This is a genomic window from Thalassotalea litorea (assembly GCF_043642205.1).
GTDB lineage: Bacteria > Pseudomonadota > Gammaproteobacteria > Enterobacterales > Alteromonadaceae > Thalassotalea_A > Thalassotalea_A litorea.
The window spans coordinates 115,343-173,013 of record NZ_JBHZSG010000001.1 but is presented as its reverse complement, the minus strand read 5'-3'; the positions used below and the strand labels follow the sequence as shown (position 1 = coordinate 173,013).

Sequence of the window (57,671 nt, the reverse complement as noted above, 5' to 3'; positions counted from 1 at the left end):
GTCTGAATGTTGACCCTCATATCGAAGCAACAGAATCCAGTGCTGAGCAAATGATTCGTGATCATTATCATTTGCACCTGAATCAGCAGGCTGGTGCCACCTGGCTTAATCGCGTTGTGCGTTTAACCTGGAAAGTAAAACTAGGGTTGTCGTTAGAAACCGAGCTCATTTCCAGTATGCGCGAAGCGGCAGAGTTAGAAGCAATTGATGTTTTTGCCAGAAACCTCAAGGCGTTGCTGATGGCAGCGCCTGGCGGTCCGAAAGTCACCATGGGTATTGATCCAGGCATTCGCACAGGTTGTAAAATCGCCATTGTCGATGCAACAGGCAAGCTGTTACATACCACAACGATTTTTCCACATGAGCCACAGAAGCATTGGCAAAAGTCGATTCGCACCTTAGCGCATTTAATCAATGAACATAAAATTGAGCTGGTTGCGATCGGCAACGGTACAGCATCGAGAGAAACCGATGCGTTAGTGGCTGAAGCTCTGGCTGAACTGAGTGAAATCAAGCCGATGAAGCTTATCGTATCCGAGGCTGGCGCCAGTGTGTATTCTGCATCAGAAACCGCGGCTAAGGAATTCCCTGAGCTGGACGTTTCCCTGCGTGGCGCAGTATCGATTGCCAGACGTTTGCAAGATCCGCTGGCAGAATTGGTGAAAATTGAACCCAAGGCCATAGGCGTCGGTCAGTACCAACATGATGTGAGTCAAAGCCAGCTGAGCAAGAGTCTTGATGCGGTTGTTGAAGACTGTGTAAATGCCGTTGGTGTTGATGCCAATTCTGCATCGATGCCACTCCTTAGCCGCGTTGCCGGTCTATCCCGAACCATGGCACAGAATATTGTCGCCTATCGCGATGAACATGGGGCGTTTAAAAATCGCCAACAGTTGTTAAAGGTTGCGCGCCTTGGACCAAAAGCATTTGAACAGGCGGCAGGGTTTATTCGTATTAATCATGGTGACAATCCATTAGATGCATCGGGCGTCCATCCAGAGAGTTATGAACTGGTCAATCGTATGGCGAATGAATCAGGTATGCCTGTTGAAAAGCTAATTGGCGAGCAACAACACATTAAACAACTTACTCCTGGCAACTTTGTCACTGAACAATTTGGTCTGCCAACGATTCAGGACATCTTAAGTGAATTGGAAAAACCTGGACGCGATCCCCGTGGTGAATTTAAAACGGCGAGGTTTAAAGAAGGGGTAAACAAAATTACCGACCTTAGAGAAAACCTAATTCTTGAAGGGGTTGTGAGTAACGTCACCAAATTTGGCGCGTTTGTCGACATAGGCGTCCATCAGGATGGTTTGGTACACATTTCCTCGTTAACCAATAAATTTGTCAGCGATCCTCATGAGGTAGTAAAAGCTGGCGATATTGTTAAGGTCAAAGTATTAGATGTTGATGTAAAACGAAAGCGAATTTCTCTGACCATGCGCCTTGATGAAACGACTACTGGCGCAAAACCTGAACAAAAGCGACATCAGCAAGCCGCGGCAAAACCTGCCCAACGTAAACCTCGTGATAAACACCGCGAGCAAAAACAACCCGCCAATAGCTTGATGGGTAATGCCTTTGCCGAAGCGTTCGCAAAAGCGAAAAAATAGCGTTTAAACTTGCGTTTTCTTACACTGGTATTAACCTCTTTGTTTGCTTTAAACAAAGAGGTTAATTTTTTTCCATTGTCCCGCCACCCATTTTTATCTTAAGCTCAACGTATCTATTTCATTTGCCGATAAATTTGAGTTCCTAATGAATATTCTCATTGCGCCTGATTCGTTTAAAGAAAGTCTGGCCGCCGCTGACGTTGCCAATGCAATCAAACAAGGTCTGCTGCAATCGGATCTCAATTGCGAAATTCGCTGCCTTCCGTTAGCCGATGGTGGCGAAGGTACTGTCGATGCTCTAATCAATGCCCTTAACGGTGAGATAATATCGACTCAGGTTAACGACCCTCTCGGACGAACCATTGAAAGTCGTTGGGGTATGGTTGATAGCACTGCCGTTATCGAAATGGCGTCAGCTTCCGGTCTCGAGCTCTTAACCGAACAAGAACGTAACCCTTTACTGACCGATAGTTTTGGTACTGGCCAGCTAATTATTGCCGCACTGGATCGAGGGGTGACAAATATTATTCTGGGGCTTGGCGGCAGTGCGACCAATGATGGCGGGGCTGGCCTGATGCGGGCTCTGGGGGCCAGGTTGCTCGACAATAACGGCGCTCAGATCGTAACCGGAGGTGGTGGGCTAAGCGAGCTGGCAAAGCTAGACTTAAGCGAGGTTGATCCACGATTGACTAAGGTCGAGTTTTCTCTGGCCTGTGATGTGACAAATCCGTTATGTGGCGATACTGGGGCCAGCGCAGTATTTGGGCCGCAAAAAGGAGCAGATCAGGCCATGATTAAAACCCTGGATAGTAATCTTCAGCACTTCGCGAATTTATTGCAACCCCATAGCAAGATTGATCTTTGCAATACCCCTGGAATCGGTGCTGCCGGAGGTCTATCTCTTGCCCTTGAAGCCATTGCCAAGGTAAAACGTGCATCCGGTTTTGATCTCATTAGCGCCGCATTGCAGCTTGAAAACCAGATTGCGTGGGCAGATCTGGTGATTACCGGTGAAGGAAAATCCGATCAGCAATCCCTGGCTGGCAAAGCCTGCTTTGGTGTGGCGAGGCTTAGTAAATCCTTGAATACGCCAGTTATCTTGCTAAGTGGTAGCCTGGGCAAAGGCTATCAGCAACTCTACCAACACGGCATTGTCAGTGCCTTCAGTGCAACATTAGGGCCTGTCACCCTGCAAGAAGCAATGCGAGATGCAAAACAAAACCTGCAGAAAACCGCTTTGGCAATCGGAAATCTAGTGGCGCAGCAATAATCTCAAATTGATTTTATCTATAGCACCTATTCATGAATATGGTAGCAAAGTCACGACAGAGCTATGGTTCCTCTTATCATAGTGAAGTTTGTAAAAGCGCGCTGACAGCAAATCGATCTGGTGAATACTGGCAAATTGTTTTTTTTGCCTCTATTGTATAAAAAAGAATAAGTTACTGATGAAATATCGCTAATTATGGCCAAGATTCTAGCTTTTTCCGGAAGTGCCCGGCGCGACTCTTATAATCAACAATTAGTAAAACTCGCTGCCCGTGGTGCGCAAGAGGCAGGAGCGAAAGTCACCATTATCAATCTTGGTGATTATCCAATGCCAATATTTTGTCAGGATATTGAGCAAGAGTCTGGCATGCCCGAACATGCTGAAGCATTTAAAAGTCTGCTACTCGGACATCAGGGTTTGTTAATCGCATCGCCAGAATATAACAGCGCCTATAGCCCGTTATTGAAAAATGCTCTGGATTGGGCATCAAGGGCGACAAGCAAGGATGAAGTACCGTTAAGCGCATACAAAGATAAAGTTTCCTGCATTATGGCTGCCTCACCGGGCGCACTTGGTGGAATTCGGGGGTTATCCAGTTTACGTTTACTATTGAGCAATATGGGGGTCACGGTTCTCCCCCAGCAAGTAGCAATTAATCGTGCGTATTCAAGTTTTGCTCAAGGGCGACTCGTTGAAGAAGACAAATCCACTCAAGTGATGCGCCTAGGTAAGCAACTCGCCACAATCCTGCAGCGTCACTACGAAGATTAACCTAGATTCAATAAGGGCTCACTGGCAGGTAGCATAAAATGGTTGCTACAGCCCCAAACTCAAGCTAGTCTAGAACATAAGATACACAAATAAAAACAACAAGAGGTGAGTATGGCAAGCCCCAACAGAAAACCAACCGAAGCGGAATTATCCTTACTGACCATCCTATGGGAAATCGGTCCAGCGACCGTGCGTCAAGTGCACCAGGCCCACAATGATGCGTTACCCGATCAGCAACATATTGGCTACACCACGGTGTTGAAAATATTGCAAATCATGCATGAGAAAAACCTTGTTGTGAGAGATGAGCGTCAACGTGCTCACATATATGCACCATCAGAAAGCGCCGTGCAAACGCAAAGTTCCCTGGTAACAGATCTCGTACAAAAAGCCTTTAATGGCTCCCTTTCTCAGTTGGTAATGCGTGCAATTGGCAATTCAACCAATGCCAATGAAATTAGCGATATCCGCACCATGTTGGATGAATTAGAGCAACGGGAAACGGTGTAGTAGCTTGCGCAGCAACTGGTTAGATATTTTACAACAGTTGTCATACACGCTGGGGCATTTTCTCTGGCAAGGGCTTATCATCGCCCTGTTACTTCGGGTTAGCCTGTTTTGTATACACAAAAACCAGGCACAATTGCGATATTTATGCGCCGTTTTCGCGTTGATTGCGTGTTTTATTGCTCCTGCTTACACCTTTTTTCACTTGCTGAATGCCTCCCCGATAGATACTGGAACAACCCTGTTGCCCTGGCTTCAGGATTTAGTGCAATCCACACAGCATATGGTTCTTAGTCAGGGGTTTGTCTCCACGTTGCAAATCACCCACATATTAGCCATTGCCTGGATATTGATAGTCAGTGTTTTACTGGTGAAGTTTATTGTCGAATTTACTTGGACGCAAAATGTTCGTCGACAACAAATACTTGCACCAACAAGCGAACTGCAAAACCAATTTACACAACTTGTGCAGCAGCTAAAACTGAATAGGCCGGTACAATTACTGCTGTCATTTCATATCAGCTCACCTATGACGTTGGGCTTTATTAAGCCGGTCATTATGTTACCTGCACAATTAGTAACAGGCTTAAATAAAGAGCAACTTGAACTGGTATTGTTGCATGAGTTAATTCATATCAAACGCTACGATTATGCGGTTAATTTATGCCAGGCGCTTATCGAATTGCTGCTGTTTTTTCATCCGGCCGTGCACTGGATTGGTCGCCAGATTCGTCTTGAACGCGAGTGTATTTGTGATCAACAAGTTTTGTCTCATCGTCAGGCAACCATTCAATACGCCCGGTTAATGACAGATTTAGCAGACTACCACCAAGCCAGTTCCGATTTGGCCATTGCTGCGAGTGGCGGTGAATTAACTCAACGTGTGCAGCGCATATTAGAAGAGCCGCAGTCACCATCAAAGCTGAATACTTTGATCCCGCTGACTTTGATTGCCGGCGTATTTGTTACCTTAACCTCTCTTTCCGTAAATTCTCCTTGGCAGGCTGTTATCGGTAATTCAGCACTTGCCAGCCAGGCGAAAACCGAAGATGGTGCGGTTGAGCAAATTGCCCCAGCAAGTATTGCCCATTGGTTGTTAAATCCTGACGATGCCGATGTGCAGGAACAAAAACAGCGCATTCAGCATGTAGCAATATCTGAACTGGCAACGCCAAATAAGATGCAAGACAATCCCGTACATGTCATTGTTGAACAATTAACGAGTATGGCGGAAAGTGAGGCAAGCGACATTCCCTCGCAATATGTGATGGCAACTGACAAAACAGCTCAACGTAGCCCTTTTAAAAACACCCCAACAGCAAATTCAACAGAGTTAAACATTCCCAGTTCCGACAGCAAAAGTGAGAGCGATATCATCGCGCGTGCTTCTCTGGGTGAATCAAACCCAGTAAACGTCATCCAAAACGATTTAGGCGAAACACCTGACTTAGAAGACTATAGTCAAATTCCTGTGCGATCTCAGAGTCAGGATCCGCTACCGCTTGCCAATCAAATGACCGTATTTGCTAATAAAGCTGAAAAACAAGTAGTGCTGCCCGTGATCAAACTACAGGACGACTTATCCGGTCAGGCTCAGCTGCTTAAAAGTCATCAGCTTATTGCCAAGACCTATCCAAATATTCAAGAACAAGCGGATATTATTGAGGCGCAAGTACTAAAAAGCTATGCGCCGAAATATCCGAAATTAGCGGCTCGTCGTAAACTAAGTAAAGCAGTTCAGGTGTCATTTGTTATCGATGTTGCCGGTCGAGTTAAAGAGCTAGATTTTGAAGACGATCGCCAGGTACGTTATTTTAAAGGTTCCATTTCTGAGGCAATGAAGAAATGGCGCTTTAAACCAGCAACCATAAATGGTAAGCCGATTGAAAGTTCAATGACAAAAATCTTTGATTTCAACCTTGAAGGCTAAACACACCTAATTCCTTGGTTAACGCCTAACGCTGAGCTTCTTGTTCAATCTCTTTCAGTAATATCTCGTAATTCTGCAGTTTTTTATTCTGTCTGCCCTTATACCATTGGCCAACAACTATCACCACCAGACAGTATATGTTGTAACCAATAATTACTGGCCAGTAATCTACTCCCGGGGTTGGATACCACCACTTTAACAGCACCAACATCACTGGCATAAGCACCATAAATCCATAGGTTACATTTACCACCTGAATCGCGCCTTTACTGCGATGGATCAGCAACCGTAATAAATTGGCGCTATCCAACTCGCCGCTGCCCCAGGTCGAAGTGCGCAGCCAAAGCATATAAGCGGTGGCAATACTCGCCGCCATGATAATTAATATCCCGGTAGCCAGGCTATCGGGTCGTGATTGTTGATCGATGATAAGACAGGCCCAGATCACCAACGCAAACCAAATTAATAAATCCAGCATCATCAGATAAAACATCCGGCGCTGTTGCTTTTTTGCCTGACTTAACAGTTTGCTGGCATCAAACGATGAATGTTGCGATTGCCAGAGATTTTTTAAAGAATCCATATCAAGAACCTATAGTTACTCATTCATCAACTTTGGCTTGCAGCGGTTGATGATAACACCGACATTAGTGCTGGTTAAGCCACAAATATCGGCGATTTGTTGATAGTTAAAACCTTCTAAAAACAGGCTGATAACCTGTTTTTGTTGTAACGGCAGACCGCGAATTTTATTCAGTAGTTGCTGATATTGCTGTTGCCTGACCAGCTCGTCATCGAGCTGAGTGTCAGTTAACTGGCATTCATTTGGGTCTACCTGAGCCTCTTTTACTTGCCGCACCGCTTTTTGCACATGAGATATACAACGGTTCTGAGCAATTCTCGCAAAATATGTCTTAATAGAAGCGTTACCAGCAAATTGCTGATAGCTCTGCCATATCGCCAGCACCACTTCCTGCAATAGCTCCTGCTGAATTTGAGGATTGCGCTCGTAAGAAGCGACCAGGCGTTCAAGCATGGGTAAATGCTCCTGCAAGTCTTCTTCTAGCTGGGATTTTGCTCGCCACTTCTTCCAAAAGATCATTGCGATTGAACCAGAGACTCCTGAAATAATTGATGTCGAACTAGCATCAGACATGCGAATGTTAAAAGCAAGCAAATTACGCCTAATCCTGCCACATCAAATGAGTTTACCGATTGATTCGAAAAGATATTTTGCAGCATCTGCTGATGCCCAAGTAATGGCAGCCAGGCACTATCAATATGCTGATTAATAGAATCTGATAAAAACACAATCAACATCGGCATAAAGCTGAACATGGTTAGATAGCTTTGTCCTTCCTTGTAAGTTTTCGCGGTAAGTGCCAGTAACATCTGTACGCTGCAAACTAATAACGCCAACGGGATCATAATCAAAGTGGCATTAACAAGCTGCGGCAAGCCATCATGGAGCACCAAATCCAATTCATAAACCGGGAGTCTACCGAGCATTGAAAAACTTAAGTACATGGTAACAATCATGCCAACAATGCCCAACGCACTACCAACCAGCCATTTGCCAATAACGATTTGGCTACGCGGTACTGGTTGCGATAACAAAGGCATAAGCGAACCACGCTCTCGCTCGCCGGCGGTAGCATCATTGATATAGTTCAGGGTAATAATAAATGGCGATAGAAGTAGGAAAATTAACAGACTATCTAAAAATCGACGCGCACTGGCCGACTGCTCGCTAATCGTAAAGGTTTGTAATTGCCACTTGCTCTGCTTAGGGTCGAGACCAAATTGTAGCAGGTTCGTCTGCTTCTCATTGTTCACAAAAGCGTTAAGTATGGAAGCGGCTTTTTGCATGCGCTTGTTACCTGAAGTCGTACTCGTGTCAGCATAAACCGATAACTGATAATGTTCGGTGCCGGAAGCAGTGGTTAGAGTATCAACGCTGATTAACACCGCTGCGTTGTCACTTTCAAGAGTTGCCAGAGCCTGTTCAACATTACTGTCAAAGTATTCAACATCGAGCTGACGATACTGCAGATATTGCTGTACATATTGAACTTGTTCGGTTTCCCCCACCAAAATAACATTTAGCTCAGTGTCTTCGACAACCAAACTAATGACTCCCTTGATTACAATAAATAGCACCAGAGGACCGAATAGGGCATAAGCAAATGTTGCCAGTAATGAGCGCTTGTCTCGCCATAATTCCCGTAACTCTTTTGTTATCAACGCCGCTAGCATGAGGCCCCCTTAACTGTATCCTTTGTTATCTGTTGTTTGTAGTTGCTGATCCGATGAATAAAGCTTTTTTCCAGGGTCGTATGCTCCTGCTTGAACGAGTCTAAATTCCCTTGAAAACAAACCTGGCCATTATCAATAACCACGAGTTGGTCACATAAGATGTCAATTTCCTGCATCACGTGGGAAGAGAACAGAATACAACAGCCCTGTTGTTTCAAATCCAGTAGCAATTCACGCAATGCGGCGATTGCCAACACATCTAAGCCTCGGCTTGGCTCATCAAGTACCAAATATTTAGGTTTGTGTACTAAGGCTCGCGCAAGGCTTACTTTCATCGACTCTCCCGTGGAAAAGCCGGCAACGTTACGCTCTGCTAACTCTTGCATTTGCAAGGTTTCGATAACCTCACTGGTTGCCCGGGCAACGTTCTTCACACCCTGCATAGCCGCGTAAAACTCAATATTTTCTCTGGCACTAAGATGCGGGTACAAGCCTTGGGACGTGAGCAACAAACCTAATTGCGCCTGGGCTTTGCGAGGTTGCTCCCCCACAGAAATGCCATTTACATGCACATCGCCTGCATCCGGCTTGATCAACCCGGAAAGTATTTTTAAAGCGGTCGACTTACCGGCACCGTTTACCCCAAGCAACCCGGTAATCGTGCCCGGCAAACAACGAAATTCAATATTGTTATTGGCATGCTTATCTGCAAAAGATTTACATACCTTTTTAAATTCAATCATTACCAACTCCTATAAAGCAAAGGGCAACGAGCCCTGGCGAATCGCACATTCAGGCTTGGCGATAGATTTTTGTTCGAGAAATTCCGCGATCAAATTCGGCACACATCCTTGGTAAGAAACGATATGACCGCTATTGGCAATGATCAGATGGGTGGAATTCGGTAAATATTTGCGTGCCTGTTCTGCGCTTTGCTCAGGGGTAACAGGGTCCAATTCCCCAGAGAGAAGTAAGGTGGGTACCTCGATAGCTTCAGGTGCCTCAAAAGGTTGGTACAAACTCGCATCCTGGTTGCCACAGGCCTGTTGCCAAAACGAAAAATAGCTATGTTTTACAAAGCTCTGTTGCCCTTTAGCTATAGCGTATTCTTGCCCTTGTTCACTAATGTGCTCCTGACAAAGTACACCTAGCGTTAAGCCAAGATACATGGAATTCGACGCGCCGCTGCCGGCCATCATCGCCAACCCCTGAATCATCGAATAATCACCGTTATAGGCGCGTTCCACCGCCATAGGAACACGGGATGCGCTGATTGGCGAGTACAAAGCCGTGCGAATAATCTGGGCTAAGTCCAGGCCTGTCACTCCCTGTAACTGCCCCTGAGATAATGGCTCTTCATTGAGTCTATTAATAATGGCAAATAATTGCTGCGGCCAATCCGGGTAAGCCTGCTGGCACCCGGTATTTTCTCGGCATAGTTCGACCAACCTTTGTAGCGCCTGCTGTGCATAAACGGCGCCCTCTGCCAAAAACTGGCTATCAAGGCTTACTACAGCATCAAGTATCATCCCAGCGACAGCATCTGGATAGGTACTGGCATATGCCTGAGCCGAAAAGGTGCCGTATGAACCACCCCACAAAGTAATATTATCCAGCCCTAGATATTGGCGTACCGACTCTAGATCCTCAACGTATACGCGAGTGGTTAGTTGCCCTAGTAACGGATTGATTTTCTGACGACAGCTCTGTAGCGCCTGAGTCGTTTGTCGCAGGGTAGCCAAAGATGCAGTCTCACAGTTAATTGGTTGGCTTTTGCCGGTACCGCGTTGATCAACAAAAATAATATCGCGACGTTTAATAATGGCGGCAAAGGCCGTTGGAATGAAACGACCCAGCTCAGTTGCCGCCTGCCCTGGCCCGCCTGCGAGGACAAACAAAGGCGATAAAGTTTCGCCACTGCGGCTGCGAACCCGACTTACATGGATACGCACCCTGCCTTCATCTGGCTGTTGATAATTGCGAGGCACCTCAACAAACCCACATTCAGCCGGTTGTGAATATCCTGGTAAATAACAACTTTCTAATAACGACTCCTGATTCGCAGATGCCAATGGCGCTACGAGTCCGCCAATCAGGCCAGGTACGATCAGAAACAGCAAAGCCCTGGGGTTTTCAAACACCTGCTGCCATTTTCTGACAGAACAAACGTTATTGGTTTTATCACGATATTTTTTCACTTTTCGATTCCCAGTAATCCATTGTTAGTGTTCTAGTCTCAAGGTCCGAGAATTTATTACAAAAAAACCTAAATTTATTTTCTGGCAACAAAAAACGCCCTCAAATGAGGGCGTGTGTCGTTTACGAAAACTTGTTATATCACTTTCGTTGTTTGCGCTCTTGCTGCATTTTTTCAAACTTCACCCGTTGCTCTGAATCTAACACATGGTAAATCTGATGCATGGTTTTAGCCTTGATTAATTCAGCTTGCTGCTTTTGCTCCTGGGTATCTTTCTGCAGGGCCATAAACGCATCTTCATCGAAGGTGTCGGCTCTGATAATCGCCTGTAACTCTTCACGATTTTCATCTTTATTTGGCGCCAATGCGTGTAATTGCTGCTTACTTGATTCGCGAATCGTTTTAATCTCAGCTTTTTGTGCCTCGGTCAAATCAAGGCCGCGGAACATCTTTGTCATTTGCTGAGATTTTCCACCTCGCTCACCTTTAGACATAGGCTTATCAAACGCCATACTGGAAAATGCCAGACTGGATAGCAATACCAGAAGTACAGATGTGTTAAAAGTTCTCGTACGTGTCATTATATTGTTCCTCTTCACTAACTAAGTACGATAGCAATATTAGCCAAAACCAATGCAAAGTAGTGCAAAGGCTGTGTAAATTTTAAGTAAAGGCTTTCACCCTGAACTAAATTCAGGTTAGATTTACGTTATTCGGTTGCCTTTCATCATGGCGAATGCAATTTCACCGTCAGGTCATTGCCATATCTAAGGGTTTGAATAAAGCCGATACCTGAATTACATTGAACGCGTTTAACCTTATTAAAGGACATAAGCGACTAGAGGGCATTATCGTGCAGCAAAAACCTATTTTATTAATTGATGATGATCAGTCTTTGGCAGAATTGCTATCTGAATACCTGGCGACAGAAAACATTAAAATAGAGGCTTGCCACGATGGCTTAAGCGGTTTGCAAAAGGCCAGAAATCAGGATTATTCTCTCATCCTGCTCGATGTGATGATGCCAGGCTTAACTGGCTTTGAAGTGCTGCAGGCACTCGGTGGACAGCATCACACGCCCATTATAATGCTAACGGCCAAAGGCGATGAGGCGGACCGGGTGCTCGGGCTAACGTTAGGTGCCGACGATTATTTGCCGAAGCCCTTTAACCCTGCTGAGCTTTTAGCTCGCATTCAAGCTATTTTTCGGCGCATCGATATCGTTGCCCATCAAAAAGCGCAACAACCCGTGTCCTGCAATCAAGTAACGCTAACGCCTGCAACACGCCAAGTTGACTATTTAGGCAAACACATTGAGCTAACCGGGACCGAATTTGAAATGTTGCATTTGCTTATGCAGCAGCCTAACCAAGTCGTCAGTAAAGAGGCGTTATCAGAAAATGTGTTAAATCGCCCTTTAGCAAAATTTGATCGCGGGATTGATATGCACATTTCGAATATCCGCCGCAAGTTGCAGCTACACGGGAAAGAGGATTGCATCAATACCGTACGTGGAATTGGCTATATATTTAATTCCGGGAATAGTGAATCGTGAGTTTATTTTCCAAACGCTGGTACTCATCGTTATTTATTAAAATGTTTATTGGCTTTTGGCTGGTAGCAATCGTCTCAATATTGGTTACCCGTTGGGTCAGTGTAAACTTTCTAACGCCCCCTCAGGCGACGCCATTGAATTTCCAACAACAAAAACTGCTGTCAAAAACCAGCACGCGCTTGCAGCAATCTCTCCCTAAGATGACGCAACCGAGCCTGCGTAAGCTTGAATCCTCGCTTAAACGAAACGTTCGGATCCCGAGAGAGGTTTGGCTATTTGATCGCGACAACGATCGTTTATACACTAATGCACGTTATCCAAAACCCGTCGTTCATGAACGGCTCACAAACCTTAATTATCCACAACCGGTAAGACTCAACTTACCTGGGTATCGGTTGATTGGCCCACAGAGCCTACCGTTAGATCAAGGTGACTTACAGTTGTATATCGGCATTCCTGATAAGCCCGAGCAACGCGGCGGCTTCTTCAATCGCTTACCGGACTGGCTCCGGCTGTTATCTCTGGCTTTGGTTTCCGCCCTTGTCTGTGGGGGCCTCACCTGGCTCTTACTCAAACCAGTCAAGCGCTTAACGATAGCAAGCCGCCAATTTGGTCAAGGCGAGCTGGATACCAGAGTACCTGAATTCGAACGTCGTTTTGATGAGCTCGGGGAATTAGGGCAGGCCTTTAACCGCATGGCTGAACAGATAAATCAACACATCAGTGCCCATAAAAGACTGCTGGGTGATGTTTCGCATGAATTACGTTCACCACTTACCCGATTACAGCTATTAATTAGTCTATTGGAAAAACAGAGTAAAGATACGCCGCAAATACAGGAAAACCTACAACGCAGTCGCAATGAAATCGAGCAATTGGACGATATGGTGGGTAAAGCGCTAGCGCTTTCACGACTTGAAAATCAACTTAAACCTTTGTCGCTTGAACCTTTAGACCTGGTCACCTTGTGTGAGCAAATCGTTCAGGAATATCAAATTCTGGCTCAAACCAAGAATATCGGCATAATATTGAATGTCGATGAGGGCATGCTCGATATACCCTATTTCGGGGACCGGGCACTATTACACAGCGCCATCAGCAATGTATTGAATAATGCCATTAAATATTCCTGCGAAAATAGCCAGGTAAGCCTGTCATTGCAAACCAACAAGGAGCAAATAGAGCTGACCATTAGTGACCAGGGACAGGGCGTTAGTGAAACCGAAATGGAACGCATATTTACGCCATTTTTCAGGGAAGATAACTCCCGCACCCGGCAAACCGGCGGCACGGGATTGGGCCTGGCTATCGCCATGGATGCTATCAAGCGCCATCATGGCAAAATAAGAGCCTGTGCCACTAATGTTGACGCGTCGCAACCGGGTCTTTCGGTTATCATAGAATTACCTTATGATAATGCTAAATAATTTCTTAATCTGAATCAGTAATGTCGAAAACCATTGGTACAATTTTATTGATTCTGGGTCTAGCTTCAGGAGCCGCTCAGGCAATGCAACACACCTATTCCTGGTCTCAGGAACAGCAATTATCGAAAAATATTAATGGCAGCATTGGTGCACTGTTTAGCAAAGGCCAACAATCGGTACTAAGCCGCGACAATGCGCCGGATTTGCGCTATTTTTCGTACATCGACAAGCCGCAACATCCCTGTATTGTCGTTTCTCCCGGCCGCGGAGAGGGCTACCTGAAATATCAGGAACTCGTTTTTGATCTGGTTAATAACGGATTTAATGTCGCGATAGTCGACCATCGAGGCCAGGGGTTGTCCGATCGAGAACAGGACCAAAGGCATCGCGGCTATGTGCAATCTTTTGACCATTATGTCGAAGACTTGCATCACGTCATGCAATCGGACATTGCAGTACGTTGCCAGGGGCCGTTATTTTTACTGGGCCATTCAATGGGTGGCACCATTGCCAGCCTGTACGTGCAAAAATATCCGAAGCAATTTCAGGCGCTGGCACTGTCTGCACCTATGTTTGGGATTGGTACCGGCAGCCTGCCGCACTGGCTTGCAACATCACTGGTTTCGCTGGGTAGTGGCGTCAATAATTTGCTCAGCAATAAGGCCTGGTATTTTTTCGGTCACGGCCCTTATAAAGAGAAGCCTTTTGTCGACAATGATTTAATGCATTCCGAAGTTCGCTATAACATTTTCCGGAAAACCTGGGAGCAGAATCCCAACGTGCAACTCGGGGGGGTGACATTTTCCTGGCTCAATGCCGCAATTGCAGGTATGGATAAAGCCTTCGAGCAAATACCTCAGCACCAGACAGCAACGCTATTGTTGCAGGCTGAAGAAGATACGGTGGTCGAAAATCAAGCGCAAGATCTCTTTTGCGAGCAGCTCCAATCGGCGAGTAATATTGCCTGTGTGCAACAAAAGCCTTTGGTGATAGAGGGAGCCCGACATGAAATTTTGTTTGAATCGGATCCCATGCGACAAGGTGCACTTACTCTGATATTGGATTTTTTTAACGCTCAGTTGGAGAACAATCCGGTGCCACAGGATCCTGATGAATAATCACCTGGCAATCGACAAATTCGGCTTCCAATGCATATTGCACATGATCACTAATGCGATGTGCATCCACCAAAGATAGCTCTTGATCCAGTTCCAGATGAAATTGGATAAAACGATGTTGGCCCGCGCGCCGCGTTTTCAGCTGATGAAAACCAACCACTTCCTCCGGCGCACAAATGATTTGTTCAATTCGTTGTAATTCTTCATCGGGCAATTGATGATCCAGTAATTGCTGCACACTCATATAGCTCAGGTGAAGCGCACCATAAATTAAATACACGCCAATCAAAATAGCTAACATGCCATCGGCAAATTGCCAGTCAAATTGATACAGGATTAATGCGACAATTACTGCCAGATTTAACATTAGATCGGACTTGTAATGCAATTGATCGGCTTTGATGGCCAATGACCCTGTATGGCTGATGACATAATATTGAAACCGAACCAAAGCCAGGGTTAAGACAATGGCGATCACGCTTACCATAATGCCCCAAAAGGTATGCTCGATAACAACAGGATTAAGCATACGATGCCAGCCATGTACGATTAACACGGTTGCGGAAATACTGATGATAAACGCTTGTAACAAAGCCGCCATATTTTCAGCTTTACCGTGACCGAACCGATGTTCTTTATCCGCGGGACGCAAGGACCAGCGAACAATCAATAAGTTGGTCACGCTGGCGACAAGGTCAAACAATGAATCTAATGCAGAACCAAGTAACGATGCCGAGGGCGAATAGTGCCAGACAACGAGTTTTGTCAACAGCATCAGAACGACAACCAAAACCGCCACACTCGTTGCCAGAGTGACAAGTTTTCGATATTGACAGTTTTCTCCGGCCGTATTGTTCATCGTGACCTGCATAAGTTAATGATTATCTTACTGACTATGACTCACTTTGATTTTATATAACGCACTGTATAGCACAGGAACCGCCACTAAAGTCAGCAGCGTTGCGAAAGTAAGGCCACCCATAATGGTTACCGACATATCGGCAAAGAATGGGTCAAATAACAATGGCGCCATCCCTAATATCGTGGTGATTGCGGCTAACGTTACTGGCCGTAAACGACTGGTACTTGCTTCGACAATCGCCAGCGGTTTATCCTTACCCTCTTCAATCTGCAAATCAATTTCTTCAATTAAAACAATCGCATTTTTAATTAGCATACCAAATAAGCTGAGAAAACCCAGCAATGACATAAAACCAAACGGCATATCCGTTAATAATAAACCACTAACGACACCAACCACCGCCATAGGCACGACCATCCAAATGATTAATGGCTGACGCACTCTGGCAAACAGCAGCACCGAAATCAAGAACATGATAAAAAATCCCATGGGCAGTCCTGCTCCTAAAGCCTGTTGAGCTTCGGCCGACGATTCATATTCGCCGCCCCAATGCATCGCATAACCATCAGGTAGTGACAAAGCTTCAATGGGTTCTTTAATTCGGGCCAAAGCCTGAGCCGCGGTCTCGTTAATACCCGGGTCGGCCATCACCGTAATGGTACGCACCCGATCCCGACGATTGATTAATACCTCTTCACTTTCCAGAGAAATCCCGGTGGATAGCTGTTGAAATGGGATATATTTACGCTGCTCGGAACTCCAGACCTGTACATTGACGATATTTTCTACGTTGGTATTGCCCGGCTTATTGAGCTGTACCAGACCTGGCTGATTGATTTTAGCAACAATCGGATAGCTATAATCACCATCCTGAATCGAACCTAGCTGTAATCCATTACTTGAATACTGAATAGCATCAGAAAAGTCCGCCCGGGAAACACCTGCGACACCCGCGTTAAATTCATCAAAGTTAGTGTTGATCGCCAACCCCTTTTGACGCCAGTCATGACGAATATCACGGATCAAACCATCTTTTCGCAGAAGGTGTTGCGCCTGCTCGGCTAAATTCCGTAGCACATCTGCATCTGGGCCTGAAAAACGAATCCCTAATTTTGCCCCTCCACCCGGACCAAACTGCATTCTTTCGAGATAGAAATTGGCATTGATATCCACTAATGCCAGTTTTTCAGGTAAGGTTTTTAGATACGGAGCGATACGTTCAGCATCGTCCATACGAATCAGTAATAGACCATAGCTTTCATTTCTTGATTGTGGATTATAAGTGAGGGTGAAGCGGTCAGCGCCGGCACCGATATAGCTGGTAATCGACGTTACATTGTCATCCGCCATCAGAAGTTGTTCAACCTCAGCAATGACTTGTTCGGTACGTCGGATATCCTGATCTTGCCCTCCCCAATAATGCACAAAGAAAATCGGCGCATTAGACGCTGGGAAAAATCCTTGTTTGACCTTACCAAAGCTGGCATAGGCGCCGATGGTAATAAACACCAGTAGCGCAATGGTGACAGCCCGATATCGCAATGCCAGGCGTAGCAGGCCTTGGTATTTCTGATATATGCCGGCCGCCTGACTTTGATCTGGCGCATCCTTACCTACCTGGTAAAAATAGCTGCCAAATAGCGGAGTCACTGTAACCGCCAATAACCAGCTAAGCATTAGTGATATTAAAATAACCGCAAATAGCGAGAATAGGAATTCGCCGGTGGCATCATCGGACAGACCAATACCCGAAAACGCCGCAATACCAATCACCGTCGCACCTAAAAGTGGCCACTGGGTACGTTTGACGATAAATGATGCGGCATCAATGGCTGATTTACCCTGCCGCATTCTAAGCATCATACCTTCTGCGACGACAATCGCGTTATCAACCAGCATCCCCATAGCTATCACCATGGCGCCTAAAGAAATCCGTTGCAGTTGTAAATCAAACAGCCACATCAGCAAAACGGTGCCCATCACCGTAACTAATAGCACACAGCCCACGACCAGACCGGAACGCCACCCCATAAACAGGCACAAGGTAAGCGATACCACGGACACAGACATGACAATATTGAGGATAAAACCATCCACCGCGTCATCCACAATCTGCGCCTGGTTGTATATAGGGCTCAAGCTAATACCGATGGGCAAAGACTGCAATATTGCATCAATTTTTGCATCAACATTCTTGCCGACTTCAACAATATTTATATCGTGCTGCGCAGAGATTGCCAGAGTGATAGCCTGTTGGCCATTATGATGAATGATACTGGGTTGAATTTGTGTGGGTTCGACTGTCAGTCGGGCAATATCGCGAACTTTGATCGATTTGTTTGATCCAGGCAGCACCAGCGTCAGATTATTTATTTCATTTAACTGATTGCGCGACTCTTCAACCAGAATCCGAACCTGTTTGCCTTCCACCAAAATACGCCCGCCATGGAAGGGACGAAAATTGTCACTGAATAAGCGCACGACATCAGGAAAAGAAATGCCTAGCCCTGCTAATTGATATGGGTCGATATTGGCAACAATTTGCTCCTGCAGTACGCCATTAACATTAACGCGGGCAACACCGTCGGTCGTTAATAACTCTCGACGTATGATACGCGCAAATTCGCGCACTTCGCGGGCACTAAAATCCGGCGCCGTCAGGGCATAATAAAGCCCGGAAACATCACCAAAATCATCGACCACCGTCGGTTTACCTGCACCTTTAGGTAACTGAGCACTAGCATCTCGAAGCCGCTTGCGTAACTCGTCCCAGATTTGGGGTAATTTATCCGCATCGTAATGACTTTCGATTTCGACGGTAATTTCGGAAACACCGGGCTTGGAAGTCGATGTTAAGCGCTTGAGCTGCGGCATTTGTTGCAATGCGATTTCTAACGGCTCAGTAAGCTCTTCTTCAACCTGTTCAGCTCCAGCGCCTTCGAATTGGGTAATGACCTGCGCCATCTTTATGGTAAACGCCGGATCTTCCAAGCGTCCGATTTTGCTTAATGCCAGGGCACCACCAAAAAGCAGAATCAACACTAAAAGCCAGATATTGACTGGCTTTTTAATAGCATATTTTGCAATATTCATTAATTATGGCGCCTTATACGGAGTGACCTGCTGACCTTCAACCAGTTGATTAACACCAGCCCGGACGATGTGATCCGATGCGGTTAATTCCGAATCGACAATCACTCGCTTGCCGATAATCTTAAGCACTGTGACGGTAACTTTCTCTACCGATTTTTGCTGTTGCTGATAACGCCAGACGAAAAAACCCTTATTCTTATCTCCAACCAGTGCACTTAATGGTAAAACCAAACCGCTTATTGGCTGGCTATTTTCCAGAGTTACTTCCACCTTTGCCCGCGCCCCGGGCGTAAATACCTGTTTGTCGACAGGCTCCATGGCAAATACCACCTGGTAGGTCTGGGTTATAGGTTCCGGTTGTGTGCGATGCTCAACGTACTCCACGTCAAAGCTTGGTGCATTTTTTGAAAGTAAGGTTGCCGTTGCCGAAACTAACTCATTATTGGCGTTCGCTGATAAAATCCGTTCCGGTACGTTAAAGGAGAAATAAATTCGTGAAAGATCCTGCAGGCGGGCGATGGGTTTGCCTGACTGTACATAACTATTATTGTCTACTAAGCGTTCGGACACCTGCGCATCAAAGGGCGCTCTAAGTTGGGTATAGCTTAAATCCTGAAGCGCATTGTTTAAATCGATGGTGGCCAATTCCATTTGAGTTTCTGCATTGTCATACATACTCTGGGACGCCAACCCTTTATCGAACATTGTCTTGATCCGGCCTAAATCCTTTTTGGCAATATCGAGCCTGACCTGTTGCTCATCAACCCTACGTTCAAAAGGCGCTCTATCAATGCTTGCAAGTAAATAACCTTTTTTGATTTTCTTTCCCTGGACTAAATCCAATTGGTTTAATCGCCCAGACACTTCAAAACTTAACTCAATGGTTTTCACTGCAGAAACCGTTGCCGGGAAACTATATTTGTTTTGGTGAGGCACAGGTTGGACCTTGGCGAGCTGAACCACCGCAGGTTTCTTATCCAGCGCTTTAACGGCTGACTCCTGTTCACAGGCCAGTAGACCGGTACACAAAATCAATAACGAAATTTTTCTAAACATAACCACTCCATCATCTCTGTTAAGGTTAGCAGAGAGTAAACGATGGCAAGAGATTAACACATTTACAATATTTGTTAATTGATAAATTTTTGTTTTTAATATATTGCTGGGGAATACGTCAAAATTGATCTAAGATAGCCTTAAATCGTTCCATTAGGCCAAGAGTCAGACTGATCCAATCATGCCCAACCAAAATCGAGATCGTAAACAGCAAATTCTGAGCGCTGCCCGCAGTTGCTTTTTCCAGTTTGGTTTTAAGCCCACCACTATCTCTATGATCAGTCGCTATGCTGATACTTCACGAGTTACTATTCATAAACTGTTTGGCGGCAAAGAAGATATTTTCAGACAGGTTGTAGAGCAACACTTTCTTCACACTCAAGAGCAAGTAAAGCTGCATCGAGTTCAGGTGACGAACGTCTGGCAGGTGGTGGAAGATATTGTGATGGCATTAGGTCAGCCGGTTTTTCAGGACATTAAAGACAAGCAAGTGCATCAGGATTTGGTGCAATCATGCATGCAATATGCCGAAGACTTAAGTCAGACTCAACGTCAGTTTGTCCGCGAAAATCTAACTGAATTAATTGCATTGGCGCTAAATAATCAACAAATTACCTTAGAGCACCTTGATATGAGTTGTGCCGAATTGGCACAGAGCATTGAAACGAATGTTTATGGACTGTTGCATAGTAATATTGATTTGCAGGCGCACCAAGCTTTGCAGCAGCTATTGAAAATCTATCGGGCAGCAACCCGAATCGATTAACGCAATAATGAATTAAATCGCGTCTACAAACCCTACCTGACGCCAGGCCTCATAACTGATAATGGCGACCGAATTGGCCAGGTTTAATGAACGCGCGTCTGGCATCATCGGAATTCGAATGCGATGACCATCGGGTAAATTATCGCGAATTTCATCTGGCAAGCCATGGGTCTCGGAACCGAACAGCAACACATCTCCGGGTTCGAAGTTTACCTGGTGATAATGGACTGCGCCTTTGGTGGTGCAGGCAAATATGCGTTTACCCGGAACCGCGTCTAGAAATGCCTGGTAATTTTTATGCCTGGTGACATTCGTCAAGTCATGATAGTCAAGGCCGGCACGCTTTAACTTTTTATCATCAAAATCGAAACCCAGTGGTTCGATCAAATGTAAGCGACAGCCGTTATTGGCGGCCAATCGAATGATATTGCCGCAATTAGGCGCGATTCTCGGTTCAAATAACGCGATTTCAAACATTGACGTCCTCAAACGATAACAATATAGAGCATTGGAAATCTGTGAACCTGAAGACATTCAGGTCCACGAATTAGCATTCACTGGTAGGGTTACGACCAAGTAGCTGTAATGCCGCATCAGCAGCCGGTTTACCTTCGTATAGTACCTGGTAAATTTGCTCGACGATGGGCATTTCCACGTTTTCACGTTTTGCTAACATGAACACTTCTTTGGTATTGCGATAGCCTTCGACAACCTGTCCAATTTTTTGCTGAGCGCCCTCTACCGATTCGCCCGCGCCTAACGCTAGGCCAAAACGACGGTTCCGGGATTGGTTATCGGTACAAGTTAATACCAAATCACCTAAACCTGCCATCCCCATAAAGGTGGCTGGATTTGCCCCTAACTTGACACCAAGTCGGCTCATTTCCGCAAGGCCACGAGTAATCAAAGCAGTTCTGGCATTTGCACCAAAGCCAATACCATCGGCAATACCAGCGCCAATGGCAATCACATTTTTTACCGCGCCGCCCAATTGCACACCGATAAAATCACTATTTTGATAGACCCTAAACGAGGACTGGCAATGAAGTCGATTCGCAAGACAATCGGAAAATTCTTTGTTTTCCGAAGATAACGATATTGCCGTTGGCATACCTGCTGCCATTTCTTTGGCGAACGTAGGGCCTGAGAGCACAGCTAACGGCACATCATCACCCAAAATTTCTCGCGCAACATCCTGCAACAATCGCCCTTGAACCGGATCTAGGCCTTTGGTTGCCCAAGCTATTTTTACACCTGGTACTAACATTGGTTTGATCTGCAGCAGCATTTCCCGAAACGCATGACTAGGTACGACGATCAACAAAATATCACTGGCAGCGACGACTTTTTCAAGATCCGTCTCAGGTTGCAATGCTTCAGGAAAGCTAAAACCTGGCAAATAAGCTTCATTGGAGCGACTTTCCTGCATCGCCGCAACGTGTTCAGCATTGCGGCCCCAAAGTAAGGTTGTTTGGCCATTTCTGGCCAAACAAAACGCAAGAGCGGTTCCATAGGAACCGGCTCCAATTACGCTAATGTCAGCTTTATCAATCATAAAACTTATGCGTCGGTAGCTGTGCCAGAATTTGCTTCCTGTGCAGCTTGCATGTCCGCAGCACGTTTTTGAACATACGAAGCGAATAAGGCATCGAAGTTAACCGGAGCCAGATTTAATTGTGGGAACGTACCACGAGCAACCAGGCTACTAACCACTTCACGAGCATATGGGAATAATGTGTTCGGGCAGAACGAGCCCAAGGTGTGTGCCAGTTGCGGCTCAGGCATATTACCAACGGTAAAGATACCCGCTTGTTGTACTTCGGCCAAAAATGCGACTTGCTCATCTAAAGAGGCGGTTACGGTAAGCGCCAATACAACTTCATAGGTATCTTCAGCTAATTTATTTGAGCGAGTATCCAGGTCCAATTTAACTTCTGGTTTCCATTCTTTTTGAAAAATCGCTGGTGAGCTTGGCGTTTCAAAAGACACGTCTTTAGTGTATACGCGTTGAATGGCAAATGCTGGTCCAGCTTGTTGGTTATCGGCACCATTTGCTACTGCTTGGTTCTCTTCTGACATAATATTTACTTCCTAACTTGATAATCTTGTCGCAAAAACGACGTCTTTTATTTATTCGCTCAGCAGTGTATCCAGATGCCCCTGATATTCAAGGGCCATCAAATCATCACATCCACCGACGTGTTTATTATTGATAAAAATTTGCGGCACCGTATGACGACCTCCGCTCAGATCCATCATTTCTGACCGGCGGTCAGGTTGCAGATCCAGGTTAATTTCTTCAAACGTAACCTGTTTGTGTGCTAACAAGGCTTTTGCCCGGTGACAATAAGGACAATAAGCACTGCTATAGATAACGACCTTTGCCATGTATCTCTCTTTATTTACTGACCGGCAAATTTGCCGACTGCCATGCTGACAAACCGCCTTTAAGGTAGCTCACTTTTTCAAAGCCCGCTTTGGCAAGCTGATTTGCCGCTTTAACCGCAGTCATTCCTGCAGCACATACCACAATAATGGGCTTGTCTTTGTATTTTTCAAGGCTTACCAGGTCATTGCCGTTAATTTTTTCTGCTGTAACGTGCTTTGAACCAAAAATGTGGCCTTTTCTAAATTCTTTATCCGCACGGATATCGACAACCACCCCATCTTCACGATTCACTAGCAGAGTCAGTTCTTGCGTGCTTATCGGCTTTACCGAAGAAAACCGACTTTTCACAGAAGTAAAAATGAGCAGAGTCGCAATTGCCAGCCATGCCATCGACAACATTGGATGACTCGTTAAAAATTCGACGTATTGTTCCATAACCTTTATGTTACCTATATAAAAGATGCAAACGCCCGGTCGAACGGCCGTTATATCCGCAAAAGGCACAAGTATACCGTTTGCTTATAAAGAATCCAGTAAATGCATAAATTTGCGGTTGATCCCGGGTTCAATCTGGCTCTATGATACCACTCCAGTGTACAATAATGCCCCGCATCAGCTGTTAACCCAATATAGGTAAGTCAATGAGTAATAAGAAATCTACGGTTTTAATCATCCTCGACGGATGGGGTTATCGCGAGAACCAGGATTCTAACGCGATTTCCCATGCCAACACCCCGGTCATGGATGGCTTAATGAAAAATTATCCCAATATGCTCATTGGCACATCAGGTATGGCGGTAGGTTTGCCTGATGGACAGATGGGAAATTCCGAAGTTGGCCACGTCAATTTAGGTGCCGGTCGCGTGGTCTACCAGGATTTCACCCGCATCACTAAAGCGATTGCCGATAATGAATTTGGTCATAATCCGGTGCTGACCAGTAGCATTGATGATGCGGTGACTCAAGGCAAAGCGGTGCACGTGTTTGGTCTATTATCTCCCGGCGGTGTGCATAGCCATGAAGAGCATATTTTCGCACTATTGGAAATGGCTAAACAACGCGGTGCTAAAAAGGTTTATCTGCATGCATTCCTCGATGGGCGCGATACACCTCCTCGCAGTGCCTTGGCTTCGTTGCAAAAGGCAGAACAGGTGTTCAATGAGTTAGGCAATGGTCGAGTCGCGTCTATCGTTGGCCGTTATTTCGCCATGGACCGGGATCAGCGATGGGAACGCGTTGAAAAAGCTTATGATGTGATGGTTTGTGGTAAAGGTGACTATAGCGCCAACAATGTGACCGAGGCGCTTGAAAATGCCTATCAACGCGATGAAAACGACGAGTTTGTTGCGGCCACGACAATACTTGAAAATGGCGAAAGTGTCACCGTAGAAGACGGCGATGCTATGATTTTCATGAATTTCCGTGCTGATCGTGCCCGTCAGTTTACCCGCTGCTTTACCGAAAAGGACTTTGACGGCTTTGCGCGCCAGGCCACACCAGACATTAGTAATTTTGTGATGCTAACCGAATATGCGGCCGATATTGACGCTGCAGTGGCTTTTCCACCAGCAGATTTGCAAAACGTTCTTGGTGAGTGGCTCGAGAAACACAACAAAACCCAATTAAGAATTTCAGAAACTGAAAAATACGCACACGTGACATTTTTCTTTAGTGGTGGCCGTGAGCAAACCTTTGTTGGTGAAAAACGTGAGTTAATCCCATCACCTCAAGTCGCCACTTATGATCTACAGCCGGAAATGAATTCCGAATTATTAACCGATAAGCTCATTGGTGCAATCGAAAGCGGTGAATATGATTTTATCGTTTGTAATTATCCGAATGGGGATATGGTCGGTCATACCGGCAATTTTGACGCCGCGGTAAAAGCATGTGAAGCCGTTGATAAGTGCATCGGCAGAGTCGTCGATGCGTTACATAATACTGGTGGCGAGTGTTTGATTACCGCCGATCATGGTAATGCCGAGATGATGGTAAACAGTGAATCAGGTCAAGCCCATACGGCTCATACCTGTGAGCCTGTGCCGCTCATCTACGTCGGCCGCTCAGCAACACCTGCAGCTACTGGCACGCTTAGTGATATCGCCCCCACCATATTAACCTTAATGGCAATGGAGCAGCCTGAAGAAATGACCGGTACTCCATTGATGCAGCTGAGTGACTAAGGCTGCTCGGTTTAACACACATCCACCTTCCGGCATTCGCGTAATGCCGGAAATTTTTCTCCGTGTCATCATCTTATGGTTACTAGGCGTCATGCCTTCGTATGCGCAGTCGAGTGCTCAAGATAATAAAACCAAGCAAGAACTTGATGATATTAAGCAACAAATTGTCGAGGAAAAACAATCTCTGAATCAAGGCAGCCAGCAACAACAGACGTTGCAGGAGCGGCTTAAAAAGGATGACTTGGCAATCGCCGCCAACGCCCAGAGCATTAAGTCCATCGTTGACGACCAAAAAATCGTTGAGCAGAAATTGCGAGCATTATCCAAACAGCAAACCGAGCTCAATGATAAAAAACAGCAGCAAGAAAAAGCATTGGCCGAACAAATACGCAGTGCTTATTATGCAGGCCACCACGATTACCTAAAACTCTTGCTAAATCAGCAAGATCCAAATCAAGTTAGCCGCAACCTGACGTATTATCAGTATCTGAACGCGGCTCGAATTGAAAGCATCGATGACTATAAGTCGGTGATAAAGGACTTACTCGATGTTGAGCAGGAGCAACGCATGCAGGCGCAAAAGCTATCAGAGCTAATCGCCGAGCAACAATTACAAAAGCAAAATTTACAGCATAATCGTCAGCAACGAGCCGCAACCCTTAAAAGCATCAATTCCAGCATACTTTCTTCGAAACAACGTCTGAACAAGTTAGAAGAAGAAGAGAAGTCTTTGATCCAGGCTTTGGCGAGGCTGCAGGCAATGCAGAAACAAGCGTGGGAATTAACCGGCCTGAGCAAATTGAAAAACAAGCTGCAATGGCCAGTTCAAGGTCGCATACGCCATGCGTACGGGCAACGAAAACAAGGTTATTTGCGCTGGAAAGGCGTATTGATGACAGCCCCCGTAGGGCAACCCGTATATACCATCCACAATGGCACGGTATTATTTGCGGATTGGCTTAAAGGTTATGGCCTGGTTGTGGTGGTTGACCATGGCGATGGTTATATGAGTCTTTACGGGCACAACCAAACCTTGTTAAAAAATGTTGGGGATCGTGTCGAAATTGGCGAGCCAATTGCGCTGGTAGGACAATCTGGCGGACAGAATCGAGCCGGCCTTTATTTTGAGATACGCCACAAAGGCAAGCCGGTCAATCCCAAACTCTGGTGCAAATAAAAGCGATAATTTCATAGATAACAATCAGTTAACTTAGCATATAAAAAATTACTGAGTTTTCATCGATTTTGCCTGACTTTATTGTTATCCTGCTGTAAACAAAACATTAAAATAATAAGAATTTTATTTTGCGCTTACTATTTTCTCTGGTATTTTTATTGCCTTTTTCTGTTTTGGCTGCCCCTCAAGACACAAAAAAGGTCGCTATTGTCATTGACGACATAGGCTACCGACATACCGACCGGGCCGCTTTACTATTGCCAAGACAGGTCGCCTTTTCCGTGTTGCCCCACACGCCGCATGGCAAAGAACTTGCCACCCAAGCTTGGCAGCAGCAGCGAGAAATCATGTTGCATGTTCCAATGGAATCCATCAGAGGATTGAATCCAGGACCTGGGGCATTAACGTCGAACATGACCGAGCAACATATCCAGGATACGTTGCAAGCACAAATAGATGACATACCCCATGTCATTGGTATCAATAATCATATGGGTAGTCGCCTGACGCAGATGTCCGAGCCTATGGCCTGGACCATGAAGTTCCTTAAAGCCAATGATTTGTTTTTTTTAGATTCCAGAACCAGTAAATTTTCTCAGGCAGAATATGTCGCACAACAACATGGCGTGCCGACCTTACATCGTAAATTATTCCTGGATAATAAACTGGATGAATCCTATATCGAGAACCAGTTTAAAAAACTCGTAAGAATCAGTCAGCGTGATGGGATTGCGATTGCCATTGCCCACCCTCACCCGAAAACATTGAAAGTACTGCACCGCATGCTACCGACGCTGGAAAGGCATCAAATCGAGCTTGTCCACATATCTTCACTGATTCAACAATCGGATTCACAAGCCTTGATCGCCAAGAAAGCCATACTTGAACATGAAAACAAGCCAAAAGAAAAGGCTACTGAGTAGCCTTTTTTAGTGTACTTCTGAGGGAACAGTTAGTTAGCCTTTATTTGCCAGTAACTGTAATACCCGCTCTTTTTTCTCACTATTGGCCACTGTCGCCAATACCTGCTCCGACTCATTCAACTTATTCAAATGAATCAAAACTTCGGCGTAATGTAAGAGTATTTCCTCATTATCCGGTAATGCCTGTTTCGCTTCGATCAACAAGGATTCGGCAGTATCGTACTGTCCCATCTTCATATGAGCAACAGCTAATGTGTCCATCACCTGAGGTTGCTGAGGCGCAAGTTTTGCGGCTTTTTTAGCACTATCTAAGCCCAGCTCATAATCTTTAGCCTGAATCGCCGACCAGGCAAGATTGTTTAATACAACGAAGCTATCCGGATAGCTGTCAGCAATTTCCTTATACAAAGCAACCGACTCTTGCGGATTTGATTCACTGGTCAATTCTGCTTTCAAGTTTTTCAGCGCCAGATTATTATTGTCTTGTTGCAATGCAACATTAACCACATCTAACGCGGTATCATTTTCTCCCAGACGCTGGAGAATTTGCGCATATAGGAAGCTATTTGTACCGTTCGGTTGACGTTGATGCAATGGCTGAGCATATTCTTTCGCCGTCGCGTTCTCATTTACTTGATAGTGAAACTTTGCACGAAGTTTCAGATAGCCTATTTCATTGACTTCGCTGGCATCGATTTCCTCGATTACACCACGGGCGCGATCCAAGGAGTTGGACAACAGCAAATAATTTGCTTCAACTAATTTAAGGTTTTCCTGCTGTGGAAAGCGTGTCTGAGCTTTTTTCACCTGAGTATAGGCCTGCTGATATTTCTTTTGCATTTCCAGCGTAAATAAATAGCCTTGGTAGGCCTCAAAGTTATCGGCATTATTTTCGATCAAAGCCAAATACAAATTTTCAGCTCGTTGATACTGTTTATCAGCAATCGCCATTTTCGCATAAACGCGATAATACACATCAGGATTATTATCTCGGTTTGCCATGCTCGCCAACAACGCTAGGCCATCACTGCGCCGGCCTACATTCTCCAATGCTTTTGCCTGGGCAATTTTCAGATTGAGTTGTTCTGGATTGTCTTTAGCGAGATCTTCCAAGAATTCAATAACCTGGGTTTTATCGTCAAGGTTGTTGGCATTGGTTATGATCAAATCTAAGCCACCACGGTGATCCGCCTGATGAGTCAGTAATTGTTCAAGCCGTTCATTAGCTTGTTCGCTATGACCATTTTGAATATCGTATAAGGCGAGATTAAATAGCGCACCAGGACTATTTTCCACTTTTTCCAGTGCCGTATTAAAGGCTTTATTGGCTTTGTCATTTTCTCCCTGAGCTCGATAAACAACGCCTCTGGCAAGATATCCCTGATCACTTTCTGGTTTTTGCTTTACCCAATCTTCAGCAATATTCATGGCCTCGCGATAGTTTTTGCTTTTTACATAATTGAGTAATAAGGTTAATCGCGCCCGGTCAAAATCAGGATCCAGCTCTAGTGCACGCTCTAAGTCATCAATACCGGTATCGTCCTGAACGGATAACTTTAACGCACCACGTTGACCCAGCGTTTGCGAATCATTGACGTCCAATTCATCGAGTTTTTCAATATATTTGCTCGCTTGAGATGTATCACCTTTGCGAATAAGCGCTTGAGAAGTATTAGCAACCAACGCAAAATCCTCAGCGGTGATTTCGTCCAGTTGATCGATACTGGCCACAGCCTCATCGACGTAACCGAGTTTTAGTTTAACCGACGAAAATATTCGATTGCCGATATGATTGCTTGGGATATCATTCTCGATAATGCTCAAGTGACGATAAGCCGACTCGTAGTTATTGGTTCGATAGTTGGCAACACCTGCAATTAAGTTAGATTTCACCAGATTCGGTTGGGCTGCGAGCGCCACTGTTGCGTATTCAATCGCCGCTTTATATTCACCCTTGAGGGTCAGTAATTCGGCTTTGTATTCGTTTGCGATTGGCGAGTTCGGGTACAGGACTAGCAAGCTATCAACTTGCTGTGCCGCGGTATCCATATCCTGATTACGGATCAGCACGTGAATATAGGAAAGTTGCGCAAGATAGTTAAATGGATAAGATTCAATATAGGCTTTATAAGTATTTGCAGATTCGGGTAATTTCTGATCCATGCGATATAAGTTTGCCAAGATCAGCGTAGCATCTTGAAATTCAGAGTCTTCAGCTCGTAATTCATCCACCATTTCAATGGCCTGAGGCAACTGATCATTGTGGGCCGCAAACCAGGCCTGACTTAATTTGTAATAGAAGTCCTTATTGCTTTCATTGGTAATGACCTTAGAAAGTACCTCTAATCCCGATTGCATATCACCGGCCATGGACATTGAAATACCGGCAAGGGTCTGAATTTCCTGCTGCACAACTGGACTTAGCTGGATGGCCGTATCAACGTTTTCTTTAATCGCATCATAATCGAGCAGGAAGGTATTAGCTCGAATGAGCAAAGGCATGACTTCATCAGCATCGTAGTTAAGGTCGAGCGCACGTTCTAGTTCTTTTTGCGCACCTTGTAGCGTGCCATTTAGCAGGTAGGTTTTCCCCAGCAACATCCTGGCTTTACCACTGGCTGGCGCCACTTTAACGGCATTTTTTAACTCGATACTAGCGGCTTGATAATCCTGTTTATCGATGAGCTGCAGAGCACTTTCGATATATTCCTGCTCAGTCTTATCAGGCTGGCATGCGGCCAAAAAAATGAGGCAAAAAGATAGGAATATCACAGAGCTGAACTTTGTTTTCATTATTCTTCCTTGTCAATACTACTATAAGCAATTGATTTATAGACTGAACAACTTAATCAGCAACACTCGACTTTAGTATAGGTGAAAAATTAAAACTTATAATTTAGATTTCAATAAAGTTGAAAATGCTCGATATCGCGATGAAAAGATTCACAGCTAAGACTTACAAAAATGTACGCGCAAACACCTAGATATTTCCTTCATTGTGAACTAGACATAAGAAGACTAGTAAAATCAGATGCCTTTTCACTATGAAGGAAAATAACAATATGGTGAATGCTCTCGCAACGCTTGCAGAGCCTGGACTTGGGCCAGTATTTATTGTGGGTTGTCCCCGTTCTGGCACAACCCTATTGCAGGTAAAACTATCGGCAATAGACGATCTGGCCATTCCGCCAGAAGATGATTTCATCCTACGTTTTTATTATCTACTGAAACAGGATTGTCAAAAATACCTAAGCGAGAATGAAATTCGTTCACTGCTTGACGATCTGTTTGAACATGACAATAACACATTCAGCCAATGGCACGTTGAAAGATCGCAAATCGAACAACGCATTGCTCAATACGCTAAACTCAACTTACGACAATTAATCGAGTGTATCTATTTCGCCTTTTTAAATCGCCTGGAGAATAAAAAGCGCTGGGGTTGCAAAGTACCGTACTTCGCTGCACATATCCCGATTCTCCATGAAATTTTTCCTGATGCCCGATTTATTCATATAGTTCGTGATGGTCGTGCGGCTTATCAGTCAATGTTGGAAAGGCGCTTTCATCCCACGGCACGACAATACCCAAAATCGCCATTTAATATCGCCTGGCAGTGGCAAAAATTTGTGTCATTAGCTCAAACCGCGGGTCTGCAATTGGGCGAGCAGTTTTTATGTTTGCATTACGAAACCCTGCTCGCAGAACCGGAACAAACCTATTTGCAACTTGCTGCTTTTTTGCAAGTAGATGTGAGCCAGCTAAATCAGGACTATTATCAAAATATTCTTGATAATCAACTTATCCGGCAAGATAACATTGATTTATATGTAAAACCGAAAATTGACGCCAGTAAAGCCCAACGCTGGCAAAACGAACTCAGTCCGTACCAAGTGGTATGTTTTGAAGCTCTTGCAGGAAAAACGCTTGTTAACATGGGTTATTCGTTATCAAAAACACCGATATGGGGATTGAGAAAGTGGACCATAAGGTTAATGGCTAAGAGTTATCTCTCGTTAAGAAACGGCAAGCAATGGCTGAGAAACATCGTGTTACAGCCAGGTATTTAAACATTAAAGGATTCAACCTATTCTCATGGATGCTAATCTAAACACTGACAATCGCCCCTTGTATGTGCTATTGGCTTTATTCGCTCTAGTCGCTTTCATTAATACGCCGATACTAACCACATTATGGCGCCACAGTTTTGATGATGGGACCTATTCCCACGCGTACTTGATTCCACTCATTAGTGGTTATTTGTTTTATGATGGTTGGCAACGGGGACAATTCGCTCTGAGAAGCCGTTTTTCATGGTTTGCGTTCTCGGCACTGTTACTCTCGTGTTTTTGTATGATAGTCACGGTGCGTGCGCAAATTAGTATCGGCTACTGGCTTAGCTTTATTCTGGTATTAGCTAGCGCAAGCCTGATGTTTTTCAAAACCCGGCTCGCGGTTATTTTTCCTACCCTGTATTTGATCTTCCTAATGCCGCTTTGGGGATCCTTAACCGGCGTGCTTCAGGATATGTCTGTCGCTGCAGCAAGTTTTCTAATGCAATTCACCGCCATACCTTTTTACGTGCAAGACCAATTCATCAGTCTGCCAGCAGGCACATTTGAGGTTGCAAACGGATGTAGTGGCCTTCGCTACCTTTTGGTATCCCTTGCCATCAGTAGCTTGTATGTGTTTTTGTATATTCGTAAGCTGAGTTCAGCGTGTATATTTTTCGGGTTTGCTGTGCTGGGCGCATTGGTGACTAACTGGATTCGCATTATTAGTCTTATTTTGATTGGTCAGTATACCAATATGGAAAGCGAGCTTATGACCGACCATAATAACTTCGGTTGGTATCTATATGTTCCTTTTATGGTAATCCTGTTCTACCTGGGTAATAAACTGGCAGATGATAATGCGCCAACTCCTTCACCACCAAAAAACCAGCAGGGTATCAATAAAATCATTGCCATAGTGACGGCCATCTTGTTGCTTTTGAGCTCTTCTTATTTGCTTTTAGCCAACAGACCCGAAGCACAAATTGCTCAGCAGATGCCACCAACGCCAAGTGCTGACATTAAGTTTTATTCCAGTGTTAGCGAACAACCACTGGCAGGCTTTGAAGATTCCGGCATCGAACAAATTTATCTATTTTATTGTAACGATCTCGATTGCAAGCCGAGTTATTACGATAATGAAGTTCTACCTATGGGTTGGCAAGTCATGCAATTTCGCGACCACAAAAAATATGCTGAATATATCTTGCAAAAAGGCCGCCAACAGGCCCATTTACAGCTCTGGTATCAACGCAATGAATTTCAGACAGGTAACGTAAGGCGTTTTAAGATTATGCGGATAAAGTCGCTGTTTTCTTCCGCTTTTGAAGATAAGTTGGTATGGCAATTTAGACATTGTGATATGCAATGCGAGCCACTGCTAGCTCAGGACAATTGACGGTTATTTGATGCGCTAGCCGTTAGCGGTGGCGCGCAAACCAGGGATCAACCAGGTCATGGTTTTACCGATAATAAAGCAACTTTTGCGCTCTAATCCACGCATTTTGCCTCCGGCAGTCATTAACGATAAATAGACAAATCGCGACAACGTGCCAGGGTATTGACGATATAAATGCCAGTGTTTCCTGAGCATTTGCCATGCGCCGGCAATAATTTTATGTCCGCTTGACGTCGTGTTACCATGATTCATCCGTCTTAATTTAATCAGGCATTGATTAATAAAACCAACCTGATAACCCGCCACCGCTAATCGTAACGTGAGCTCCTGATCCTGTTTACAGCGGAAATTGACATCAAATAAGTTAATATCTAACAATGCCTGACGTCTGATCATGAACGCGCTCGGCAGAATATGGGTATCAATTAACATATCCTCAATTTGCAGACTTCCGGGTTTGTTGAGATAGGTCTTTTGAATGCCCTGTTGATTAAATGTACAAACCCCTACATGGCACCCATCGAAATGCGGGTTATCGGTCAGGAACTTGACTTGCATGGCAAGTTTATTTTCCAACCATACGTCATCGGCGTCCAGAAACGCGACCCAAGAATACATGGCAGCGCTAATACCCGCATTCCGAGCTGCTGCTGAACCACGATTTTCAGGAAGGTGTATAACAATGATATCGTCAAACTGCTCCAGGTATTGCTGAGATTTTTCATCTTTGCCATCATTGACGACGATGATTTCCGCGGCCTGATGACTTTGTCGTCGCACTGATTCAAGGGCTTCAGGAAAATATTCATAATCCTGAAAAAAAGGTATTACTACGCTTACTTGCATCCTGACTCCCATTACACAATAACCTAAGATTTCAATTGTTTTTATGCTTAGCAACCAATACCGGTAACGCTACTAAGTCAAGAATAGACTGCAAAACTCAGGCCACCATAAACTAACTTTTAAATTCAATACGTTATGAAAGTTTAGAGGCGAGACCCCACGGTCAATGTAAAAAAAATTAACAAACTTTTAAGTGAGATTGCCGCTAAAGCTTATGGATTTTACCGATAGCTGATGTAAGTGGAAAATTAAGGCAAAAAGCGCTCCGACTGCCCTATTGGATCCTCTAGCGGTTCATAGATTGGATTAAACCAGTTATAGATCCGTGCTGCTGCGCCAGTAATTTTATTTGCTATCGGGATTGGTAAATAAAGCCAGCGGCAAATAAGGAATACACGACGACGAAAAACCCATAAATACATGGCATCTTCAGAGTAAAAGTTTAAGCCCCAGCGCCGCTCAAATTCTCTGGCGGAATGCCAACACCGTTTCTTTGACCAACGATGGAAAAAATAGCGCATGTCACTTAATGTCATGCGAGTACCCAGATTATCGAAAATGACTACGGAGTTAGGTTGCGAGAGTACCTTTTTCCCCATGCGGTGCAATTGCAGACCAATATCGATATGCTCGCGAATTACCATGTCCGGTATTTCAATCGTTTTCAGTATGTTAGTTCGAAAAAGCACACCGTGTAGCTCGAACATATCTGACGCCCGAATTTCTTTAGGCAATGTTTCTGGCAAACTACGCCGGAAGCTTTTTGACTCGATCAAATATTGAACACCAGCCACCTCAATGCTGCGAATTTCATTGGTATATAAATGAGTACGCAGCATCGCACCCTGGTCGACACCCTCTTTTTCCAACGTTAACGGGTTAACAACAGCAACATTTTCATCTTTCACGACTTCTAATAAAGGCGGCAGCCAACCTTCAGTAATTTGAGAATCATTATCCAACAGCATAACGAATTGGGTATCGATACGATCTCGAACTCTGGCGAGTGCGCGCATCGGTGTCATCAACCCTAAGTTGATAATGCTCGCATTATCATGCGGTGTCAGTAATCGTTCAATTTTTTCGCGCACCTGTGTCGGGTAGCCCAAATCTAATACCATCAAGGTAAATGGCTCTGGCGTGTACTTATAAACTAGGCGGATACACTCAAGCACCCCCGAATAACGATCTCTTGGCGAGATAATTATCGTGACCATAACTTGCTCCATAGAGAAACTCTGGAAGTCAGCAAATCATTAAATAATAGCTGATAACGATTGATCATGTGTTCCAGCAGGAATTTTTGACGTACCCTGATCAAGCCATTGCGGCCAAATGATTCACGAATACCCGGATCACTTTGCAATAACGTGATTGCAGCGGCAATTTCTTCAGGTTGTCCTGGCTCAACTAACAACCCGGTTTGGTTATTTAAAATAATATCTTTAATACCACCAACATTCGTAGCAATCACTGGCTTGGAATACGAGCCGGCTTCAATAAATACCAAGCCAAACGCTTCTTCTAAAGAGGGTTGGATGAAAATATCGCAGGCCTGCATCCACTGATTAGCGATATTCGTTTGACCGATAAAATGGACCCTGTCCTGCAGCTGGTGCTTAGCTACGAGTGCTTTTAACTCTGATTTTTCGCTTTCACTACCGCTACCGGCGATGTACAGATGTACATTAGGATTATCGATATATTGCAATGCACAAATCGTATGCTGGTGGCCTTTTATCTCACCAAGATGCCCAAGGCTAAATAGAATAAACTCATCGTCTGAGACACTTAGTTTGTCGCGAATGAATAAGCGTTGCTCGTCTTCTACGCTATTGATTTTTTCTACACCGCCATGCACCACACAAGTTTTTTCAGACGGAATGGATAGTTGCGCAATCAGCTTACCCTGTCGGTCTTTAGAAACTGCGACAAAGGAATCGACTAAATAACGCAAACAAAAATTTAATAGTGATGGCTGATATTTTTGCAAGTCTGATCGGTGCATGGTCGCAACGATAGGAATACGGGTAAACTTACAGGCAAGCGCTGCATAAAATTGAGTATATTCACAATGGGCGTGCACCATATCAATATTTTTTTCGCGAATAATCTCGATTAATTGCAAAACTAAGGAAAAATTGTATCCTTGATGGCGAGGTATTACACAAATATCATCAATTCGAAGCGCCCTTTCCGGTGCTTTAAGTGAGTAAGGAAAGACCTGCATGCCTTTTTTACGTAGGCCCAACACTGTGTCTACAAAGCGCACAGTCCTTCCCCCTTTGTCGAGGGACTGAACGATTTCCAATATATTCATCAACGATATCCTTATGATTCCCATAGTTAATGAATAGTTGCTCAGATTTATTTGTCAAATCTTAGGTTTTTTCTATAGTTAGGTTATGACAAGCAACGAAGCATGAGCATGCAAACTAAAACTAATAAGCTATCCGTCTTGCACATGGTATCCAGTTTGATGATCGGCGGAGCAGAACGATTTGTATTGGATCTATGTCAACAACAGCGAAATGACGATATTAAAACAAAGATATTCTCGTTTGGTCATCAGGACGATCCTCTCGTCAGCGAATGCCATAATCTTAATTTGGATGTGATATTTAATCGAGGCCACAAATTTTTTGCGCTGGCACGCTTGCATCGAATCCTAAGGAAAGTCGATGTCATTCACATTCATTCCCCTCATGTATTAAAATTTATCGCGCCGATTCTCCCGTTAATTGGTAAACGAAAAATCATATATACCCGTCATGGAGCTGCTCCCCTTGATGATCCCACCTGGCAAATGCTGCATAAGTATTGTGAGAAGTATATTCATACAATTACCTTTGTCAGTGAAGAAAGCCAACAAATATTCAGTACCCATCATGGTTGGCACAACAAGCAAAAATGGGTGATAGACAATGCGGTTTTGTTACCCGAGATAATTGGCGGCAAAGAGGTCAATCACGATACATTGGCACTGGGTTCTGTTGGACGCATGATTGACATTAAGAACCAAATCAATCTCCTAAAAGCTTTAGTACAACTTTCGGAACAGGATCAACGCAAAATCAGCGTCCATTTTTTTGGCGATGGTCCCTGTCTTGACCACCTACAACGTTTTAAAGATGAGCATCTACCCAACGCTAACGTGGTATTTCATGGGGTCATTAATCAACGAGATAAGATTTATTCTACGTTTGACGTGTTAGTGGTAACGTCAGAAACTGAGGGACTATCGCTGGCCATCATCGAAGCGATGGCAAGCGAGTGTGCCGTCATCGCAACGGATGTTGGCGGTAACCCAAGGCTCGTATCACATGAAAATACCGGCTGGTTATTTGACTACAATGACAGTAATTCTTTAGCGAAGATCATTGAAACCTGTATTAATGACCGAAAAACTGTATCTGAATATGCTAACCGCAGCAAAACGATGATTGAAAAGAACTTTTCTTTACAAAACTGTGCTAATAAATATAAGCAACTCTATCTGAACTAGGGTAATCATCTTTCCGATGATGGCCACTTCTCAAGCCAGCTTTATTTGGCTGGCTTTCCTTCCCTTACTAAACGATCGTGTTCATCCAGCTCCGCCAACTTCCAAGACAGGTTACCGGTCGAGTTAAACCACCAGTTGAATTTTCTTAGAGGCTTTATCTTCCAGCTATTTTTTTTCTTATCGACGCCAAGGCTGGCTCGACAACTCGATAGCAAATTATTCATAGTATCTTTGTAATAATCTGGATCCTTCCGCTGGTGCAGCGCAAGATATCGGGCACTCACGACCAATCCAGCCACGTCACAGGCATGCTGCAAATCAGAATACGCCATGGGATCTTCAAATTTAGATTGTTGCGCGAACATAAGGTATTTAGGTACGGTTCGACCTTTTATTTTGCCATTAGGTGCCAGATAAGTTCCCTGTTCCACGACATTCTTACCAAGTGCAGTTATCAAATGCGCCGCATCTGGCATGTCTGTCATCCGCCACAATTTCCACAATTGATGGGCAAGCAATGCATTCATCCACGGCGAACACACCAAGGTGTTGTCGCTCTTTCCCTCGTGTACCCGATAAGGGTGAGCGAGGCAGTTTAAGTTTTTTTTCTGCGCTGCTTTAAGCGTTGCCATGGAACCCGAAACCAGAGCCTCAATTCGTGCAAAACTGTCGCTACTTTGGGTCAATTCCCATTGCGTCAGCGCATTGGCTAATGCCACAGAAAGATTTCTCTCTGTCCAAAACGTATGCCCCAACTGATACTGAGCTGGCCAGCGCAAGGAATTCTGATAAAACTGATGAATCAACTCAGCAGTGTAACCTGACGGATGCAATTGATAATCAAGGAGCATTCCAGGAGATAATAAATACTTTATATCATTACCTTTTTTAAGGGAGAAATAACCGAATTCGTTAATGTGGCTACGATAAACTTCGGCAGAACTATGCGCCATCTGTTTGAAATAGATATCGCCAGTCTGGAAATAAAGCTGGTAAAGAACGTAAACTCGATCATACAGCCATGGCGGGGACGTCGTGAAATTTCTTTTAACTTTCGGATCCTGATTGATTTGTTCCATGTCCGCCAGCTGATACCCAAATTGACGATAGGCAAAATCAAACCAGTTCGGCGGTCCACTTTGCTGTGCGTTTAAAGGGGCGTATAACGCATCCTGTAACCACCCCGGCGAAAACGCTACATCCACAAACGTATCTGAGGTTTCGACCCAGGAATCTATTGCCTGCTTCCCTTGCCCCAAAATGTGTAATTGCAACATATCGCCTTTACTAACAGCATTGGGCAGTTCAATTACCAGCCCACGTATAGAGTTTTTTTTTAGGCCCGTTTCAGGCCAAAGCAGGGTGTAGGAAATATTGACGTCTTGCAACGTCTTATACTGGCCATTTTTAAGAATCTGCACGAGCAATATCGACCGTAAATCAATTTTATTACGAGGCACAGGTATCGCAATTTGATTACCGGAATGAGCCGATAAAACCTCGAGTTTCAAGGAGTGTTCTGCATAGACTTTAAAGGCTGAAAAGACCATTATAATGGCTAAAAGCCCGAACCATATATATTTCATAATCCTTTACTTAATTTTTTGTTATTTATAGAAAATAAGAGCTGCTATTGGCTTAAGCTTAGTCGAAAATTAGGCCGATATAAGGGTAGTAAAATAAATCGACAAATTAATTGGGGTATTTGAGAATTTACATCTATAACTATGATAGGAGTTTTAGTCGAGTCATGGTTTTGGATTGCAGAATAATAACGACAACCAAAGGGTTTGATGAGCTACGTGGGACATGGGATGCCCATATGATCAAGCTACCTCATTTAAGCTTTTTTCTGGATTTCAACTGGTTAAATATCTGGTGGCATACCTATGCCGAGCCAGAGGATCACCTATTCATCATTCTTTTATACGATCAGAATTCTCTGGTAGCCATCGCTCCGTTTTACATTAAAGACCAAACGCTAAGAATGCTGGGTACTGGAGAAAGCGAACACGAAGAGGTCGCCAGCGAGTATCTGGATATTCTGTGTGCCCCAAAACATTTTCAAAACGTCACCAACAGTCTTGCCGATACGTTAATGGACTGCCTGTTTTCTTCGCAAAACGTGATTCAGCCTTATTGTCAAAAACCACAACAAGCGGTTGCGCATATCATTCTGGATAACTATCTGGCAAATAGCTGCCTGGCATTATTTGCAAAAAGAATGAGTAAGTCTTTTTTCCATGCCAGTCGGTGCGTTGGTACTGCTTATCTATGCCAACTACCCGCCACCCAAGAGCAGTATCAGCAGCAGCTATCGCCATCATTTCGAAAAAAACTGGCTCGGCATAAGAACCAGTGGCACAACCAACTGAGCGGAGAGTTTAAAGCGTATCGCAACTTTTCCAACCTTGACGAAGGGCTTAACCACTTGCGTTCGTTACATCAAAAACGCTGGAAACAACAAGGTAAACCCGGTGTTTTCAGCGCTCAGAAATTTGCCGAATTCCACGAAAAATTTATGCGCCTGGCGCTCCGCCAAAATTGGCTGGAATTATGGGTCTTATTTGCCCGAGGCCAAGCAATATCGGCAATTTATGCTATAACCTATAATGAGACGTGTTATTTTTACCAAAGCGGTTTGGATACGGATTTTAAACCCAACCTTTCGCCCGGATTTTTGTCTCACTTCTTGTTAATTGAACAATGCATCAAGCGCCAACTTAGTCATTATGATTTTATGAAAGGTGCACAAGAACGTTCGTATAAACAAAACTTTGCAAATATTAGTCGAGATTTATTTCGTTCTCAGCTGGCCATTAAGAAAGCCAGTAATTTGGGTTTTGCGATGAATAATAAATTAAAGCAAGCTAGGGACCTTTTGTTATGGAAAAATCAGTAAGCCTGTACGATAAAAATAGTTCTCATATTGGCTTTTTCTTTCTATTTCTTTACACCATCGCTCTGTTTATTCGCCCGCAGGAATGGTCTTATACACCCGATCCCACACCATTTGCTCGCTATTTTCTCATGATTGCATTTGTTTTTTTTCTTGCCTCACAGCGACCCAAACAATGGGGCTATCAGTCCTGGTTCCTGTTAGGAGTAATGTTCTTAATTCCCATATCCGGCCTCTGGAATGGCTGGCTCGGGGGTGGTGTTTATGCGGCAATAGACTTTTTTATCTACGGGTTATTGCCTTTTTTCATGTACGCCAGCCTGGTTAACTCACCGTCAAAACAAAATTGGATCTTTTTTCTCTTCACCTTAACCTGCATTATCATGTTGCATCATGGCCTCAGCCAGAGAGCCCATCCCGAAGGTATTGGTTGGTCTGGCGTAAGCCTTATTCAGGATACTCGCATTCGCTACGTTGGAATTTTCAATGATCCGAATGATATGAGCATGTTTTTCTTAATGAATTTACCGATATTGTTTTACCTTAGAGCCAATAGTAATAGCTTTATCATGCGCCTGTTTTATCTCGCGTTGGTTGCGGGTCTGTTATACGGGATTTTTCTGGCGAACTCGCGAGGCGCTCTTATCGGTTTGATTTTTATGTGCCTGACATATTGTTTTTTCCAATTTGGTACGGTTAAAGCGGCATTCATATCCTTGATAACCTTACCCCTCACTTTTGTAGCAATGTCCTTATTCCGGGAAATTAGCACCGATGAAGCCAGTGCCTATGGCCGAATCGAAGCCTGGTATGAGGGCGTACAAATGTTCAAAAGCAGCCCATTGTTCGGGGTGGGGATGAACCAGTTTATTGAACTACATCAACGCACTGCACATAACTCTTATGTATTAATTTTCGCAGAATTAGGCATCATTGGATATACCTTGTGGTTTGCCACTATCGTATTAACCATGATGATGTTGTTAAAAGTGATTTCCATAGATAAAGAAAAGTACAAGGTTCAGCTGCAGAACAGGACGCTGGCTAATAACGTGATGCTAGCAAAATGTTATTTCTATTCACTGGTCGGTTTTATGGCGACCTCTTTCTTTTTAAGTCGAAGCTATATCGTGTTCCTTTACATATTCTTAGGATTGTCTTACGCCGTTTATGTTCAGGTTCGGGATGAAATCCCCGAAGTCAGAGTCAGTGAAGACCCAAAAATCGTCGGCAGAATAATGTTGTATGCACCACTTAGCATGTTCATCATGTATTTGATAATCATCATGCTATTGTAAAATCTTTGTAGTGAACAGATTCTCTGTGTTACTGCATAGACTTGCGCGAATACATACAAAAGCTAACCTCATGGATAAATGAAGTAATATTCAGCCTATTTGAAATTAACCAGTGCAACATACAACAACACCGAGTGAGGCAATCCGCAACCGGTGTTGTTGTGTATTTTAAAAGAGAAAAACGTCGTTAAAGAATGGAAAATACGGCGTGAATATCGTGTTTTTCAAGATCCATCTGCCAGTCAAACGTCATGGTTTTACTGTTAAACAGACAAATACGGGTGGGTAAACACCCCTGCCAGGCTTTGGCATAAAAACGGTTTTTCAACCACTCCATACCCATTTGCATTTTCGATGGTCGAATACGGGTAAACCCAACCAGAAACCTGTCCTCATCAATGCAATATAAGCCTCGGCACCACCCCAATTGTTTAGGTCCAGTGTCGACACGATTCATATCATAGACGGTCACGACCTTTTGTAAATCCATATCAACTTTCGAAATAAAACCATTTACGTGAGTAAAATATGCAAATTTTCCTACCAAAATCCCATCGTGAATATTTCCGGAGTCCAGATTGATCACTTCACCGGTTTGCAGGCATTGGCACTGGCTCTTTTTCATGTTACTTACCCAATATTTACCTTGATATTCGAAGCAATGATTGGGATGCACCGCGTGCGGTTTGGTGGTAAGGACTTTGCGGTAATCTTGTTTTGGGTCAAATTTTTGCCAGATATCCATTTCGGTGCAGCTCCATTCATTCAACTTTTCCCCTTCCGCAGAAAACTCAAAAACCGCATCGAGCCCCGTAGATGTGATCAATAAGGTATTTTCCAACGTCGGATAGACATGATGGACATCATTAAAAACCGGGTGAGTGATCCTTTGCTGCAAAGAAAAATCATCGGTAGAGAAACATAAGGCTTCGGTTTGAGTTGCAACCCAGAGATTTTGAGACCGACGCGTACCGGATTTGAATGTTATTGATGCTTCATTATCATCCGGTAAGCAATCTTTTGGCGAATTATAATCAATCACTTCTCTGATACTCAAATCCGGCTCAAAGTTTATTTGCAGGGCCTTGGCTGCAGCATACCCAGTCCACTCTTTCATATCATAGTGGAAACGACGCTGCATCCCACCGGTGATGATGAGTTTTTCTGGTAACATGGCATCTGGTTCTGTATTCATATTCCCTGCCTCATGTGTAAATTGCCCATTGCGGTATTTCGCCGGCACCGAAAGCTAAGATGTTTTACAATTTTTCAATGATTAACGATTAACGTACCGTTAAAAAGTGCTGATATGGAGAATCTTTTATGCGTTGCTCCAATTGTGCATAGTCGCTAATCACTTTCGACAAATCGGTTTTGATCACTTTGTTAAAACGCGTGCTTACCTGATGCTTAGGTAAACCAAGGAAATTAAACAGCCGATTAAGGGTTTCGGTCTGCTTCTGTGCATCACTGAGATGTTCTTCATAAGAAATATTGAAAAATTCCAGATTGTTCAGGGCATCGAGCTCTGCACGCTGACATTCTTCCCTAAATTTCACCACCCGCTCAACTTCTTCATAGTTGATGTCCACCAAAGAATGCTGCTTTTGACCTTTACTCGTGTGGTGATAGGTACCGGTTTTTTCACTACGTAAATCGGATATTGCATGTTCCAATAGATTATCCCGGTGTAAATAGATGATTTTCCAGCCCTGATTGACAAAATCCTGAAGCACTTTGCCAGGATCTTGTTTATGGGCTTTTTGTAGTTGGTAAACTTTAACTTTAAATCCGACCGCATCGGTTTTAGTAAACGCAGTCAAACCTTGAGCATAGCGCACCGGATTGCTGACGTTGCGGACCACGCTCGATGCCAGGATTTCGCCATAACAAAAGATATCGGGGTGAGAATTAATCAAATCGACCAATACCGTGCTGCCAGTCCGCCCTTGAGCAAAGATTACGAATTTGCAGGCATCCGGTTTTGGTTTGCGTAAATAGCTTGCCAGATATATCCCCCAGATCCGCAACCGCTTAGGCATCTTCCGAAAAACAGACAAGCCAATATTATTGAGAAACATGACCTTGCCAGATTTTGTATAAAAATGAAGTAAACTGTCTTTCACTGCGCTCTCCAAGGTTTAAGATAAAGAGTGGAAATCAAACCCCCGCGCCTTCCACGCGGGTATTAACGTTTCAAGTAGTTCCAGGCATTGATCATTATCGTCATGGAATAAAATAATGTCGCCATCGCTCATCGGCATATTTAACAGACGTTGACATAATTCTTCGGATTCTTTTTTAGAATAATCCTGACTATCTACCGACCAAAGCACCACAGGAATATTGCGCTTTATCAATTGCCACAACAGGCTAAGGCGCCAGCGCCCATGAGGAGGACGAAATAATATGTTTTGCCCCTGAATTTCAAACTCCGACATCAACGCATTGGTTTGCATGATTTCCGCCAATTGTTCTTTGGTTGGCATGTATTTAAACCCTTTATGATTGTACGAATGATTACCCAGAGTATGGCCGTCAGCCATCGCTTGTCGTACGATTGCAGGATTGTTAGCCATGCGTTTGCCAATAAAGAAGAAAGTTGCTTTGGTCTGATGGCGGGATAATAAATCCAGCACTTTAGGGGTAACTTTTGGCGTTGGACCGTCATCAAATGTTAAATAAAGACGCTTTTCCCCAGACTTTTTCTTGGTATAAATTTTATTATTTGGCAATAAGCGCTGAATAATGCGCGATTTTAGACTCATATCGACACCACTGATTTATCATCATGATTCTTTAAGGTTTGTGCGATCGTTTGCTGCACATGATGGATATTTTTTTGCCAGTCAAATTGACTGGCATGTTCAACGATATCGCGCGGTGACCATGCTTTATTTAACGCATCATCAAGCGCACTTGTTAATGGTTTAACCGTTTTGGCTGGCACCAAGATACTGGTCTCATCAGTAACGATCTCCGGGATCCCGCCGACCTCTGTGGCCACAACGGGTTTGCCACAAGCCATCGCTTCCAGAAGAATATTTGGAACCCCTTCCGCATAGCTAGGCAAAACAACAACTCGTGCCCGACGAATTTCATCCGCAACCTGTGAATGGGCAATCGAGCCGAGAAAAGTCACCTTATTTTGCACATTGGCCTGCTCGAGTAATTGTTTCATAGCAGGTTCCATCGCGCCCTGCCCCGCGATGACAAGCTCTGCATCAGGATGATGTTTTAGCAAGGCAATAAAGCTTTGGATAAGTTCCATCACCCCTTTATTCGCCTTAAGGTTCCCCACATATAATAAACGCTTGGCTGGATTAAGCGGTTGCGCTTTGGTAGGGAAAAATAACGTGTTGTCGACGCCGTTATAGATCAGATGCAATTTGTCTTCAGCCACGCCAAGTAAGATTAAACGATTGCGTAAGGCATCGCTGACTACAAATACACCAGCGGCTCGATTGGCAGCCCAGACAATCTGTTTTGCACGCCGCTTATCATTAGCAAAGTCATTAACATCGCTACCATGCACCTTGATAAAAAATGGACAGCCAATCAATTTTGCGAGCATCGCCGTTGCGACACCTTCCGGGTAAGCCCAACTAGCAAGTAAAGCCGCAGGCCGTTGTTTGCGTATCCAACGCCAGGATGTCGCCAATAATGAGATCAGCATATATGCCGAAAACAACGAATAACCAATTTTAGGCGTGTAAAAAAATGGCCTATAGCGAATATCTTCCGCCCCTTCGGACTTGTTCTCCGCTGATAATTTAAACCATTGCGGCCAGGCAACAGGCACCAGGATTTTAATGTGGAAATGCTTTCCAAGGCGATCAAATTGTTGTTTATTAAACGTGGCTCGATTTGGCTCCCAAGAAGACGGATATAGATTTGTAATGATCAGTAATTTCTCCATTACAACTCCGATATTGTGACACGGTGCTTGCCCGTACTGGTTAATGGGATATCGGACACCTGATGAAAAGCCACTTGCAGCTGCTCTCCCATGACCTGTTTAATATGACCATTTATGGTGTCTTGTACAGCTCTGTCGTACTGATCATTTGCGACGATAAAAATATCCAGGCTCGACAGAGATTTTTGTCGCACTTGAAATCGCTCAATGCCGCGAAAATCCTTTAACAGGTGGGGGAAAAATTCTCCTGGTAAGATTGTACCTTGTGGGGAGCGAATAATATCTAATTTGCGACCATTGACCGACTCAAGCATTGGCAACGGGTTGTGACACTGGCAGCGGCGTTGTGAAATAACGCCCTGATCACCATTTACATAGCGAACCAAGGGCATTCCATAATTAAATAAGTCGGTAATCACGATATCACCGACTTGGTTTTTCAGGTTCTGGCCTTGATCATTTACCGTTTCCACCACCAATTGGTCGATATTAATGTGCAAACCATGCTGTTGTGAACATTCTGCACCTATCAACATAAACTCGCGACAACCATAGGTGTTTAACACCTGACATCGAAATGCTTTTTGGATTTCCTGACGCTGGTATTCAAGTAGTGCTTCAGCCCCGGTTAAGATCACCTGCGGTTGATGTAATTGAATACCCTGTTCATTAATATATTTAGCCAGACTATACAAAGGCGCCACATAGGCGACGATCGCTTTAGGCTGATAGTCATTTATTTGATCTATATATTGCTGAAAATTATCCTTGCTTAAGGCAAACGAATTGGCGATTTTACGGTGATAGAAACGATGAAAAAGGTCATCTTTAACCTTCGCTTTCCAACTTTGACTACCCAATTCCACCCCCCACAAATACCAGGTTCGGGTGCCGATACCGACGCCACCCCAACCATAACCTCGCCACATGATCGCCTGCCGAGATTCATAGCTTCCCTTATCCAATTCAAAATGAAAGGGTCGCCCTGTTGAACCACCGGTTGATTTTTTATAGTTGCTGGCGCGTTTATCTTGAGGCACTAATAAATCATAATTGTCCTGAATATCCTGCTTAGTTAACAACGGCAGCTGTGCTAACTGCGCCACGGAAGTCAATTCTTGAGGGTTGAAATCCAGAGCTCGCCATTGCTGCTGATAATATGGGACATGCTGGTGACAATACTGAAGAAGATTGCGGAGACATCGAAGCTGGTATTGTTCGATTTTTTCCAAAGGCCAGTGCAAGCGATCTTCAGCAGCGGTCAATAATGAAGAGGTCCGACGGCCTTTGATGCGCTCATATCCTGGAAATAAAACTGATTTAAACAGAGAACTGTAAATATCCATTTCTACAATTTGATTATTATTGATTGCTCGTTCATTGAGTATAGACAATTCAAGTTAACTTGCTGGAGCAAATTAAATTTTATTATAACTTGTTTGTCGCCAACCAAATTCCTGTAAACACGGTTATTTAATGACGCCTTTCGATTCCGGTTGAGACGAGCGAAATTGAGTAAGCATTGCACCCAATTTGTCCTTTACGCCGCGATCTAACAGCAAGAAATAATTCATTAATGCAATTAAAGGGAAAAGCACAACCCCAAACGCCAATAAGGATAGCCATCCCGAAGCGCTATACTGCAGCACCCAGGTTTTTATCGGATAGCCAAAACCGTATAGGATTATTAGCGCACACAGGAACCGAAAGTAGATAGGCCATAACCGGAACTGACAATAATGTTTGAGCAAGTAACACTTGATGACTAACTCCGAAACAAAGAAACCAATGGGTGTTCCCATCGCGACTCCCATTAACCCATAGTCTTTTGCCAGATAAATCGACAGCAGAATATGGACGATAGCGCCGATCAAATTAGCCACGGACAACCATTTATGGTTTGCCTGAGCAAGCAAGACATTTTTAATTCCGCTGCCGGCAGCAATGCAAAGATAACCAAACACAAAAAATCCGATAAGCTGCGCCGCAGGAAGAAATTGCTCGCCTACCCACAGCGGAATAAACAACGGACTAAGAATATACAGCGGCATGAAAAACGTCACACAGATAAATATATTTAAACTGGTAACCTGATGAAAGAAGCGTTCCATATTGGTGCCGCGAGCAACCATACGGGTGAATACCGGCTGAAACAACCCGGAAACCGAGCCCACAAAAGCTTCAACATGATGCGCCAGGCGATTGGCGATACTAAACATGGTAACCGCGGCAACATCAAAAATACGGGTAACAATGACCGGATCCGATTTGGCATTAATGGTCCGGGCAATCCCCATTGCCACGACATGTTTAGAAAAATGAAAAAGACTGGAGAATTGCGATCGGCTGATCAAAGACTTGCTGAAAGTCAGTTGCGGATAATTCTTCCTGACCCAATATAATTTGTAAGTGTTGGTTATTGCATCCGCAGCTAACGTGGCCGCTACCGCACCAAAAATATCCAGTTGCGGCAAAAATATAAATACCCCAAACGCCTTTAATATTGCATTTAATGAAGAGATGTTCGCGTCAATATCAAAACGCAATACGGCCGCATAAAATCCATGCAGACAATTCATTAAAAAACCCCAGATGATCTTTAGGGTTAAAAAGTAAAAACAATAAGTGACGGTAATTTCCATTGGCCCGGGCACACCAAGCCAATCGGGAAATTGCGCCAATACCAGCAGGCCGCCGGCGGCAAGCAAGCCAAGCGCAAAAAACAGCGCTATTGAGGTTGAAAACACCTGATTGACTTTGCCCTGATCCCCCTCTTCCAACGCTAAGGTAATATTGCGTTGCACAGCGACAGGAAATCCCAGATTGACCACATTAAACCAGGTGAGAACGGACAGTATCAGGATCCACAGACCATATCCGTCCTCACCCAAATGCTTGATCATAAACGGCGTCAGCAACAGAGAGATAACCAGCAGCACAAACCGTTCCAGAAATCGAAATGCGGTACTTTTAAGAAGAAGCTCTTTCATTGAATTAAGCGTTCTTTTCCTGGTTTGCCGCAGACATAGCCGCGCTGATGCCTTGCTTTAAGTCGACCTGAGGCTGCCATTGCAATACCTGTTGCGCTTCACTGGTATCAAATACCGGTGACGAGGAAATAGATCGCAATCGATAAGACAAGTGTGGATTACGTTTCAAACCTAAAGCACACATATGATCCAGTACCCAGAATGCGGACTTAAAGACCGTCAATGGCACTGGGATCAGGCGTTTCTGTTTACCATTTTGATTAAGCAACTCAATATATTCGCGCTGCGTTGGATAATCATTGTCAACCAAATTAAAGATTTTTAGCGCCCCTTCGTCCTGTTTTAAGGCCGCCATACAGGCATCGACAACGTTTTCAACATAGACCAGAGGCAAGCGACGATCACCCATGCCAATTGAGAGCAAAAAGCGGTCCCCCACAGAAATACCTAAATCATTAAGACATGGATCCAGACCAGGACCATAGATAAGTCCAGGGCGGAAAATCGTTACCTGGGTTTGCGCATTATCATCGGCAAAATCTCGCACAGCATTCTCAGCCTGCCACTTAGCATGGGAGTAATTACCGCGATTCTGAGGTTCCCGCTCGAACTGGAAAGATTCATCAATCTTGTAGCTATGACGATAATCATCACCGTGATAAACATTTAACGTACTAATGTAAATAAGCTGTTCGATTTTATGTTCTGTACAGGCCGCCAATAAGTTATTGGTACCTGTCACTGTGGTATCTAAGTGATAATGCCAGTTTCCCTGCATTGCCGCGGCCAGATGAAATACTTTTGTCACATTCTCACAAGCTCTGGCAACCAGTTTTTGATCATAAATGTCACCAATTACCACTTGAACCTGCGACTCATATTCCATCCAGCTCTGAGGCAAGGGTTTATTCGAGTGCAACAGAACGCGAACGGTGCGCCCTTGTTGTAACAAACGCAGTACTAAAGACTGTCCCAGGAAGCCGCGTGCACCGGTCACCAAAACATCTGCAGCAGGATAGGTTATATCTTCGGTTTTCTCCGGTTGTGGTAAAAATGCTGATTCTTGCTCCATGATTTGCAAATATCGAAGCGCGTCCAGAGCAAACAGATTGTTCATTTTATCTGAATAAAAGTCGTTAATGACGGCATCTAAGCCGGCATAAGGGTCAAGTCGCTTCAGGGCAAACTTGCCAACCGCCTTCGTGGTGCCCCACAGGAGTTGCCAGGCGCCATGTAAATTGGCGGTCACACGGGAAACAGCGTTAGGCAAAGCACTAACACTTTGATAGCTGATAATGAAATTACGAAAATCGAGATGGATTGAGCCCCGCTCACACTCTATCTCTAATTCATTCTTTAATGGCAATGTATTTAGATTCATATGTGCGCTGGCGAAAATTCCGCTTTGATTAGCAAGCAGCAATTGATAGTCATGCACTTTGCCTTCCATCGCCGTTACCTGACTGGCCTGATAGTTCAATGCCCCGGTAAACTGCTCCATCGCGCTGAATACATGAGGGGCGATATCAAATACTGGACCACCAGGTAATTTATCCATCCAACGACTGGTAGGGTCATATTTACGATTATCAAAGTAATCAAAACTGTAGCGACCATTTACCGCTTTCACCGCTCCAAACGATTTTTTCTCAATCAGCTTTTTCGCCTCTTCCACCATAGGGTCAAAACTACGCATATGATTGACGGTCAATTTCACGTCCGCATCATCGGCCGTTTTAAGCAGGGTTTCTACCTGCTCGCTCGTCATCGCTAGAGGCTTTTCTACCAAACAATGAATCTGATTTTCCAATAGCTGATTACAAAGTTGAAAATGACTCGCCGGAGGCGTCGTAATATGGGCGTATTCTGGCTGGAATGTGCTCAACATTTCGCTGATACTGACAAAGCTCGCCTGAATATCCAGTTCCTGAGCAAATTGCTCCAGACGTTGCGGATCAATATCAACGATAGCGAGGGAAATTTGAGGGTTAAGCTTACGTAGTTTGTGCACATGAATGCGTGCCAGGTTACCACATCCTATAATAACGGTTCTCATTATTGCTCCATGGTGTTTTTGTTTTTAAGGATTGCCTCAACATGTTGGCAAACTTTGTTATAGCGTGACTCCCAGGTATCTTTCGCAACGACTTGCTGACGCTTAGTGCTTGCCCCTTGATCATCGTTTGCTATCGCCATAGCAACAAGCTTTGCAAATTCCTGATAATCCTGAGCGATGCTAACAACATCTTGATATTTATCGATTTCTGGACAGCTTACCGAGACAACGGGCTTTCCAGTCGCCAGGTATTCTCTAAGCTTGAGCGGATTCGAGTTAAAGACTTGCTGGTTGAGTACGTATGGGATGATAGCCACGTCAAAACGGCGGGCAAAATCAGGTAGCTGTTCATAGGAACGCTGACCAATAAAGCGCACATTTTTCGGTATATCAAACTGGCGCAGATCCACGGTGACCCTGCCAATTAAGACGCAGGTAACATCCGGTAACTGACGGGCGACGAAACAGACCAGCTCAATATCTATCCAATATTCAATCAAGCCAAAAAAACCGACCACAGGGCCTTGGATTTTCGCCAGCTCCTGCGGTATTGGTCCAGGCTTATTGGCTTGAGAAAAATGTTCGACATCGACACCATGGGGGCTGAGCAACACTTGCTCATATTCTAAGCGCTTGCGCTCGAATAAAGGCATAGAAGGGGTAAAAATCAAATCCGCCTGCTTACTAAGTTGCTTGTCCAAGCCGATAACACGTTGTTGATTCACCCCAGGTAGCGCGGAAAAATCATCGACACAATAATAAATGATTGCCTGCGGGTGGAGCTGTTCAATAACTTCCGCCAGTGTCGGAACGGTGCACCAGACAATGGGGCGTTCAGTAAACTTTAATGCCTTAGTCTTGCGTTTAATTTGCTCGATAGCTCGATTTTTATTGGCGCGACTTATCCACCAATGTGATGGAAATGGCAACAAAAATAATGACAGTACGGTAAAGTCCTTGGAGACGCCTTTTGATTTTGGCTTGAAAGCCTTGTTGAGTCGACTCCAAATTTTTTTAAGATCCGACAGAGAAAATCGAGGTAGACGCAATCCTGCTGCCTCAACATAAAGTAAATTATGCTGAGCGGCGAGTCGTTTGGCGATGTGATGACTGCTGGTGCGATTGTCCGTGCTGTATTCATTGCCGATGTAAATAACGTTCCATTTGTTATTCATTACTCGAAAATTCTTAATTGTTTTTATGGTTAAGATACAAATGAGTATATGGCAGATCTTAAAACCTGCTACTTTCATGGAAAAATAATTACGATGTAATTTTATTTACCGCCTAATCAGCGGCGAATCCAAATATTTATTTTCTTGCCCCCCTACTAAAATCGATTTCTTGATATATATTTTATTGAATAACAATGAATAATCAGGGGATGAGAATGGAAGTCGTGTTTTGGATAGCCGTTTTAGGGATTGCATACAGCTACCTGATTTACCCCGTTTTGTGCTTCATTTTTGCAAAGTTATTCGGCTCTGAAAATCCAATTCCAACACTTGCTGATGAACAATTACCCGACATCAGCGTCATTATTGCCGCCTACAACGAAGAGCACTGTATCGCTGAGCGCGTTGAAAACCTGTTAACTCAAAACTACCCCATTGAGAAGTTACATATTTTTATCGGCTCAGACGGTAGTACTGATGCTACCAATCAAATCCTTGAGCGCATCGACCACCCCGCTGTCAACATTAGGTTATTTCACCCTAATCGCGGTAAAGCCAGTACTCTAAATGACTTAATCGAGCTGACAAGCACAGACATCATCGTGTTTTCTGATGCCAATACCGAATTTACCGCTGATGCGCTTCGACATTTAGTATCCGGGTTTAATGATGAAAAGGTTGGGGCTGTGTGTGGCGAACTGGAACTCTATAATTCTGGGACCAGCGCCAATAAAGATAATCTTTACTGGCGCTATGAGCAGTTTATTAAGTATCAGGAGAGTCAGCTGGACGCATTGCTCGGTGCTAATGGCGCCATTTATGCGATTCGACGTGAGCTTTATATTCCGATTAGCGCGAACACTATCGTCGATGATTTTCAGATCGTTATGAATATCGCCAAACAGGGATGTCGTATTATCTATCATCGCAGTGCTAAAGCACTTGAAGAAGTTGCACCTAGCGCCGGAGACGAAGGCAAGCGCCGTGTAAGAATCGGAGCTGGAAACTATCAGGCTTTTAGTAATCTTTTCTGGTTATTAAACCCCAATCAGGGTTGGCGTTGTTTTGCTTACGTGTCACACAAAGTCTTACGTTGGTTTACCCCGCATCTGATGCTTATTGCACTTATCAGCAATATTCTTATTGCAGATCAACCATTTTATGCTGGATTCCTGCTGTTGCAAATTATTGTTTATGGGCTGGGGATCTGGGGCATTCGAAAAATCGATACTGGTGAAAAAACCCCTTGGTTTGTCACCTTTATTGCGTTCTTTTTACGCTTAAATACCGCCTTAATGCAAGGCTTTGTAATGTTTAGTAGACGAAATTTATCCGGCACATGGCAAAGGACTTCCCGCTCATGACTTATTGGTTTTTGACTCTTTTTATCGCTTTATTTGCAGGCGTAGCATTGGTCATATACAAAAAAAACATTAACCTCTGGCTTGGCCATTTCTTGAAAAGAAAATTATCTGGGCGATGGCACAAATATGGAAAGTCAGACGTTCCAACCCATGTCATGTTCTGCTTTGTTGACCATTACGAACCACAATGGGGCAAAAACATCAGCATCGAGCAAGAGCGAGCTCGCGTTGATCGTTGGCTTTACGATTATCCTCAGGTAGCCAGTCAGTTTAAAGATGCCGATGGGCAGCCGCCCAAGCACAGTTTTTTCTATCCAGAAGAAGAATATCGTCAGGAGCACCTGGATAAAATTGCTTATATTTGCGCGCAAGGATACGGTGAAATTGAAGTTCATTTACATCATCATGATGATACCAGTGATAACCTGCGGATGACGCTTGAACGTTTCACCGAGACGTTGCATGAAAATCATGGTGCGTTTTGCCGAAACCCTGCCTCCGGTAAACTCGAATATGCATTTATTCATGGCAACTGGTGCCTGAACAACTCCCGCCCAGATGGTCAACTTTGTGGCGTTAATGATGAGCTGATTGTATTAAAAGAGACAGGTTGTTTTGCCGACCTCACGTTTCCAAGCGCGCCAAGTGATACTCAGCCAGCGTTTGCCAACGAGATCTATTACGCTAAGGACAATCCTGGACATCCCAATTCCCACAACGTCGGCAAGCCGGTGGAGCGCAATGGTTCGCCATGGGGCGATCTGATGATTATCACCGGTCCACTGGCGCTAAACTGGCGGCGACTGAAAAAGAAAATATTTCCCCAAATTGAAAACTCAGATATCCGCGGCAATATGCCACCGTCATCCGACCGAATTGATCTATGGGTAAACACCCAAATCAGCGTCAAAAATAAAGAAGACTGGCTATTTATTAAGATACACACCCACGGAACTCAGGAAGAATCGATGGATACCTTGCTTGGAAAACCGTTTGTGGATATGTGTGAATATTTGGAAAATACTTACAATGATGGTAAAAAATACAAACTGCATTATGTTTCTGCCCGCGAAATGTACAACATAATTAAAGCTGCGGAAGCCGACGTGCAAGGAGAGCCGGGCGACTATCGCGATTTTATTATTCCCAGACCCGAATATAAAGTTGCCGATATTTTCAAAGAAGAATTAAAGCATAAGGCATAAAATGGATTACAAAGCAGATTTATTTAAATACTCAGGGCTTAGTTGGCTGACCTGGAAGTTCAGACCTAACGGCTTATATGGTTTTAATTACCATCGCATCGGTGAACCAAACGATACTCAGTTCGATCCTAACTTATTTAGTTGCAGTGCCGAGCAGTTTGAATCCCACCTGACGTTTTATAAACGTAATTTTGATGTTATTAGTGCCGAGGAATTAATCGCGCTAATGCGCAACGACACGCAGATTAAAGAACGCCTGGCGATTATTACCTTTGATGATGGTTATCAGGATAATTATCAGTATGCGTATCCGTTATTAAAAGCAGCAGGTTTGCCCGCAACATTTTTTATCGCTACCGATTTTATTGATAAGCCATCAGTGCCCTGGTGGGATGAGGTGGCATGGCTATTAAGAAATACACAGGTTGACTACGAGTTGCTGCGCCAATGGCAACTGCCAATACATTGGCCACAGAGTCCACTGAGTGAACAAATTCGTATGATGCTTCGCTACATGAAGCAAAATCATCGGGTAACCATGCCGCAAAAGCTTGCTATGCTGCGTCAGGCCTGTGGGGTCGCGGAAAATGAAATCACCGCTTCTGAATCATTATTTATGAATTGGGATATGCTTCGCGAAATACATGCAAATGGTATTTCGATAGGCTCACAGACCTGTAGTCATCAGATCCTTTCTCACCTATCCGAGCAACAGCAGGCCTATGAGATCATTGAATCTAAGCAGCGCCTGGAACAACAGTTAAATACCACGATTAGTACCTTTGCTTACCCAGTGGGCGGAGAGAATACTTACAATGAAACCACGACCAGCCTATTGCGGAACAGCGGTTATCAATTGGCATTTACGTTCTTACACAACTATTGTACCAACATCCTGGAAAATCGCTTTGAACTGCCGAGATTTTCCGTCGACAGTCAATGCACAGTGAGCGATTTGAAATTCAACATCTGCAAAAATATGCTAAATCAAAAACTATCGCCCTTTGCCAAGGATAACCACCTCAGCGGTTTGTATCAGGATAAGTAAATCCATTAAGAAGCTTCGATGCTTTATGTAGTACAAATCGTACTTCAATTTTTCCTGTGCATCTTCATCGCTTGAACCATATGGATACTTAAGCTGTGCCCATCCGGTTAGACCGGATTTAACGTTATGACGTTCATAATAGTAAGGAATAACCTGCTGTAAGTGACTCACAAACTCAGGGCGCTCCGGACGAGGCCCAACAAAGCCCATATCTCCGACCATCACATTATATATTTGTGGTAACTCATCTATACGATATTTACGGATAAAGCGACCGACCTTGGTTACCCTGTCATCTTCGGCTGAAGACCACTTAATGCCGTTGCGTTCGGCATCAACTTTCATACTACGGAATTTCACAATACGAAAAATTTCACCATTTAACCCCACCCGTTCTTGCCAGTAAAAACCGGGAGAGCGAAATCCGTCTTCCAGTTTTATCGCAACATAAGCCAACAACATGATTGGCCAGGTCACAAGCGATAATAGAAACGCTATCGACGCATTAAAAAGCCAATCCAGGTTATTTCGGATTTCATTAGAAGAAGAGAATCCTTCCGAGAATATTAGCCAACTTGGGTAAATAAGGTTGACCGCTATTTGTCCTGTTTCCTGTTCGAAAAAGTCAAGGATATCCGAGACCACTACCCCCTTGAGCTTACAGGCAAACAACTCTTCAACCGGCAGGTTATCACGCCGCTCATCGGTAGCAATAACAATTTCATGAATATTATTAGTTACGACATATTCCGATAGCGATTGCTCAAGCTTGATTATTTTTGCCGCAGGAATCGCAGCATTCGCGTCACCTGGCATTTGCGCATAACCGACTAGATTGAACCCTTGGCGATCAATTTTACGTCGCATTCGGTTTTCAATAATCATGGCGCGCTCACCAGACCCCATGATCAGAACATTTCTTTTGGCAAACCCCAGAAAATTAATTTTCAATAATAGTGTCCTGATGGCCAGAGTCGCCAGCAAGCTATATAAGCAGGCATTAAACAGAGTCTGGGTCAGATAGTAAGATTGCTGAAATAATGTCTGAACCAACATCAAAAACAAGAAACTCAACGCCGTCGCTAATATGAGACGGCGTAGCATGCCCCACCACTTGTCCCTTAACTTAGGTTTATACAGGCCTAACCCTAAAAACGATAACTGCATCACAAAAGCAAAAAACAACGAATACCCCAAGACTTCCAAATTATTGAAATGTTGGAGTACAAATTTGTTGCTGACAGCAAATGTAATGAAGAAAATTGAAAAGTCGGTAAGAATAAGCAGCCTTAATAAGACCGCGTAATAGTTAGTGTTTTTATTTTGCACGAACGCTACCCCATATTCCTTTATTGTTTTGGTTAGATTGGGAAAATCCCTTTTGCCACTTAACTATAGTTCAAGAAATCTCACCTCCCAGATATTTTTCGATCAAAATTTGCGCAAAATTTAAATCTATGAACTAACATTTGTATAAACCAAAAATAATCTTTAGCAATGAAGGCATTAAGTTATGGCGAAAGGAACTTTGACTATACGAAAGATAATGGTTGCTATTGTCTTTTTAGGGATAATAACTGGATGTAGTTCAAATCAATCATTACCCTCTGCGACAGTCCACCCCGCGCAAACCGAAACCGCGGATTCCTACAACTATTTAATCGGTCCTGGTGACCAATTGAATATTTTTGTCTGGCGCAACCCAGACGTCTCTGGCAGTTTTATTGTTCGCCCAGATGGCAAAATCACCACCTCTTTGGTGGAGGATATTATGGCATCGGGTAAAACTCCCACGCAGCTTGCTCGAAATATTGAAGAGCAACTGTCTACCTACCTAAGGGAACCCATCGTAACGGTGACAGTAAACCGTTTTGTCGGCCCCTATAGTGAGCAGATCCGAGTTATTGGTGAAGCCGCTCAACCTCGCGCAGTTAGCTACGGACAGAACATGACTCTTCTTGATGTCATGATCGCCGTTGGTGGTCTGACCCAGTTTGCCGATGGCAACCAGTCAGTATTAGTCCGTGTTGAGAATGGCGAGCAAAAGCAGTACCTGCTGAATATCGAAGATCTGATAAAAGATGGCGACATTAGCGCAAACGTCGATGTGTTACCGGGCGATATCATCGTGATCCCGGAAGCATGGTTTTAATTTTCAATAAAAAGAACTCACATCATGTACGAACAAATTGAAAGACTGAAGGAAATACTGCTAGGTGTATGGGCTAAGAAACACTACATCTTAATAGCAACATGGATAATTTGTCCGGTTGGTTGGTTGGCAGTTAGTGCATTGCCCGACAAATATGAGGCCAGTGCACAGGTTTACGTTGACACACAATCATTGCTTCGCCCATTAATGAAGGGTTTGATGGTGGAAACCGATCCCGACTATCAAGTTCGTCTGATGGTGAAGACATTACTGGGTCGTCCGAACCTCACCAAGATTGCGCGAATGACAGATCTCGATTTGCAGGCGGAAGATTCGGAAGAATTTGAAGCCATCCTTGATGATCTGAAAAGTAACATGTCGATATCCCCGGTTGGCAAAGAAAACATATTCAATATTGCCTACGAAGGACAAGATCCTCAGGTTGCTAAAGATATCGTTCAGGCCGCACTGACGGTTTTTATTGAAAACACCTTAGGGGAAACCCGAAGCGACACAGATACTGCGCAAAAATTCCTGGATAAACAAATTCGTGATTACGAAAACCGATTAGTATCGGCAGAAAAACGTCTGACCGAGTTCAAAAAACGCTATACCGGCATATTGCCTAGCAATACCGGAGGCTTTTACGCCGCTTTGAATTCCGCTA

Annotated in this window: 50 protein-coding genes (2 of these 50 running past the window's edge); 22 read left to right on the top strand and 28 right to left on the bottom strand. The window is 44.2% G+C overall.

The genetic code is table 11. The annotated features are described in order from the left end of the window. From ACHUFQ_RS00655 to ACHUFQ_RS00635, 5 genes are all read left to right on the top strand, one after another. Positions 1-1,616, top strand: partial view of a Tex family protein gene (locus ACHUFQ_RS00655; protein WP_394172003.1) — the 3' portion only. Its footprint begins 706 nt before the window's first position; the window shows 1,616 of its 2,322 coding nt (coding positions 707-2,322); its start codon lies beyond the left edge, outside the window; it ends in the stop codon at positions 1,614-1,616. A gap of 145 nt (positions 1,617-1,761) precedes the next feature. Beyond that, a complete protein-coding gene (locus ACHUFQ_RS00650) occupies positions 1,762-2,886 on the top strand; it encodes a glycerate kinase (protein WP_394172001.1) in 1,125 nt (374 codons plus the stop codon). A gap of 195 nt (positions 2,887-3,081) precedes the next feature. Then, complete coding sequence (locus ACHUFQ_RS00645; protein ID WP_394172000.1) at positions 3,082-3,657, top strand: NADPH-dependent FMN reductase; 576 nt, start codon at positions 3,082-3,084, stop codon at positions 3,655-3,657. 111 nt (positions 3,658-3,768) lie between these two features. After that, positions 3,769-4,167: a BlaI/MecI/CopY family transcriptional regulator gene (locus ACHUFQ_RS00640; protein ID WP_394171998.1), complete on the top strand. Its 399-nt coding sequence runs from the start codon at positions 3,769-3,771 to the stop codon at positions 4,165-4,167. A gap of 4 nt (positions 4,168-4,171) precedes the next feature. Then, positions 4,172-6,094 carry a TonB family protein gene (locus ACHUFQ_RS00635; protein WP_394171996.1) on the top strand — a complete coding sequence of 641 codons (1,923 nt, stop codon included), beginning with the start codon at positions 4,172-4,174 and terminating at the stop codon, positions 6,092-6,094. Between the two features lie 25 nt (positions 6,095-6,119). Here ACHUFQ_RS00635 and ACHUFQ_RS00630 read toward each other — a convergent pair whose 3' ends face one another. From ACHUFQ_RS00630 to ACHUFQ_RS00605, 6 genes are all read right to left on the bottom strand, one after another. Beyond that, positions 6,120-6,677, bottom strand: a complete 558-nt coding sequence (locus ACHUFQ_RS00630; RefSeq protein ID WP_394171994.1) for a hypothetical protein — start codon at positions 6,675-6,677, stop codon at positions 6,120-6,122. Positions 6,678-6,692: 15 nt separating this feature from the next. After that, positions 6,693-7,196: an RNA polymerase sigma factor gene (locus tag ACHUFQ_RS00625; RefSeq protein ID WP_394171992.1), complete on the bottom strand. Its 504-nt coding sequence runs from the start codon at positions 7,194-7,196 to the stop codon at positions 6,693-6,695. Continuing rightward, positions 7,193-8,350: an ABC transporter permease gene (locus tag ACHUFQ_RS00620; RefSeq protein WP_394171991.1), complete on the bottom strand. Its 1,158-nt coding sequence runs from the start codon at positions 8,348-8,350 to the stop codon at positions 7,193-7,195. Before ACHUFQ_RS00620 ends, ACHUFQ_RS00625 begins: the two co-directional genes overlap by 4 nt. Further along, on the bottom strand, positions 8,344-9,093 hold the full coding sequence (locus ACHUFQ_RS00615; RefSeq protein ID WP_394171989.1) for an ABC transporter ATP-binding protein: 750 nt from the start codon (positions 9,091-9,093) through the stop codon (positions 8,344-8,346). Before ACHUFQ_RS00615 ends, ACHUFQ_RS00620 begins: the two co-directional genes overlap by 7 nt. Positions 9,094-9,102: 9 nt before the next feature. Then, positions 9,103-10,548, bottom strand: a complete 1,446-nt coding sequence (locus ACHUFQ_RS00610; protein WP_394171987.1) for an alpha/beta fold hydrolase — start codon at positions 10,546-10,548, stop codon at positions 9,103-9,105. A 139-nt stretch (positions 10,549-10,687) separates the two neighbouring features. Beyond that, entirely contained in the window at positions 10,688-11,128 is a 441-nt protein-coding gene (locus tag ACHUFQ_RS00605; RefSeq protein ID WP_394171986.1) for a Spy/CpxP family protein refolding chaperone, read from the bottom strand. Between the two features lie 272 nt (positions 11,129-11,400). On the opposite strand from ACHUFQ_RS00605, the gene ACHUFQ_RS00600 reads away from it, so the two are divergent. The 3 genes from ACHUFQ_RS00600 to ACHUFQ_RS00590 are packed head-to-tail and all read left to right on the top strand — an operon-like array spanning position 11,401 to position 14,647. Next, entirely contained in the window at positions 11,401-12,102 is a 702-nt protein-coding gene (locus ACHUFQ_RS00600) for a response regulator transcription factor (RefSeq protein ID WP_394171984.1), read from the top strand. Then, entirely contained in the window at positions 12,099-13,529 is a 1,431-nt protein-coding gene (locus ACHUFQ_RS00595) for an ATP-binding protein (RefSeq protein WP_394171983.1), read from the top strand. Before ACHUFQ_RS00600 ends, ACHUFQ_RS00595 begins: the two co-directional genes overlap by 4 nt. Positions 13,530-13,549: 20 nt before the next feature. Next, entirely contained in the window at positions 13,550-14,647 is a 1,098-nt protein-coding gene (locus ACHUFQ_RS00590) for an alpha/beta fold hydrolase (RefSeq protein WP_394171982.1), read from the top strand. Here the strand turns inward: ACHUFQ_RS00590 and ACHUFQ_RS00585 are convergent. Genes ACHUFQ_RS00585 through ACHUFQ_RS00575 form a run of 3 tightly spaced genes read right to left on the bottom strand, consistent with a single transcriptional unit; the run spans position 14,598 to position 19,658 of the window. Next, positions 14,598-15,506, bottom strand: a complete 909-nt coding sequence (locus ACHUFQ_RS00585) for a cation diffusion facilitator family transporter (RefSeq protein WP_394171980.1) — start codon at positions 15,504-15,506, stop codon at positions 14,598-14,600. The genes ACHUFQ_RS00590 and ACHUFQ_RS00585 overlap by 50 nt on opposite strands. Before the next feature lie 27 nt (positions 15,507-15,533). Further along, positions 15,534-18,602, bottom strand: a complete 3,069-nt coding sequence (locus ACHUFQ_RS00580) for an efflux RND transporter permease subunit (RefSeq protein ID WP_394171978.1) — start codon at positions 18,600-18,602, stop codon at positions 15,534-15,536. A gap of 3 nt (positions 18,603-18,605) precedes the next feature. Beyond that, positions 18,606-19,658: an efflux RND transporter periplasmic adaptor subunit gene (locus tag ACHUFQ_RS00575; protein WP_394171976.1), complete on the bottom strand. Its 1,053-nt coding sequence runs from the start codon at positions 19,656-19,658 to the stop codon at positions 18,606-18,608. Between the two features lie 181 nt (positions 19,659-19,839). Here ACHUFQ_RS00575 and ACHUFQ_RS00570 point away from each other — a divergent pair, with 181 nt between their 5' ends. Continuing rightward, on the top strand, positions 19,840-20,424 hold the full coding sequence (locus ACHUFQ_RS00570) for a TetR/AcrR family transcriptional regulator (protein ID WP_394171975.1): 585 nt from the start codon (positions 19,840-19,842) through the stop codon (positions 20,422-20,424). A 12-nt stretch (positions 20,425-20,436) separates the two neighbouring features. Here ACHUFQ_RS00570 and ACHUFQ_RS00565 read toward each other — a convergent pair whose 3' ends face one another. The 5 genes from ACHUFQ_RS00565 to ACHUFQ_RS00545 form a co-directional block, all read right to left on the bottom strand. Next, positions 20,437-20,901: a tRNA (cytidine(34)-2'-O)-methyltransferase gene (locus ACHUFQ_RS00565; protein WP_394171973.1), complete on the bottom strand. Its 465-nt coding sequence runs from the start codon at positions 20,899-20,901 to the stop codon at positions 20,437-20,439. 70 nt (positions 20,902-20,971) lie between these two features. Then, the gene (gpsA, locus tag ACHUFQ_RS00560) at positions 20,972-21,979 is read right to left on the bottom strand and encodes an NAD(P)H-dependent glycerol-3-phosphate dehydrogenase (RefSeq protein ID WP_394171972.1); all 1,008 of its coding nucleotides are present in this window, start codon (positions 21,977-21,979) and stop codon (positions 20,972-20,974) included. Positions 21,980-21,984: 5 nt separating this feature from the next. Continuing rightward, positions 21,985-22,503: a protein-export chaperone SecB gene (gene secB / locus ACHUFQ_RS00555; protein WP_394171971.1), complete on the bottom strand. Its 519-nt coding sequence runs from the start codon at positions 22,501-22,503 to the stop codon at positions 21,985-21,987. Between the two features lie 51 nt (positions 22,504-22,554). Next, the gene (gene grxC / locus ACHUFQ_RS00550) at positions 22,555-22,812 is read right to left on the bottom strand and encodes a glutaredoxin 3 (RefSeq protein ID WP_394171969.1); all 258 of its coding nucleotides are present in this window, start codon (positions 22,810-22,812) and stop codon (positions 22,555-22,557) included. Positions 22,813-22,822: 10 nt separating this feature from the next. Further along, positions 22,823-23,248 carry a rhodanese-like domain-containing protein gene (locus ACHUFQ_RS00545; protein ID WP_394171967.1) on the bottom strand — a complete coding sequence of 142 codons (426 nt, stop codon included), beginning with the start codon at positions 23,246-23,248 and terminating at the stop codon, positions 22,823-22,825. Positions 23,249-23,454: 206 nt separating this feature from the next. On the opposite strand from ACHUFQ_RS00545, the gene gpmM reads away from it, so the two are divergent. The 3 genes from gpmM (at position 23,455) to ACHUFQ_RS00530 (ending at position 27,096) form a co-directional block, all read left to right on the top strand. Further along, complete coding sequence (gene gpmM, locus ACHUFQ_RS00540; protein WP_394171965.1) at positions 23,455-24,996, top strand: 2,3-bisphosphoglycerate-independent phosphoglycerate mutase; 1,542 nt, start codon at positions 23,455-23,457, stop codon at positions 24,994-24,996. A gap of 871 nt (positions 24,997-25,867) precedes the next feature. Further along, positions 25,868-26,173, top strand: a complete 306-nt coding sequence (locus ACHUFQ_RS00535) for a murein hydrolase activator EnvC family protein (protein WP_394172185.1) — start codon at positions 25,868-25,870, stop codon at positions 26,171-26,173. A 128-nt stretch (positions 26,174-26,301) separates the two neighbouring features. After that, complete coding sequence (locus ACHUFQ_RS00530) at positions 26,302-27,096, top strand: divergent polysaccharide deacetylase family protein (RefSeq protein ID WP_394171963.1); 795 nt, start codon at positions 26,302-26,304, stop codon at positions 27,094-27,096. Between the two features lie 33 nt (positions 27,097-27,129). Here the strand turns inward: ACHUFQ_RS00530 and prsT are convergent, their stop codons facing one another. Continuing rightward, positions 27,130-29,889, bottom strand: coding sequence for an XrtA/PEP-CTERM system TPR-repeat protein PrsT (gene prsT / locus ACHUFQ_RS00525; protein WP_394171961.1), 2,760 nt, complete (start codon positions 29,887-29,889; stop codon positions 27,130-27,132). Positions 29,890-30,158: 269 nt separating this feature from the next. On the opposite strand from prsT, the gene ACHUFQ_RS00520 reads away from it, so the two are divergent. Both ACHUFQ_RS00520 and xrt read left to right on the top strand, forming a co-directional pair. Next, positions 30,159-31,166 (top strand): sulfotransferase family protein, encoded by a 1,008-nt coding sequence (locus ACHUFQ_RS00520; RefSeq protein WP_394171959.1) that lies wholly within the window; start codon positions 30,159-30,161, stop codon positions 31,164-31,166. Between the two features lie 25 nt (positions 31,167-31,191). After that, positions 31,192-32,547 carry an exosortase gene (gene xrt, locus ACHUFQ_RS00515; protein WP_394171957.1) on the top strand — a complete coding sequence of 452 codons (1,356 nt, stop codon included), beginning with the start codon at positions 31,192-31,194 and terminating at the stop codon, positions 32,545-32,547. A gap of 15 nt (positions 32,548-32,562) precedes the next feature. Here the strand turns inward: xrt and ACHUFQ_RS00510 are convergent, their stop codons facing one another. From ACHUFQ_RS00510 to ACHUFQ_RS00500, 3 genes are all read right to left on the bottom strand, one after another. Continuing rightward, on the bottom strand, positions 32,563-33,393 hold the full coding sequence (locus tag ACHUFQ_RS00510) for a glycosyltransferase family 2 protein (protein WP_394171955.1): 831 nt from the start codon (positions 33,391-33,393) through the stop codon (positions 32,563-32,565). A gap of 248 nt (positions 33,394-33,641) precedes the next feature. Next, positions 33,642-34,610: a glycosyltransferase family 2 protein gene (locus ACHUFQ_RS00505; RefSeq protein WP_394171954.1), complete on the bottom strand. Its 969-nt coding sequence runs from the start codon at positions 34,608-34,610 to the stop codon at positions 33,642-33,644. Beyond that, positions 34,598-35,713, bottom strand: coding sequence for a glycosyltransferase family 4 protein (locus ACHUFQ_RS00500; protein ID WP_394171952.1), 1,116 nt, complete (start codon positions 35,711-35,713; stop codon positions 34,598-34,600). The genes ACHUFQ_RS00505 and ACHUFQ_RS00500 overlap by 13 nt, the downstream gene beginning before the upstream one ends. A 108-nt stretch (positions 35,714-35,821) precedes the next feature. On the opposite strand from ACHUFQ_RS00500, the gene ACHUFQ_RS00495 reads away from it, so the two are divergent. Beyond that, positions 35,822-36,898, top strand: coding sequence for a glycosyltransferase (locus tag ACHUFQ_RS00495; RefSeq protein ID WP_394171950.1), 1,077 nt, complete (start codon positions 35,822-35,824; stop codon positions 36,896-36,898). A 41-nt stretch (positions 36,899-36,939) separates the two neighbouring features. Here the strand turns inward: ACHUFQ_RS00495 and ACHUFQ_RS00490 are convergent, their stop codons facing one another. After that, positions 36,940-38,484, bottom strand: a complete 1,545-nt coding sequence (locus ACHUFQ_RS00490; RefSeq protein WP_394171948.1) for a hypothetical protein — start codon at positions 38,482-38,484, stop codon at positions 36,940-36,942. Positions 38,485-38,720: 236 nt separating this feature from the next. On the opposite strand from ACHUFQ_RS00490, the gene ACHUFQ_RS00485 reads away from it, so the two are divergent. Both ACHUFQ_RS00485 and ACHUFQ_RS00480 read left to right on the top strand, forming a co-directional pair. Next, on the top strand, positions 38,721-39,800 hold the full coding sequence (locus ACHUFQ_RS00485) for a GNAT family N-acetyltransferase (protein WP_394171947.1): 1,080 nt from the start codon (positions 38,721-38,723) through the stop codon (positions 39,798-39,800). After that, on the top strand, positions 39,785-41,095 hold the full coding sequence (locus tag ACHUFQ_RS00480) for an O-antigen ligase family protein (RefSeq protein WP_394171945.1): 1,311 nt from the start codon (positions 39,785-39,787) through the stop codon (positions 41,093-41,095). Before ACHUFQ_RS00485 ends, ACHUFQ_RS00480 begins: the two co-directional genes overlap by 16 nt. A gap of 187 nt (positions 41,096-41,282) precedes the next feature. Here the strand turns inward: ACHUFQ_RS00480 and ACHUFQ_RS00475 are convergent, their stop codons facing one another. The 8 genes from ACHUFQ_RS00475 to ACHUFQ_RS00440 all read right to left on the bottom strand — a co-directional run bounded on the left by ACHUFQ_RS00475 (position 41,283) and on the right by ACHUFQ_RS00440 (position 51,235). After that, positions 41,283-42,290 carry a hypothetical protein gene (locus ACHUFQ_RS00475; RefSeq protein WP_394171943.1) on the bottom strand — a complete coding sequence of 336 codons (1,008 nt, stop codon included), beginning with the start codon at positions 42,288-42,290 and terminating at the stop codon, positions 41,283-41,285. 88 nt (positions 42,291-42,378) lie between these two features. Beyond that, complete coding sequence (locus ACHUFQ_RS00470) at positions 42,379-43,221, bottom strand: hypothetical protein (RefSeq protein ID WP_394171941.1); 843 nt, start codon at positions 43,219-43,221, stop codon at positions 42,379-42,381. 15 nt (positions 43,222-43,236) lie between these two features. Continuing rightward, complete coding sequence (locus ACHUFQ_RS00465) at positions 43,237-43,863, bottom strand: polysaccharide deacetylase family protein (protein WP_394171939.1); 627 nt, start codon at positions 43,861-43,863, stop codon at positions 43,237-43,239. Beyond that, on the bottom strand, positions 43,860-45,014 hold the full coding sequence (locus ACHUFQ_RS00460; protein ID WP_394171937.1) for a glycosyltransferase family 4 protein: 1,155 nt from the start codon (positions 45,012-45,014) through the stop codon (positions 43,860-43,862). The genes ACHUFQ_RS00465 and ACHUFQ_RS00460 overlap by 4 nt, the downstream gene beginning before the upstream one ends. Continuing rightward, positions 45,014-46,408, bottom strand: coding sequence for a phenylacetate--CoA ligase family protein (locus ACHUFQ_RS00455; RefSeq protein WP_394171936.1), 1,395 nt, complete (start codon positions 46,406-46,408; stop codon positions 45,014-45,016). The genes ACHUFQ_RS00460 and ACHUFQ_RS00455 overlap by 1 nt, the downstream gene beginning before the upstream one ends. Before the next feature lie 75 nt (positions 46,409-46,483). Continuing rightward, positions 46,484-48,004, bottom strand: coding sequence for a lipopolysaccharide biosynthesis protein (locus ACHUFQ_RS00450; RefSeq protein WP_394171934.1), 1,521 nt, complete (start codon positions 48,002-48,004; stop codon positions 46,484-46,486). Positions 48,005-48,008: 4 nt separating this feature from the next. Next, entirely contained in the window at positions 48,009-50,060 is a 2,052-nt protein-coding gene (locus ACHUFQ_RS00445) for an NAD-dependent epimerase/dehydratase family protein (protein ID WP_394171933.1), read from the bottom strand. Next, on the bottom strand, positions 50,060-51,235 hold the full coding sequence (locus ACHUFQ_RS00440) for a glycosyltransferase (protein WP_394171931.1): 1,176 nt from the start codon (positions 51,233-51,235) through the stop codon (positions 50,060-50,062). Before ACHUFQ_RS00440 ends, ACHUFQ_RS00445 begins: the two co-directional genes overlap by 1 nt. Positions 51,236-51,450: 215 nt before the next feature. On the opposite strand from ACHUFQ_RS00440, the gene ACHUFQ_RS00435 reads away from it, so the two are divergent. The 3 genes from ACHUFQ_RS00435 to ACHUFQ_RS00425 all read left to right on the top strand — a co-directional run bounded on the left by ACHUFQ_RS00435 (position 51,451) and on the right by ACHUFQ_RS00425 (position 54,852). Continuing rightward, positions 51,451-52,599 (top strand): glycosyltransferase family 2 protein, encoded by a 1,149-nt coding sequence (locus tag ACHUFQ_RS00435; protein WP_394171929.1) that lies wholly within the window; start codon positions 51,451-51,453, stop codon positions 52,597-52,599. A gap of 92 nt (positions 52,600-52,691) precedes the next feature. After that, positions 52,692-53,804 carry a hypothetical protein gene (locus ACHUFQ_RS00430; RefSeq protein WP_394171928.1) on the top strand — a complete coding sequence of 371 codons (1,113 nt, stop codon included), beginning with the start codon at positions 52,692-52,694 and terminating at the stop codon, positions 53,802-53,804. 1 nt (position 53,805) lies between these two features. Next, complete coding sequence (locus tag ACHUFQ_RS00425; protein WP_394171927.1) at positions 53,806-54,852, top strand: polysaccharide deacetylase family protein; 1,047 nt, start codon at positions 53,806-53,808, stop codon at positions 54,850-54,852. Here ACHUFQ_RS00425 and ACHUFQ_RS00420 read toward each other — a convergent pair. After that, positions 54,799-56,181, bottom strand: a complete 1,383-nt coding sequence (locus tag ACHUFQ_RS00420) for a TIGR03013 family XrtA/PEP-CTERM system glycosyltransferase (protein ID WP_394171925.1) — start codon at positions 56,179-56,181, stop codon at positions 54,799-54,801. The genes ACHUFQ_RS00425 and ACHUFQ_RS00420 overlap by 54 nt on opposite strands. Before the next feature lie 184 nt (positions 56,182-56,365). On the opposite strand from ACHUFQ_RS00420, the gene ACHUFQ_RS00415 reads away from it, so the two are divergent. Both ACHUFQ_RS00415 and ACHUFQ_RS00410 read left to right on the top strand, forming a co-directional pair. Beyond that, positions 56,366-57,004 carry an XrtA/PEP-CTERM system exopolysaccharide export protein gene (locus ACHUFQ_RS00415; RefSeq protein ID WP_394171923.1) on the top strand — a complete coding sequence of 213 codons (639 nt, stop codon included), beginning with the start codon at positions 56,366-56,368 and terminating at the stop codon, positions 57,002-57,004. Positions 57,005-57,028: 24 nt separating this feature from the next. After that, positions 57,029-57,671: the 5' portion of an XrtA system polysaccharide chain length determinant gene (locus ACHUFQ_RS00410; RefSeq protein WP_394171921.1), read on the top strand. It continues 959 nt past the right edge of the window; only the first 643 of its 1,602 coding nucleotides appear in the window; its start codon is at positions 57,029-57,031; its stop codon lies beyond the right edge, outside the window.

Coding starts and splice junctions, on each gene's coding strand:
- ACHUFQ_RS00650 (WP_394172001.1), top strand. CDS start 1,762: ATGAATATTCTCATTGCGCCTGATTCGTTTAAAGAAAGTCTGGCCGCC.
- ACHUFQ_RS00645 (WP_394172000.1), top strand. CDS start 3,082: ATGGCCAAGATTCTAGCTTTTTCCGGAAGTGCCCGGCGCGACTCTTAT.
- ACHUFQ_RS00640 (WP_394171998.1), top strand. CDS start 3,769: ATGGCAAGCCCCAACAGAAAACCAACCGAAGCGGAATTATCCTTACTG.
- ACHUFQ_RS00630 (WP_394171994.1), bottom strand. CDS start 6,677: ATGGATTCTTTAAAAAATCTCTGGCAATCGCAACATTCATCGTTTGAT.
- ACHUFQ_RS00625 (WP_394171992.1), bottom strand. CDS start 7,196: ATGATCTTTTGGAAGAAGTGGCGAGCAAAATCCCAGCTAGAAGAAGAC.
- ACHUFQ_RS00620 (WP_394171991.1), bottom strand. CDS start 8,350: ATGCTAGCGGCGTTGATAACAAAAGAGTTACGGGAATTATGGCGAGAC.
- ACHUFQ_RS00615 (WP_394171989.1), bottom strand. CDS start 9,093: ATGATTGAATTTAAAAAGGTATGTAAATCTTTTGCAGATAAGCATGCC.
- ACHUFQ_RS00605 (WP_394171986.1), bottom strand. CDS start 11,128: ATGACACGTACGAGAACTTTTAACACATCTGTACTTCTGGTATTGCTA.
- ACHUFQ_RS00590 (WP_394171982.1), top strand. CDS start 13,550: ATGTCGAAAACCATTGGTACAATTTTATTGATTCTGGGTCTAGCTTCA.
- ACHUFQ_RS00585 (WP_394171980.1), bottom strand. CDS start 15,506: ATGAACAATACGGCCGGAGAAAACTGTCAATATCGAAAACTTGTCACT.
- ACHUFQ_RS00580 (WP_394171978.1), bottom strand. CDS start 18,602: ATGAATATTGCAAAATATGCTATTAAAAAGCCAGTCAATATCTGGCTT.
- ACHUFQ_RS00575 (WP_394171976.1), bottom strand. CDS start 19,658: ATGTTTAGAAAAATTTCGTTATTGATTTTGTGTACCGGTCTACTGGCC.
- ACHUFQ_RS00570 (WP_394171975.1), top strand. CDS start 19,840: ATGCCCAACCAAAATCGAGATCGTAAACAGCAAATTCTGAGCGCTGCC.
- ACHUFQ_RS00565 (WP_394171973.1), bottom strand. CDS start 20,901: ATGTTTGAAATCGCGTTATTTGAACCGAGAATCGCGCCTAATTGCGGC.
- gpsA (WP_394171972.1), bottom strand. CDS start 21,979: ATGATTGATAAAGCTGACATTAGCGTAATTGGAGCCGGTTCCTATGGA.
- secB (WP_394171971.1), bottom strand. CDS start 22,503: ATGTCAGAAGAGAACCAAGCAGTAGCAAATGGTGCCGATAACCAACAA.
- grxC (WP_394171969.1), bottom strand. CDS start 22,812: ATGGCAAAGGTCGTTATCTATAGCAGTGCTTATTGTCCTTATTGTCAC.
- ACHUFQ_RS00545 (WP_394171967.1), bottom strand. CDS start 23,248: ATGGAACAATACGTCGAATTTTTAACGAGTCATCCAATGTTGTCGATG.
- gpmM (WP_394171965.1), top strand. CDS start 23,455: ATGAGTAATAAGAAATCTACGGTTTTAATCATCCTCGACGGATGGGGT.
- prsT (WP_394171961.1), bottom strand. CDS start 29,889: ATGAAAACAAAGTTCAGCTCTGTGATATTCCTATCTTTTTGCCTCATT.
- ACHUFQ_RS00520 (WP_394171959.1), top strand. CDS start 30,159: ATGGTGAATGCTCTCGCAACGCTTGCAGAGCCTGGACTTGGGCCAGTA.
- xrt (WP_394171957.1), top strand. CDS start 31,192: ATGGATGCTAATCTAAACACTGACAATCGCCCCTTGTATGTGCTATTG.
- ACHUFQ_RS00510 (WP_394171955.1), bottom strand. CDS start 33,393: ATGCAAGTAAGCGTAGTAATACCTTTTTTTCAGGATTATGAATATTTT.
- ACHUFQ_RS00505 (WP_394171954.1), bottom strand. CDS start 34,610: ATGGTCACGATAATTATCTCGCCAAGAGATCGTTATTCGGGGGTGCTT.
- ACHUFQ_RS00500 (WP_394171952.1), bottom strand. CDS start 35,713: ATGAATATATTGGAAATCGTTCAGTCCCTCGACAAAGGGGGAAGGACT.
- ACHUFQ_RS00495 (WP_394171950.1), top strand. CDS start 35,822: ATGCAAACTAAAACTAATAAGCTATCCGTCTTGCACATGGTATCCAGT.
- ACHUFQ_RS00490 (WP_394171948.1), bottom strand. CDS start 38,484: ATGAAATATATATGGTTCGGGCTTTTAGCCATTATAATGGTCTTTTCA.
- ACHUFQ_RS00485 (WP_394171947.1), top strand. CDS start 38,721: ATGATCAAGCTACCTCATTTAAGCTTTTTTCTGGATTTCAACTGGTTA.
- ACHUFQ_RS00480 (WP_394171945.1), top strand. CDS start 39,785: ATGGAAAAATCAGTAAGCCTGTACGATAAAAATAGTTCTCATATTGGC.
- ACHUFQ_RS00475 (WP_394171943.1), bottom strand. CDS start 42,290: ATGAATACAGAACCAGATGCCATGTTACCAGAAAAACTCATCATCACC.
- ACHUFQ_RS00465 (WP_394171939.1), bottom strand. CDS start 43,863: ATGAGTCTAAAATCGCGCATTATTCAGCGCTTATTGCCAAATAATAAA.
- ACHUFQ_RS00460 (WP_394171937.1), bottom strand. CDS start 45,014: ATGGAGAAATTACTGATCATTACAAATCTATATCCGTCTTCTTGGGAG.
- ACHUFQ_RS00450 (WP_394171934.1), bottom strand. CDS start 48,004: ATGAAAGAGCTTCTTCTTAAAAGTACCGCATTTCGATTTCTGGAACGG.
- ACHUFQ_RS00445 (WP_394171933.1), bottom strand. CDS start 50,060: ATGAGAACCGTTATTATAGGATGTGGTAACCTGGCACGCATTCATGTG.
- ACHUFQ_RS00440 (WP_394171931.1), bottom strand. CDS start 51,235: ATGAATAACAAATGGAACGTTATTTACATCGGCAATGAATACAGCACG.
- ACHUFQ_RS00435 (WP_394171929.1), top strand. CDS start 51,451: ATGGAAGTCGTGTTTTGGATAGCCGTTTTAGGGATTGCATACAGCTAC.
- ACHUFQ_RS00425 (WP_394171927.1), top strand. CDS start 53,806: ATGGATTACAAAGCAGATTTATTTAAATACTCAGGGCTTAGTTGGCTG.
- ACHUFQ_RS00415 (WP_394171923.1), top strand. CDS start 56,366: ATGGCGAAAGGAACTTTGACTATACGAAAGATAATGGTTGCTATTGTC.